The organism is Janthinobacterium sp. GW456P (genome assembly GCF_002127655.1).
Lineage (GTDB): Bacteria > Pseudomonadota > Gammaproteobacteria > Burkholderiales > Burkholderiaceae_D > Janthinobacterium.
The window spans coordinates 1-56,474 of record NZ_NEHB01000012.1 but is presented as its reverse complement, the minus strand read 5'-3'; the positions used below and the strand labels follow the sequence as shown (position 1 = coordinate 56,474).

At 62.6% G+C, this 56,474-nt stretch carries 49 protein-coding genes, 1 tRNA gene and 1 pseudogene (1 of these 51 running past the window's edge); 22 read left to right on the top strand and 29 right to left on the bottom strand.

The genetic code is table 11. The annotated features are described in order from the left end of the window. The 3 genes from CBW66_RS13045 to CBW66_RS13035 form a co-directional block, all read right to left on the bottom strand. Nucleotides 1–984 carry the 5' portion of an AI-2E family transporter gene (locus CBW66_RS13045; RefSeq protein WP_086138569.1) on the bottom strand. The gene continues 129 nt to the left of window position 1, outside the view, so 984 of the gene's 1,113 nt are visible here — the first part of the coding sequence; the start codon lies at nucleotides 982–984; its stop codon lies beyond the left edge, outside the window. A gap of 216 nt (nucleotides 985–1,200) precedes the next feature. Next, nucleotides 1,201–2,385: a DUF1501 domain-containing protein gene (locus tag CBW66_RS13040; RefSeq protein ID WP_086138568.1), complete on the bottom strand. Its 1,185-nt coding sequence runs from the start codon at nucleotides 2,383–2,385 to the stop codon at nucleotides 1,201–1,203. Nucleotides 2,386–2,400: 15 nt separating this feature from the next. Then, the gene (locus CBW66_RS13035) at nucleotides 2,401–3,948 is read right to left on the bottom strand and encodes a DUF1800 domain-containing protein (protein ID WP_086138567.1); all 1,548 of its coding nucleotides are present in this window, start codon (nucleotides 3,946–3,948) and stop codon (nucleotides 2,401–2,403) included. A 250-nt stretch (nucleotides 3,949–4,198) separates the two neighbouring features. Between CBW66_RS13035 and CBW66_RS13030 the strand changes: the two genes are divergently transcribed. Continuing rightward, entirely contained in the window at nucleotides 4,199–4,576 is a 378-nt protein-coding gene (locus tag CBW66_RS13030) for a cytochrome c (protein ID WP_086138566.1), read from the top strand. A gap of 44 nt (nucleotides 4,577–4,620) precedes the next feature. Here the strand turns inward: CBW66_RS13030 and CBW66_RS13025 are convergent, their stop codons facing one another. Further along, nucleotides 4,621–5,535, bottom strand: coding sequence for a LysR family transcriptional regulator (locus tag CBW66_RS13025; protein WP_086138565.1), 915 nt, complete (start codon nucleotides 5,533–5,535; stop codon nucleotides 4,621–4,623). A gap of 105 nt (nucleotides 5,536–5,640) precedes the next feature. On the opposite strand from CBW66_RS13025, the gene CBW66_RS13020 reads away from it, so the two are divergent. Next, a complete protein-coding gene (locus CBW66_RS13020; protein ID WP_086138564.1) occupies nucleotides 5,641–6,654 on the top strand; it encodes a zinc-binding alcohol dehydrogenase family protein in 1,014 nt (337 codons plus the stop codon). Between the two features lie 2 nt (nucleotides 6,655–6,656). Here the strand turns inward: CBW66_RS13020 and CBW66_RS13015 are convergent, their stop codons facing one another. Continuing rightward, nucleotides 6,657–7,925: a glycerate kinase gene (locus CBW66_RS13015; protein ID WP_086138563.1), complete on the bottom strand. Its 1,269-nt coding sequence runs from the start codon at nucleotides 7,923–7,925 to the stop codon at nucleotides 6,657–6,659. Nucleotides 7,926–8,015: 90 nt separating this feature from the next. Here CBW66_RS13015 and CBW66_RS13010 point away from each other — a divergent pair, with 90 nt between their 5' ends. Beyond that, nucleotides 8,016–8,369, top strand: coding sequence for a YnfA family protein (locus tag CBW66_RS13010; RefSeq protein ID WP_086138562.1), 354 nt, complete (start codon nucleotides 8,016–8,018; stop codon nucleotides 8,367–8,369). Nucleotides 8,370–8,372: 3 nt separating this feature from the next. On the opposite strand, the gene CBW66_RS13005 is transcribed toward CBW66_RS13010, so the two are convergent. Beyond that, entirely contained in the window at nucleotides 8,373–8,774 is a 402-nt protein-coding gene (locus CBW66_RS13005; protein WP_086138561.1) for a TerB family tellurite resistance protein, read from the bottom strand. An 80-nt stretch (nucleotides 8,775–8,854) separates the two neighbouring features. Then, entirely contained in the window at nucleotides 8,855–9,817 is a 963-nt protein-coding gene (locus CBW66_RS13000; protein ID WP_086138560.1) for a TerC family protein, read from the bottom strand. A 160-nt stretch (nucleotides 9,818–9,977) separates the two neighbouring features. Between CBW66_RS13000 and nhaR the strand changes: the two genes are divergently transcribed. Both nhaR and CBW66_RS12990 read left to right on the top strand, forming a co-directional pair. Then, on the top strand, nucleotides 9,978–10,877 hold the full coding sequence (nhaR, locus tag CBW66_RS12995; protein ID WP_086138633.1) for a transcriptional activator NhaR: 900 nt from the start codon (nucleotides 9,978–9,980) through the stop codon (nucleotides 10,875–10,877). A gap of 115 nt (nucleotides 10,878–10,992) precedes the next feature. Continuing rightward, nucleotides 10,993–12,327 carry a chloride channel protein gene (locus tag CBW66_RS12990; protein ID WP_086138559.1) on the top strand — a complete coding sequence of 445 codons (1,335 nt, stop codon included), beginning with the start codon at nucleotides 10,993–10,995 and terminating at the stop codon, nucleotides 12,325–12,327. On the opposite strand, the gene CBW66_RS12985 is transcribed toward CBW66_RS12990, so the two are convergent. The 5 genes from CBW66_RS12985 to CBW66_RS12965 all read right to left on the bottom strand — a co-directional run bounded on the left by CBW66_RS12985 (nucleotide 12,317) and on the right by CBW66_RS12965 (nucleotide 17,321). Next, nucleotides 12,317–12,766, bottom strand: a complete 450-nt coding sequence (locus tag CBW66_RS12985) for a MarR family winged helix-turn-helix transcriptional regulator (RefSeq protein ID WP_230492157.1) — start codon at nucleotides 12,764–12,766, stop codon at nucleotides 12,317–12,319. The genes CBW66_RS12990 and CBW66_RS12985 overlap by 11 nt on opposite strands. Nucleotides 12,767–12,890: 124 nt before the next feature. Then, on the bottom strand, nucleotides 12,891–13,691 hold the full coding sequence (locus CBW66_RS12980; RefSeq protein WP_086138557.1) for a toxin-antitoxin system YwqK family antitoxin: 801 nt from the start codon (nucleotides 13,689–13,691) through the stop codon (nucleotides 12,891–12,893). Nucleotides 13,692–13,718: 27 nt separating this feature from the next. Continuing rightward, nucleotides 13,719–14,849, bottom strand: a complete 1,131-nt coding sequence (locus CBW66_RS12975; RefSeq protein ID WP_086138556.1) for a toxin-antitoxin system YwqK family antitoxin — start codon at nucleotides 14,847–14,849, stop codon at nucleotides 13,719–13,721. Between the two features lie 144 nt (nucleotides 14,850–14,993). Further along, a complete protein-coding gene (gene msbA / locus CBW66_RS12970) occupies nucleotides 14,994–16,829 on the bottom strand; it encodes a lipid A export permease/ATP-binding protein MsbA (RefSeq protein ID WP_086138555.1) in 1,836 nt (611 codons plus the stop codon). Nucleotides 16,830–16,937: 108 nt separating this feature from the next. Beyond that, on the bottom strand, nucleotides 16,938–17,321 hold the full coding sequence (locus CBW66_RS12965) for a hypothetical protein (RefSeq protein ID WP_086138554.1): 384 nt from the start codon (nucleotides 17,319–17,321) through the stop codon (nucleotides 16,938–16,940). Between the two features lie 231 nt (nucleotides 17,322–17,552). On the opposite strand from CBW66_RS12965, the gene CBW66_RS12960 reads away from it, so the two are divergent. Further along, complete coding sequence (locus CBW66_RS12960) at nucleotides 17,553–18,977, top strand: PLP-dependent aminotransferase family protein (protein ID WP_086138553.1); 1,425 nt, start codon at nucleotides 17,553–17,555, stop codon at nucleotides 18,975–18,977. 5 nt (nucleotides 18,978–18,982) lie between these two features. Here CBW66_RS12960 and moaA read toward each other — a convergent pair whose 3' ends face one another. Continuing rightward, complete coding sequence (gene moaA / locus CBW66_RS12955; protein WP_216354560.1) at nucleotides 18,983–20,005, bottom strand: GTP 3',8-cyclase MoaA; 1,023 nt, start codon at nucleotides 20,003–20,005, stop codon at nucleotides 18,983–18,985. Nucleotides 20,006–20,169: 164 nt separating this feature from the next. Then, a complete protein-coding gene (locus CBW66_RS12950; RefSeq protein ID WP_329957614.1) occupies nucleotides 20,170–20,514 on the bottom strand; it encodes a helix-turn-helix domain-containing protein in 345 nt (114 codons plus the stop codon). Nucleotides 20,515–20,619: 105 nt separating this feature from the next. Here CBW66_RS12950 and CBW66_RS12945 point away from each other — a divergent pair, with 105 nt between their 5' ends. Genes CBW66_RS12945 through CBW66_RS12920 form a run of 6 tightly spaced genes read left to right on the top strand, consistent with a single transcriptional unit; the run spans nucleotide 20,620 to nucleotide 28,160 of the window. Further along, nucleotides 20,620–22,935 carry an FdhF/YdeP family oxidoreductase gene (locus tag CBW66_RS12945; RefSeq protein ID WP_086138551.1) on the top strand — a complete coding sequence of 772 codons (2,316 nt, stop codon included), beginning with the start codon at nucleotides 20,620–20,622 and terminating at the stop codon, nucleotides 22,933–22,935. 10 nt (nucleotides 22,936–22,945) lie between these two features. Next, nucleotides 22,946–24,325, top strand: coding sequence for a cytochrome ubiquinol oxidase subunit I (locus CBW66_RS12940; RefSeq protein ID WP_086138550.1), 1,380 nt, complete (start codon nucleotides 22,946–22,948; stop codon nucleotides 24,323–24,325). A gap of 39 nt (nucleotides 24,326–24,364) precedes the next feature. After that, nucleotides 24,365–25,345, top strand: a complete 981-nt coding sequence (locus CBW66_RS12935) for a cytochrome d ubiquinol oxidase subunit II (protein ID WP_170932880.1) — start codon at nucleotides 24,365–24,367, stop codon at nucleotides 25,343–25,345. Nucleotides 25,346–25,357: 12 nt separating this feature from the next. Beyond that, nucleotides 25,358–26,278 carry a bestrophin family protein gene (locus CBW66_RS12930; protein ID WP_086138548.1) on the top strand — a complete coding sequence of 307 codons (921 nt, stop codon included), beginning with the start codon at nucleotides 25,358–25,360 and terminating at the stop codon, nucleotides 26,276–26,278. A gap of 14 nt (nucleotides 26,279–26,292) precedes the next feature. Next, on the top strand, nucleotides 26,293–27,132 hold the full coding sequence (fdhD, locus tag CBW66_RS12925; protein ID WP_086138547.1) for a formate dehydrogenase accessory sulfurtransferase FdhD: 840 nt from the start codon (nucleotides 26,293–26,295) through the stop codon (nucleotides 27,130–27,132). Between the two features lie 47 nt (nucleotides 27,133–27,179). Next, complete coding sequence (locus CBW66_RS12920; RefSeq protein ID WP_086138546.1) at nucleotides 27,180–28,160, top strand: ribonuclease Z; 981 nt, start codon at nucleotides 27,180–27,182, stop codon at nucleotides 28,158–28,160. Here the strand turns inward: CBW66_RS12920 and CBW66_RS12915 are convergent. Further along, on the bottom strand, nucleotides 28,147–28,803 hold the full coding sequence (locus tag CBW66_RS12915; protein ID WP_170932879.1) for a tetratricopeptide repeat protein: 657 nt from the start codon (nucleotides 28,801–28,803) through the stop codon (nucleotides 28,147–28,149). The genes CBW66_RS12920 and CBW66_RS12915 overlap by 14 nt on opposite strands. Nucleotides 28,804–28,968: 165 nt before the next feature. On the opposite strand from CBW66_RS12915, the gene CBW66_RS12910 reads away from it, so the two are divergent. The 3 genes from CBW66_RS12910 to CBW66_RS12900 all read left to right on the top strand — a co-directional run bounded on the left by CBW66_RS12910 (nucleotide 28,969) and on the right by CBW66_RS12900 (nucleotide 33,540). Beyond that, on the top strand, nucleotides 28,969–29,628 hold the full coding sequence (locus CBW66_RS12910; protein ID WP_086138544.1) for a hypothetical protein: 660 nt from the start codon (nucleotides 28,969–28,971) through the stop codon (nucleotides 29,626–29,628). A gap of 33 nt (nucleotides 29,629–29,661) precedes the next feature. Then, on the top strand, nucleotides 29,662–30,129 hold the full coding sequence (locus tag CBW66_RS12905) for a GNAT family N-acetyltransferase (RefSeq protein WP_086138543.1): 468 nt from the start codon (nucleotides 29,662–29,664) through the stop codon (nucleotides 30,127–30,129). A gap of 606 nt (nucleotides 30,130–30,735) precedes the next feature. Then, nucleotides 30,736–33,540 (top strand): TonB-dependent siderophore receptor, encoded by a 2,805-nt coding sequence (locus CBW66_RS12900; RefSeq protein ID WP_139841666.1) that lies wholly within the window; start codon nucleotides 30,736–30,738, stop codon nucleotides 33,538–33,540. Between the two features lie 255 nt (nucleotides 33,541–33,795). Here the strand turns inward: CBW66_RS12900 and CBW66_RS12895 are convergent, their stop codons facing one another. The 3 genes from CBW66_RS12895 to CBW66_RS12885 form a co-directional block, all read right to left on the bottom strand. Beyond that, the gene (locus CBW66_RS12895; RefSeq protein WP_086138541.1) at nucleotides 33,796–33,993 is read right to left on the bottom strand and encodes a DUF3079 domain-containing protein; all 198 of its coding nucleotides are present in this window, start codon (nucleotides 33,991–33,993) and stop codon (nucleotides 33,796–33,798) included. Nucleotides 33,994–34,095: 102 nt separating this feature from the next. Next, the gene (locus tag CBW66_RS12890; protein ID WP_205701137.1) at nucleotides 34,096–34,560 is read right to left on the bottom strand and encodes a hypothetical protein; all 465 of its coding nucleotides are present in this window, start codon (nucleotides 34,558–34,560) and stop codon (nucleotides 34,096–34,098) included. Nucleotides 34,561–34,591: 31 nt separating this feature from the next. Then, on the bottom strand, nucleotides 34,592–34,999 hold the full coding sequence (locus CBW66_RS12885) for a GNAT family N-acetyltransferase (protein ID WP_086138540.1): 408 nt from the start codon (nucleotides 34,997–34,999) through the stop codon (nucleotides 34,592–34,594). A gap of 260 nt (nucleotides 35,000–35,259) precedes the next feature. Here CBW66_RS12885 and CBW66_RS28450 point away from each other — a divergent pair, with 260 nt between their 5' ends. Continuing rightward, nucleotides 35,260–36,006 carry a hypothetical protein gene (locus CBW66_RS28450; protein WP_139841665.1) on the top strand — a complete coding sequence of 249 codons (747 nt, stop codon included), beginning with the start codon at nucleotides 35,260–35,262 and terminating at the stop codon, nucleotides 36,004–36,006. A 48-nt stretch (nucleotides 36,007–36,054) separates the two neighbouring features. Next, nucleotides 36,055–36,468 carry a hypothetical protein gene (locus CBW66_RS12875; RefSeq protein WP_205701136.1) on the top strand — a complete coding sequence of 138 codons (414 nt, stop codon included), beginning with the start codon at nucleotides 36,055–36,057 and terminating at the stop codon, nucleotides 36,466–36,468. A 260-nt stretch (nucleotides 36,469–36,728) separates the two neighbouring features. On the opposite strand, the gene CBW66_RS12870 is transcribed toward CBW66_RS12875, so the two are convergent. Continuing rightward, a complete protein-coding gene (locus tag CBW66_RS12870) occupies nucleotides 36,729–37,001 on the bottom strand; it encodes a DUF4242 domain-containing protein (protein ID WP_070224858.1) in 273 nt (90 codons plus the stop codon). Nucleotides 37,002–37,832: 831 nt separating this feature from the next. On the opposite strand from CBW66_RS12870, the gene CBW66_RS12865 reads away from it, so the two are divergent. Next, nucleotides 37,833–38,345: a hypothetical protein gene (locus CBW66_RS12865; RefSeq protein ID WP_086138537.1), complete on the top strand. Its 513-nt coding sequence runs from the start codon at nucleotides 37,833–37,835 to the stop codon at nucleotides 38,343–38,345. Nucleotides 38,346–38,856: 511 nt separating this feature from the next. On the opposite strand, the gene CBW66_RS12860 is transcribed toward CBW66_RS12865, so the two are convergent. The 5 genes from CBW66_RS12860 to CBW66_RS12840 all read right to left on the bottom strand — a co-directional run bounded on the left by CBW66_RS12860 (nucleotide 38,857) and on the right by CBW66_RS12840 (nucleotide 44,516). Beyond that, a tRNA-Ser gene (locus CBW66_RS12860) sits at nucleotides 38,857–38,946 on the bottom strand. 115 nt (nucleotides 38,947–39,061) lie between these two features. Further along, the gene (locus CBW66_RS12855; RefSeq protein ID WP_086138536.1) at nucleotides 39,062–41,107 is read right to left on the bottom strand and encodes a bifunctional diguanylate cyclase/phosphodiesterase; all 2,046 of its coding nucleotides are present in this window, start codon (nucleotides 41,105–41,107) and stop codon (nucleotides 39,062–39,064) included. Nucleotide 41,108: 1 nt separating this feature from the next. Continuing rightward, nucleotides 41,109–42,281, bottom strand: coding sequence for an EAL and HDOD domain-containing protein (locus tag CBW66_RS12850; RefSeq protein WP_086138535.1), 1,173 nt, complete (start codon nucleotides 42,279–42,281; stop codon nucleotides 41,109–41,111). 218 nt (nucleotides 42,282–42,499) lie between these two features. Further along, on the bottom strand, nucleotides 42,500–43,129 hold the full coding sequence (locus tag CBW66_RS12845) for a response regulator transcription factor (RefSeq protein ID WP_070224853.1): 630 nt from the start codon (nucleotides 43,127–43,129) through the stop codon (nucleotides 42,500–42,502). 16 nt (nucleotides 43,130–43,145) lie between these two features. Further along, on the bottom strand, nucleotides 43,146–44,516 hold the full coding sequence (locus tag CBW66_RS12840; RefSeq protein ID WP_086138534.1) for a cache domain-containing protein: 1,371 nt from the start codon (nucleotides 44,514–44,516) through the stop codon (nucleotides 43,146–43,148). 246 nt (nucleotides 44,517–44,762) lie between these two features. Here CBW66_RS12840 and CBW66_RS12835 point away from each other — a divergent pair, with 246 nt between their 5' ends. The 4 genes from CBW66_RS12835 to CBW66_RS12820 all read left to right on the top strand — a co-directional run bounded on the left by CBW66_RS12835 (nucleotide 44,763) and on the right by CBW66_RS12820 (nucleotide 52,360). Then, a complete protein-coding gene (locus CBW66_RS12835; protein ID WP_086138533.1) occupies nucleotides 44,763–46,823 on the top strand; it encodes a carbon starvation CstA family protein in 2,061 nt (686 codons plus the stop codon). Continuing rightward, nucleotides 46,823–47,023, top strand: a complete 201-nt coding sequence (locus CBW66_RS12830; RefSeq protein ID WP_010396213.1) for a YbdD/YjiX family protein — start codon at nucleotides 46,823–46,825, stop codon at nucleotides 47,021–47,023. Before CBW66_RS12835 ends, CBW66_RS12830 begins: the two co-directional genes overlap by 1 nt. 308 nt (nucleotides 47,024–47,331) lie before the next feature. Continuing rightward, nucleotides 47,332–50,199 (top strand): response regulator, encoded by a 2,868-nt coding sequence (locus CBW66_RS12825; protein ID WP_086138532.1) that lies wholly within the window; start codon nucleotides 47,332–47,334, stop codon nucleotides 50,197–50,199. A gap of 1 nt (nucleotide 50,200) precedes the next feature. Next, entirely contained in the window at nucleotides 50,201–52,360 is a 2,160-nt protein-coding gene (locus tag CBW66_RS12820) for a bifunctional diguanylate cyclase/phosphodiesterase (protein ID WP_086138531.1), read from the top strand. Here CBW66_RS12820 and CBW66_RS12815 read toward each other — a convergent pair. The 5 genes and pseudogenes from CBW66_RS12815 to CBW66_RS12795 all read right to left on the bottom strand — a co-directional run. Further along, complete coding sequence (locus CBW66_RS12815) at nucleotides 52,329–53,462, bottom strand: esterase-like activity of phytase family protein (protein WP_086138530.1); 1,134 nt, start codon at nucleotides 53,460–53,462, stop codon at nucleotides 52,329–52,331. The genes CBW66_RS12820 and CBW66_RS12815 overlap by 32 nt on opposite strands. A 164-nt stretch (nucleotides 53,463–53,626) precedes the next feature. Continuing rightward, nucleotides 53,627–54,847, bottom strand: a complete 1,221-nt coding sequence (locus CBW66_RS12810) for a CaiB/BaiF CoA-transferase family protein (protein ID WP_086138529.1) — start codon at nucleotides 54,845–54,847, stop codon at nucleotides 53,627–53,629. A 10-nt stretch (nucleotides 54,848–54,857) separates the two neighbouring features. Then, nucleotides 54,858–55,448, bottom strand: coding sequence for a recombination mediator RecR (gene recR, locus CBW66_RS12805; protein ID WP_086138528.1), 591 nt, complete (start codon nucleotides 55,446–55,448; stop codon nucleotides 54,858–54,860). A gap of 47 nt (nucleotides 55,449–55,495) precedes the next feature. Then, nucleotides 55,496–55,822 carry a YbaB/EbfC family nucleoid-associated protein gene (locus CBW66_RS12800; protein ID WP_034759121.1) on the bottom strand — a complete coding sequence of 109 codons (327 nt, stop codon included), beginning with the start codon at nucleotides 55,820–55,822 and terminating at the stop codon, nucleotides 55,496–55,498. A gap of 40 nt (nucleotides 55,823–55,862) precedes the next feature. Then, nucleotides 55,863–56,474 (bottom strand): annotated as a pseudogene (locus tag CBW66_RS12795) (DNA polymerase III subunit gamma/tau); the annotation flags it as partial.

Below are 56,474 nucleotides of genomic sequence, written 5' to 3'. Positions count from 1 at the left end.
GAACAGGCCCACGAGACCCAGGGTTTCCACGCCGCCCAAAATACCGAACAGCACGGCCAGGAACGGTAAACGGGTGGCGTTGCCGATCATGCCGGGACGCACAAAGTGATCGGCCACAAACAGCACCACGGTGCCCCACACGGCCACGCCGATGGCGGCGCCCACATTTCCCTGGAACACCAGCAAGGCGGCCGCGCACAAGTAAGCGAGCGGCGCGCCGAACGGGATGATGGCCAAAATACCGGTGGCGAACGCCCACAGGGCCGGCGACGGCAAGCCGGCAATCGCATAGGCGAAACCAATCAGCACGCCTTCGGCCAGGCCCACCAGCACCAGGCCGTTGACGGTGGCGCGGATGGCGGTCGGGATCTTTTGCGCATAGCGGCCCCAGCGTTCAGGACGCAAAAAATGGCTGCCGACGGCTGTGATCTGGCGCGTCAGCGCTTCGCCATCCTTGTAAAAGAAAAACAGGCATAGAAAGGCCAGGCCGAAATCGACGAGGCGGTGGAAGACGTCCGCGCCGAAGACTTTCAGCATGTCGCGCGCGGAATGAAAACCACCCACGGCGCTGCCCGCAAAGAAGTGGCCGAGGCCGTGGGGCTGGCTCAGGGTGGCTTGCCACCAGTCGCCGATGGCGCTGCCGGCCAGCGGAATATGCGCCACCCAGTCTGGCACGGGCAAGCCGTCGGTATTCGCATGGACGACGAAATTGGCCAGCACGGGCACTTCGCGCGCCGCCTGCGCCACGCCGAACAGCACGGGAATGATGAAGATGCAGGCGAACGCCAGGGTCAGCACGGCCGCCGCGATGACGGTGCGCTGGCCCAGCGCCGCGCGCACGCGCAGGTACAGGGGCCAGGTGGCCACGCACAGGATGCCGGCCCACACGAGCGGCAAAAAGAAACGCTGCATGACGAAGGCCGTCACGGCGATCAGGGCCAGGGAAAATCCTGCGCTGACGATGTCGCGCTGGGTATCGGTCATACCACTCCATTCTTGCCCCGCACACCTTAAAGGTGTACGGGCTTATAGCGCCTAACAAAACCGTAGCGAGCGGAAGGAAGTTGTGGCTGAGAAGCGCAACTGTACGAAGGTACAGTGAGCATCGCAGGCCGCAAATTACGACGCGCAGTAGGTTTTGATAGGTGCCAGGCTACGCGCCAGTTGCGCAGGCGTAGCGTAACACGGAGCCATCCCGATTTATACGAGGCCCAGCTCCACCGGCTTGACGCCGGCAAACACATGATCGAGTTGCGCCGGGGTCAAACCGAAGGTGCGCCGCAGCAAGCCGCCCAGCACGGCGCGGTATTCATTGAGCACGGGCATGTCGCGGTTCTGGAACAGCGTCGCCTGCGACATCGCCACCTGCTCGCCCGCCACCTGCTTGCCCTTGATCCCGCCACCGAGCACCCAGAACACGCTGCCGTGGCCATGGTCCGTGCCGCGGTTGCCGTTTTCGCGGAAGGTGCGGCCAAATTCGCTGACGACGACGACGACGGTATTGCGCCAGGCGCTGCCCATTTCCTGGGAAAACGCGGCCAGGCCCCGCCCCAGCTCGTCGAAGCGCCCCGCCAGGTAGCCGCTGGCGCCGCCCTGCCCCACGTGCGTATCCCAGCCGCCCACGTCGACGAAACCGAGGTTATATTTGTCCTTCATCAGGCGCGCGATGCGCTGCGCTTCCAGTTCAAAGCCCTTGGTACTGATGGCGTTGCGGTTGGCCGCCTGCATTTCCCCTGTCAACTCCCGGCTCACGTCCTCGCGCACGGCAAAGCCCGCGCTGACCGGTTGCTGCAAGGGCGTGCCCTTGTACATGGCGGCGATGAGCTGGCTTTGACGCGCATCAATACCGGACTTGCCCACGGAGCGCAGCCCCATGTTCGGCACTTGCACGCCGCCCTGGAAGATCAGCGGCAGCTGGTCCGTGAAGGAAATGGCGTGATTGCCGCTATTGAGGCTTTGCGCCAGCCGGTTCAAAAAGCCCGAGCGGAAATCACGGCGCCCGCCCAGTTCCTGTCCCAGTTCGATGCTGTCCTGCGTCTCGAAATGGCTGCGCGTCAAATCCGTCGTGCCCGCAAACGGAATGAAGGCCGCCTCGCCGCCCGTGAACATCGGGTAGATGGTCTCGCGCAAGGCCGGATGCAGGGCCCAGTCGGCGTTCAGGGCCAGCGCGCCGTTGTCTTCACCGGGTTTTGCGATGGCGATATTCGGCCGCGACGCATAATAAAAATCGCTGCCGACCGGCACCAGCAGGTTGTTCGCGTCATAGCCGCCGCGCAGGAAGACGAACAGCAGCTTCGCATCCGTGGCGGGCGCGGCCAGCAAGCTGCCCGCGTGCGACAACAGGGGCGCGGCGGCCAGGGCTTTCAACAGGTCACGACGGTTCATGGCTATCCTTTCACTCTAGCGGTGCATCATTTCCGGCGAAGAGAGCAGAAATGTATTCCACTCCTGCGGCGAGGCGGCCTGATCCAAGGCCTGGCGCGTGGCCGGACTCAGGCCTGGCTGCAGCGACTGGTAATACAGGGCGCTGGCCAGCTGGGGAAACGCGACCTTTTCCTGCGGCTGCGGGCCATCCGTCTTGAACAGGCCGGCGCTGCCCGAACCGATGGTGCGGGCGATATCGAAGCGCGTCGTCATCTGGCCGGGGCTGGCCCAGGAAGCATCCGTCAAGGGATAGCCATCGGGCGTCTGGCGCCCGTACAGGGGTTGTCCCATGCGCGCGAGCCAGCTCAGCATGGGGCCAGCGTTCAGGATGGGCTTGTCGTCATAGCTGAGGCGCACGGCCGACACCACATAATGCATGGGATCCTTGAATTTCCTGCCCAGCGATTGCCTGAACTCGGGACTATTGAACATGGTCTGCAGCACGTCGGCGATCATGCCGTCGCTGTGCTGGAAGGTGGCAGCCATGCGCGCCACCAGCGGCGCGGGCGGATTGTCGCCGACGAAATACTGGGCCAGCTTGCCACTGATAAAGTGCGCGGTGGCGGGACTGCGGCTCAGGCGGTCCAGCGCCTCATCGAGTTCGGCCAGTCCCCTGCCCTTTACCGTTTTGCCCAGGAATTGCTTGTCGCCGTAATCGTGTCGGTTCGGGTTGAATTCGAACAGGCCGCGGCGCACGTATTGCGATTGCAATGCCGGTTTCACCTTCGGCGTATCCGGCCCCAGGTTCACGCCCACGCCCGTCAGGATGCGCGCCAGTTCCTGCACGTCAGCCTGGCTATAGCCGCCGTTGACGCCCAGGGTGTGCAGTTCCATCAGTTCGCGCGCATAGTTTTCATTGATACGCTTGACGGCATTGGCTTCATTGTCGAGGTAACGCAGCATGGCCGGATGGTGGACGGTCGCGCCCAGCAAATCGCGAAACTTCCCAAGCGCGTGCGGCGCGATGGCGTTCGCCTCGTAATCGCCGACCATGGCGCGCAAGTTGTGCTTGCCCTGGTGCACGCTGAAATGGTTGAGCCAAAACCAGCTCAGCTGCTGCTGCAGCTGGTTAGTCGAATACACGTCCAGCAACAGCGAACGCGTGGCCGCCTCGCGCGCCAGGCGGTTCAGTTCCTGCTGGTACTCCTTTTGCGCCTGCTGCTTCGCCATGTCGTCCATGACGCCGGCCGCATCCTTGCGCTTTTGCTCCACGGACATGACAAGCTGATCGAGCGGCACCTGGCTGATGGTCATGGCGTCGATCTGCGCCTGCACGGCGGGCGGCAGGATGGCTTTGCCAGGATGCAATTGCGCCTGCAGGTAAGCGTTCCAGCCTTCCTTTTGCAACTGGCGCACGCTGCCCCCGTTCACGCCCCAGCTGACGCGCTCGAGCATCGCGATGCCTTGCGCGGCATTGTCGGGCGCGGCGACGGCATGCTGCGCGGCAGGCGGCGCCGTCGCGGCACAGCCGGCCAGCAACAGCAGGGATATCAAGGTCGTCGGCAATAATCGGTTCGGACTCATGGCAATCTTTCAAGCGGTTTCAACCAGAATGCATGAGGGTACGCCCAGGTTGACCCGCGCATGATTGCCATTTGCAACGAGTTGTAATCAAGCGGGCTTGTTCGCCAGCCGATCGCGCGCGGGCGCGGGCACGTTAGCAATGAACAATCTCGGATAAAATGTTATCGAGAGAATGGCGCATTGCAATGGCAGCTGCGTATTTTCCCTCGACCCATGCATTATCCATACAATACGTCCACATTAAAAAGAAATGAAAATATTAATTATCGCCGCATTGGGAATGTTATCGCTCATACAAACGCCGTCAACCTTCGCGGAGAATCTGAATGGAAAAACCCTGTATATGCAGAGATGTGCCGTGTGCCACGGGGCAGAGATCAAGGGAACTGGGCCATTGGCGAATAAAAGCAATCCCCCTACACCGGATCTGACAAGCGCCGCTTTCAAAAAACGCCTCAAGGATTATCCGGGCGTGATTGTATCGTCGGTCATATTGCGCCCCAATGGCGATTTGATTCCAAAGACCTTGAAAGAGAATGGCGTCAAGATCGCGCCATACGCCTGGCGGGTAAAGGATTTTCGCGATTTGAATCAATACATGAGCGATGTGATTTTAAAGAACCGATAATCTTGAGAGCAATGGCGGACACCTCGCGCAGGAATAACCCGCACTCAATCATCCTGTTTCAATAATTCCACGCACTTATCTCGCAGGAAGTCGCGCAACCGCAGTACCAGCGGCGTCACCTGCGCCCGGTGCATGCAGACCAGGTGCAGGGGCGTCGCCTCGCCCGCCACGTCAGGCAGCAGCGCTTGCAGGCGGCCGGTGGCCAGGTCGCCAGCCACGTCGAGCCGCGACTTGCAGGCGATGCCCAGGCCCGCCACGGCCCAGCGGCGCACCAGCTCGGCATCGTCGGCGCTGCGGTTGCCGCTCACCTGCACCGTCACCTGCTCGCGTTGGGGCAGGCGGTAAAAAGTCCAGCGGTCGTGCAAACCGTCTTCCAGCGCGAAGCGCAGGCAATTGCGCTGCGACAAGTCCTCCAGCGCGAGCAGGGGCCCATGCTCGCGCAGGTAAGCGGGCGAGGCCACCAGCACTCTGTCATTGGCGGGCGCGATCGGCATGGCGATCATGCTCGAATCATCCTGCTGGCCATAGCGGATGGCCACGTCGACTTGCTGGCGCACCATGTCGGCCACCCGGTCGCTGACGCTGAGCTGGTACTGCAGCTTCGGGTGCCGCGCCTGGAATTCGTCCAGCCAGCCCAGCATCAGGTTGCGGCCCAGGTCGGAAGGCATGGCAATTTTCAAGGTTCCGCCGAAACTGTCCTTGCCGGCCAGCAGTGCGTCGTGGCCCGCGCGCAGCAGGCGCAAGGCTTCGCGCGCGTGCTCCAGGTATTGCGTGCCTTCCGGCGTCAAGCTCAGCGAACGGGTCGTGCGGGCCAGCAGGCGCAAGCCCAGTTCCCCTTCCAGACGCTTGACGGCGGCGCTGGCCAGCGCGGGCGAGATGCCGATCTCGCGCGCGGCCGCCGACAAACTGCCCCGGTCGGCCGTGCGCACAAATACCTGCAAGTCATCGAGTCGCAGCAATTTTCAGCATTCCTTTGAAAGTGTTTCGGTACACGCCCTCTTTTTCCTGGGCGCGAAAGTAACCATCATACGTCATCGCCCTCCTACTCTCGACCAAGGATAATCATGAAAGCCATCGCCTACCACCACAGCCTGCCCATCACGGATAGCGACGCCCTGCTCGACATCGCACTGCCCGTGCCCGTCGCCACGGGACGCGACCTGCTCGTCGCCGTGCATGCCATCTCCGTCAACCCCGTCGACACCAAGGTGCGCAGGAACCGCGCACCGAAAGACGGCCACCCGGAAGTGCTGGGCTGGGATGCGGCCGGCGTCGTCACCGCCGTCGGGCCCGACGTCACCCTGTTCCAGGTGGGGGATAAAGTCTGGTACGCGGGCGCCATCAACCGCCCCGGCAGCAACAGCGAATTTCAATTAGTCGACGAGCGCATCGTCGGCCACATGCCGGCCAGCCTCGATTTCGCCCCCGCCGCCGCCCTGCCCCTCACGGCGATTACGGCCTGGGAACTGCTGTTCGACCGCCTGCAGCTCAGCCGCGACAAGAATCTGACCGGCAAATCGCTGCTGGTGATCGGCGCGGCCGGCGGCGTCGGCTCCGTGCTGGTGCAGCTGGCCCGTCAATTGACGGGTGTCACCGTCATCGGCACGGCCTCGCGTCCGGAGACGGCCGCCTGGGTGCAGCAACTGGGCGCCCACCACGTGATCGACCACAGCCTGCCGCTGGCCGCCGAAATCACGCGCCTCGGTTTAGCGCCCGTCGATTACGTGATCAGCCTGAACCAGACCGACCAGCATTTCGAGCAGATCGTCGAACTGATCGCGCCACAGGGCAAGTTCGCCCTGATCGACGATCCCGAGCACATTGACGTGCGCAAGTTCAAGGGCAAGAGCGTGTCCCTGCACTGGGAACTGATGTTTACCCGTTCGCTGTTCCAGACGCCGGACATGGTTCAGCAACACGCCTTGCTCGAGGAACTGGCGCAGCTGGTGGACGCGGGCGTCATCAAGACCACCGTGGCCGAGCGCTTCGGCACGATCAACGCGGCGAATGTGAAACGCGCGCATGCCCTGCTGGAAAGCAATACGGCCAAAGGCAAGATCGTGCTGGAAGGTTTTTAAGATCAGCTAATCAAAATGGCCCGGAAATCATTGACGTTCGTCAGTGTCGGGCCCGTGATCACACTGTCTCCCAGCGCCTGGAAGAAGCCGTGGCCATCGTTGTTGTCGAGGCTGTCTCGGGGCTTGATGCCCTGCGCCCATGCACGCCGCAGGGTGTCGGGCGCGAGATAAGCACCGGCGATGTCTTCCTGGCCGTCGACGCCATCCGTGTCGCCGGCCAGCGCGTGGATGCCTTCATGTCCATCGAGTGCGATGCCCAGCGCCAGCAGAAATTCCACGTTGCGCCCGCCGCGGCCCTTGCCGCGCACGGTGACCGTCGTTTCGCCGCCCGACAGCAGCACGCACGGGCCAGGGAACGGCTGGCCCCGCATGGCCGTTTGCAGCGCGATGCCGGCCATGACCTTGCCCACGTCGCGCGCCTCGCCTTCCAGGCTGTCGCCCAATATATACGGCGTGACGCCGGCCGCGCGCGCCACGGCGGCGGCCGCTTCCAGGGCCATCTGCGGCGTGGCGACCAGGGTCGTGCGCGTGCGCGCCAGGCGCGGGTCATCGGGTTTCACGGATTCGCCGCGCCCGCTTTCCAGCGTTTTTCTTATGCTGTCCGGCAAGTCCATGCCATAGCGGCGCACGATGGCCAGCGCGTCCTCGCACGTCGTCGCGTCGCCCACCGTGGGGCCGGACGCGATATCGCCGAGCTTGTCGCCGGGCACGTCGGAAATCGCCAACGTCACCACTTGCGCCGGATGGCAGGCCGCCGCCAGCCGGCCGCCCTTGATGGCGGACAAATGGCGGCGCACGCAATTCATTTCGCCGATGGTGGCGCCCGACGCCAGCAGCGCGCGGTTCAAGGCTTGCTTGTCGGCCAAGGTGATGCCGTCCAAAGGCAAGGCCAGCAGCGAGGAGCCGCCACCCGAGATCAGGCACAGCACCGTGTCGTCCGCCTGCAGATTGCCCACCAGGTCCAGCATGCGCCGCGCCGCCGCCATGCCGGCAGAGTCCGGCACGGGATGCGACGCTTCCACGATCTCGATGCGTACACACGGCACGGCATAGCCGTAGCGCGTGACGACGAGGCCCGACAGCGGCCCCGGCCAGTGCCGCTCCACGGCTTGCGCCATGGCGGCCGAGGCCTTGCCGGCGCCGATGACGATCAGCCGGCCCCTGGGCGCGGGCGGCAGATGGGGCGGTATGCAATGCGATGGCTGCGCCGCCTCGATGGCGGCGTGGAACATAGCTTGCAGCAAGGCGCGCGGCGCGGGGGGCGTCGTCATGGTGGTCTCCTCGGGTATCCGAACCCGATCATAGCAGGGACGGCGCTGCCCGGAGACTACAATGGCGGCTTGATCACGAACAGGAATGCAATGAACGACGCCATCGAATGGACCAGTCTTGCCCGCACTTTCGGGCTGTTTACCGTCACGGCCGTGGCCGAACTGCTGGGCTGCTACCTGCCCATGCTATGGCTGAGCAACAAGGGCAGCGCCTGGCTGCTGTTGCCGGCCGCCCTCAGCCTGCTGGTGTTCGTGTGGCTGCTGACCCTGCATCCGGCCGCCAGCGGCCGCGTGTATGCCACGTACGGCGCCATCTATATCGCCACGGCGCTGGGATGGCTGTGGCTGGTGGACGGCATCACGCCCGCCTGGACCGACATCGCCGGCGTGGGCCTGGCCCTGGCCGGCGCCGCCGTCATTGCCATGGGACACAAGGCAACGTAATTACTACGCCGCGTGCTGGCGGAAATTCGTTTCCGCCGACCATGCCGCGCTGGCACGGGCCAGCAGCACGGCTTCGCCATCGGCCAGCCAGTCATCCGCGTCGGCGATCTTCCACATTGCTTGCAGCAGCTTGCGGCGCAAGTCCGGGTCCGTGATTTCATCGAGCAAGCTGTCGATCACGCCATGGGCCAGCTGCACGGCGCCATGCACGGTCGAGGTCAGCATGTCGTCGCACAGGTCTTGCAGCAGCTGTTGAAAAGCGGCCGGCGCCAGCTCGATATGCTCGAGGATCTTGCTGCGGTGCATGGCTTGCAGCTCGGCGCTGGCCAGGTTGCCGTCGACCACCATCATCAGGGCCAGAATACGTCCCGCTGCCTGGGGACTGTTCGTTTCATAGGTACGCATAGTTTTCTTCCATTGTTAGTTTGAAAAGCGCGCCACCGCCTCGCGGGGCGCGCCGTACTGCAGTTTTACTAATTCGCTGTTTATTTCTTCTCGCTGCGGGTAATGAACACGCTCGCCACGCAGCTCGAGACGATCAGCACCGCCACCACCAGCAGCGACGCTTCCACCGGCACGTGGTACCACGGCATGATCAGCATCTTGGCGCCGATGAACACGAGCACCATCGCCAGGCCATACTTGAGCATGTGGAAGCGGTCGGCCACGTCCACCAGCAGGAAGTACAAAGCGCGCAAGCCCATGATGGCGAACAGGTTCGACGTGAAGACGATGAACGGGTCCGTCGTGATGGCGAAAATCGCCGGGATCGAGTCGACCGCGAATACCAGGTCCGTCACCTCGATCAGGATCAGCACGAGGAACAGCGGCGTGACATAGCGCAAACCGCCCTTGGTAACGAAGAAACGCTCGCCGTGGTCGCCGTCGGCCACCCGCAAGTGACGGCGGGCAAATCGCAGCACCGGGTTGTTCGCCACGTCCGGTTCCGCGTCGGCCGCCACCAGCATGCGCATGCCGGTAATCAACAGGAAGGCGCCGAACAGGTACAACACCCAGCTGAATTCGCTCACCACCCAGGCGCCGGCCATGATCATCACGGCGCGCATGACGATCGCGCCCAGCACGCCGTAGATCAGCACGCGGCGCTGGTACTGGACCGGCACCTGGAAGGCGCTGAAGATCAGCAGGAAGACGAACACGTTATCGACCGACAGCGCTTTCTCGATCAGGTAGCCGGAGAAAAATTCCAGCGCCTTCTGGTTGGCGATCTCGGGACCGGCCGTGCCGTTCAAGTACCACCACAGGCCGCCATTGAACAGCAGGGCCAGGCTGACCCACACGAGCGACCACGTGGCCGCTTCCTTGACGCCCACCTTGTGCGCCTTGTTGCCGCCGAAGACGAACAAGTCCAGCGCCAGCATGAACAGGACGAATACGATGAAGCCGGCCCACATGGGGGCCGTTGCAATACTTTCCAGACCGTTCATCGGCGGCCTCCGCAATTATCTGTTTGTATCCTGATGTCCATGGCACTCTCCTTGCATGAGTTGAGCAACCATCATAGGCTGAATATAAACATCGAACAAATCGAATATAATTTATGAATACATCGAAAAACTCGATGTGTTCAATTTTTCGGGAAGCACCATGTCCACACTCAACTTCAAGCACTTGCGCTACTTCTGGATGGTGGCCAAGACGGGCAGCATCTCCCGCGCGGCCGAGCAGCTGCACCTGACGCCGCAATCGATTTCCGGGCAGCTCAGCGAGTTTGCCGACACCCTGGGCGTGGAATTGTTCCGCCGCAGCGGGCGCCAGCTGGAATTGACGGACACGGGCAGGCGCATCCTCAGCCATGCCGAAAGCATCTTCAGCACGGGCGACGAATTGCTGGAAATCGTGCGCGACCAGTCGCGCACCACGACGACGACCTTCCGCGTGGGCTGCGCCGATTCCGTCTCGAAACTGATCGCCTGCCGCCTGGTGGAGCCGGCGCTGGGCCTGGCCGAACCGCTGCGCATGATCTGCCGCGAAGGCCGGCTGGCCAGCCTGCTGGCGGACCTGGCAGTGCACCGGCTGGACCTGATCATCGCCGACCGCCCCATGCCATCCCACTTGAGTGTGCGCGGCTACAACCACCTGCTGGGCGAAAGCGGCATGACCCTGTTCGGCACGCCGGCGCTGGCCGCCACCCTGGAAGGCAGCTTTCCGCTATGCCTGGACGGCGCGCCGTTGCTGCTGCCGGGCGAGGACTTCGCCATCTATGGCCGCCTGCTGCAGTGGCTGGGAGACAACCACCTGCACCCGCGCATCGTGGGCGAGTTCGACGACAGCGCCATGATGCAGGCCTTCGGCCAGTCCGGCGCCGGCCTGTTCTTCGCCCCCACCGTGATCGCGCCCCAGGTGTGCGAACAGCATGGCGTGGTGGCGCTGGGCCGGGTCGACAGCCTCGTCGAGCAAGTGTATGCGATCACCACCGAGCGGCGCTTGCGCCACCCGGCCACCATCGCCATCAGCCAAAGCGCGCGGCGCGAGCTGTTCGTGTAGCAGTTCCACAACTGCAGTTCCATAATGACGACCCGGCAAATACATTTGAGCAAATACATCTATATAATGGCAAGCCTCCCCGACGCCCTGCGCGCCCCTTCCTGGACTTGCCGCAATGAAGCACTTGCACGACATCCCCTCTGCCTTCAAGCATGAATTTGCCAACCCGCGCCTGTGGTGGTCGCGCGCCGTCGTCGTCGGCATGGCCGCCATCGCGGGCCTCGTCGTCGTGGGCTTCACGTGGCTGGCGGAGGAAGCGCTGGACCTGTTTCTTTTCTTTAACGGCAAAGCCTGGTGGTTCGCCCTGCTGTGGACCCCTATTTGCGCCGCCCTGCTCGTGTGGCTGACGCGCCGCTACGCGATGGGCGCGGCCGGCTCCGGCATCCCGCAAGTGATGGCCACGCTGGACCCGGCCGTGGCGCCCGAGCAGCGCTCGCTGTTTGTTTCATTGAAACTCAGCGCCACGAAGATCGGCCTGACGGCGGGCGGCATGCTGGGCGGCTTGTCGCTGGGACGCGAAGGGCCGTCCGTGCAGATCGCCGCCGGCGTGATGCTGGCTGCGCGGCGCTGGCTGCCCCGCCACTCGCAGGTGAGCGCCCATTCGCTGCTGGTGGCGGGCGGCGCGGCCGGGATCGCGGCCGCCTTCAACACGCCGCTGGCGGGCGTCATGTTTGCCATCGAAGAATTGTCACGCTCGCCCGAGCAGCGCAACAGCGGCCTCATCGTCGCCGGCATCGTGCTGGCCGGCATGATGGCCGTGTCCATCCATGGCAACGCCACCCACTTCGGCATCATCCATCCCGGCCCCATCGGCCTGGCCTTGGCCTTGCCCGGCTTGCTCGTCACCCTGGTGGCCGGCGTGGCGGGCGGCCTGTTCGCGCGGCTGCTATTGGCTTCCGCCCGCGGCAATCCGCTGGGAAAACTGTCGGCGTGGCGAACAGGCCGTCCCGTGCTGTTCGCCGCCGTCTGCGGCCTGCTGGTGGCGGCCATCGGCATCGCCAGCCACGGCGCCACGTTCGGCAGCGGCACCGTGGCCACGCGCGCCATGCTGGAAGGTTCCAGCGACGTGGCGCCCGCCTTCGTCGCCTTCAAATATGTGGCAACGTGGCTGACCGTGTGGTCGGGCGTGCCGGCCGGCATCTTCGCGCCGTCCCTGGCCATCGGCGCCGGCATCGGCCACGATATCGCCGTGCTGCTGCACTACCCGCATGCGCCCGCGCTGATCGCGCTGGGCATGGTGGGTTTCCTGGCCGCCGCCACGCAGGCGCCGCTGACGGCGTTTATTATTGTCATGGAAATGGTCGATGGCCACGGCATGGTACTGAGCCTGATGGCCTGCGCCGTCGTGGCCAGCACCGTCTCGCGCGTGCTCAGCGAACCGCTGTACGGGGCGCTGGCTCAGCTGCAGCTGCAACGGCTGCCGCAGGCGGCCCGGGACACTACATCGTAAACGGAAACGGCTGCATGCCCGCCTGCCTGTCATCGGGGGCGACGACGGCCAGCAAGGCGTTCAAGCCCTGGTTCAGGTGCGCCAGGCTGTCGGGGTCCAGCTGGGCCAGCGCGCTGGGCAGCAAGCCGCGCGCCGGCTGCGGCGCGCCAGCGATCACGGCCTGCCCTTCCGCCGTCAGGGTAAGCGTAACGACGCGCTGGTCGGGCTGGTCGCGCGCCTTGCGCACATAGGTTTTCTTCACCAGCGCCTCGACCAGGTTGCTGGCCGTCGTCTGGTGGATAGACATCTTGCCGGCCAGCTCGCCCATGCGCAGGCCCGGCCGCTCCAGCAATTCCTGCATCACCCACAGTTGCGCGCCAGACACGCCGCATTGCTTCTCGATCTGCGCCGAGTGCCGCTGCGCCGCGCGCATGACGACGCGCATGTTTTGCAAGGCCATGCCTTGCGCCCGGGCTACCGCCGAAACTTCCGCTTCCACCACCATTGCCTCCATTATCCTGCCGGCTGCGCGCCTGCTGGCGGACCGGAATCCCTGCATGATACCTGCAAAGGCGGGTGGATTCCTAGCGCATGGGGACTGGGTCTCCAGCTTGCCAAGCCTGCTCCAGCACCAGCTTGCCGGCCGGGTCCCACTGGCGCTCGATGCCCTGTTTCTTGTCATGTTTATACGGCACGATCTGCTGCGGGCTGCCGTCTGCGTACCAGGTCTGCAGCAAGCCATGGCGCAGGCCGTCGCGCATGGGCGTGACACTGGCGCGCGCGCCGTTGTCATGCCATTGCGTCACGTCGCCCTGCTCGCGCCCTTGGGCATCCTGCTGCCAGGCAACGGTCGGCTGGCCATTGCTGCCCCACTTTTGCATGCTCAGCAGCTTGCCCTTGCGGTACAGCGCTCTCTGCGCCAGTTGACCATTGTCATGGCTATCGAACGACCAGCCGTCGGGTTCGCCATTGCGCCACATCATGCTGGCGAGCACCTTGCCATCCTCGGCCAGGGTGACGGCCTCGCCATCGAGCCTGTCATGGATGAAATGGCTGCGCTGGAACAGCTTGCCATCGGCATAAAATATTTCCTGCAAGCCGTGCATCCTGCCGCCCTTCAGATGCGCGCGACTGCTGACCTTGCCATTCGGGCCATACGACACGTATTCGCCATCGGCCATCCGCTGGCCATGGTAAGTGATGCGGTTCATCAGCTGGCCATTCTCATGGTACGTCTCGGCAATACGGTCGCGCCCGTTCGGCAGCACGGTTACTTTTTGCTGGAGCCGGCCGCTGTCATAGAACGATGTGCCGCCAGCCGGCGCCTGCGCCTGCGCCGCCAGCGGCAGCACCGTCATGAGCGCCGCCAGCAGCGCCAGGCGCATTTTCTGTCCATACCGCATGCGATCCCCCTACTGCGCCGCCACCGGCTGGCCGTGTTGCCAAGCCTGCTCCAGCACCAGCTTGCCGGCCTGGTCCCACTGGCGCTCGATGCCGTGCTTCTTGCCGTGTTCATACGGCACGAGCTGCCGCAAACTGCCGTCGCTGTACCAGGTGCGCAGCAAGCCGTGGCGCTGGCCTGCGACAAACGGCGTCACGCTGGCGCGCACGCCATTCGCATGCCAGTCGGTTGTGTCGCCGTGGTCGCGCCCCTGCGCGTCTTTTTCCCATGCAAACACGGGGCGGCCATTCGGCGCCCACGTTTGCAAGCTGAGCACGGCACCGTTCTGGTACAGCGTCTTGTTCGACACGACGCCATTGCCATGGCTTTCAAACGACCAGCCATCGGGCTGGCCATGCACCCAGACGGTCCTGGCCAGCACCTTGCCATCCTCGGCAACCGTGACGAACTCGCCTTCGCGCTTGCCATCGACAAACTGTCCCCGTTGGAACAACTTGCCATCGGCATAAAACGATTCCTGCAGGCCATGCATCTGGCCATTGCGCCGGTACGAACGGTGACTGACGGCCCCGTTCGCTCCATACGACACTTGCTCGCCGTCGGCCATCTCGTCGCCGTGATACACGATGCGGCTCATCAGCTGGCCATTCTCGTGATACGTTTCCGAGATGCTATCGCGCCCGTTTGGCAGCGCCGTCACCCGTTGCTGTAGCTGCCCATTCTCGAAGTACACGCTGCCACCGAGCAACTCCTCGCCTTGGGCATTGAAATAGGTTTCACGCAGCAGCTGGCCATTCTCGTGGTAATACTTGCGAAAACGCACGAACCTCACCTGGCTTAGATCCAGGTCGGTGGCATAGGTTTCAAAGGCCAGCACGCCCGGCGTATCGGGAAACTCCAGCCGCACATGCCAGGCGCCCAGCGCCTCGTCGCGCACGGGCGGCGTGCGCAGCGCGTACACGGCGCGGCGCTCATTGCTGGGCATGAAATTTTCATCCAAATACATGGTCTGGTCCTTGCTCTTGTCGATTGCCGGCGCCGTCTGCCGTAACGGCTCCGCTTCCTGGGCCGCCAGCGGCAAGGCCGCGCTCATGCCCAGTGCGGCGGCCAGCAGCCAGCGCTTCGTCTGTTGATTCGTCATGTTGCTCCATTGCTCATGTTGCCTTACGGCCAGCATCATAAAGGCAAGCGCCACGCGCCGTGGGCACGATTGCCGCGCCACCATAAAAAAAGGCCGGATCTGCTGGTCCGGCCCCGGCGTGGGAGCGTGCGGCGGCGCCTGGCCTCAGCCCGCGCCATCCTTGACGGGCGACAACTGGCTCGCGTGCAGGCGCGCATACGCGCCGCCCTGCCGCAGCAAGTCCCCATGGCGGCCCGATTCCACCAGCCGGCCGCCCTGCATGACGACGATGCGGTCGGCGCTTTCGATGGTCGACAGGCGGTGGGCGATGACGATGGTGGTGCGGTTGCGCATCAGCACTTCCAGCGCCGCCTGCACCGAGCGTTCCGACTCCGTGTCCAGCGCGCTGGTCGCTTCATCGAGCAGCAGAATCGGCGCATCCTTGTACAGCGCGCGCGCGATGGCCAGGCGCTGGCGTTGTCCGCCAGACAGGCGCGAACCGTTCTGCCCCGCCTGGGTCGCGTAGCCTTGCGGCAGCTGCATGATGAAGTCGTGCGCATAGGCGGCGCGCGCCGACGCTTCGATGCGGGCCTGGTCCGGCGCCGGGTCGCCATAGGCGATATTCGCCGCCATCGTGTCGTTGAACAAAATCACGTCCTGGCTGACGAGGGCGAACTGGCGCCGCAAGGCCAGCAAGGCGTAGTCGCGCACATCGACGCCGTCGAGCAGTATCTGGCCGCCGCTGACGTCATAGAAGCGCGGCAGCAAGCCCAGCAAGGTCGTCTTGCCGCCGCCGGAGCCGCCCACGAGCGCCACCGTCTCGCCGGCGCGGATGTCGAGCGTGATATCGCTCAGGGCCGTGGGCGCATCGGGATCGTCGCTGTTGTAGCGGAAGTTGACGTTCTGCAAGGACAAATTGCCCTGCACGGCAACCGGGGCGATGGTGCCCGGGTCCGGTTCCAGCGGCGTGTCGATCAAGCCGAAGACGGACTCGGCCGCAGCCAGGCCCCGCTGCAGCGGTTCATTGATTTTCGTTAAATTCTTGATCGGCGATTGCATGGCCATCAGCGCGCCCATGAAGGCAACGAAGGCGCCCGGCGTGATGGCGCCGCTTTGCGCGCGCAGCATGGCGAAATAAATCACGGACGACAGGGTGATACCGACGAGCATCATGATGAAGCCGGAATTCATGGCCGAGGTGGCCGCGTGCTTGACGGCCAGCTGGCGGTTGCGCTTGACGACGTTGCCGAAGCGCGCCTGTTCATAGTCTTGCCCGCCGAAGATTTTCACCACGCGCTGGCCGGCGATGCTTTCATCGAGCACGGACGTCAGTTCGCCCACGGCTTGCTGCGAACTCTTGCTCAGGTGGCGCATGCGGCGTCCCGCCAGGGTCACGACGATGGCCACGATGGGCATCGAGGCCATGCAGAACAGGGCCAGTTTCACGTCGATGCTGAACAGCAGGATCAAATAGCCGATGGTGGCGACGGAATCGCGCACCATCACGTTGAGCACGTTCAAGCCCGCCTGCGACACCTGGCTGGCGTCGAAAGCCACGCGCGACTGCGTCAGGCTGGTGGTGGTGGTATCGAAAAAGCGGCTGGGCAGGCGCATGATGGTGGCGAACATCTTTTCGCGCAAATCGGCCTGCACCCGGCTCGATAGCCAGACGGAACCGTAATCGCCGGCAAAGCTCGACACCATGCGCAGCACGGCCAGGGCCAGGATGGTGGCGGGAATCACCCACAGATCCACCTGTCCCGCCTGTGCCGGCAAGAAACGGTCGACCCAGCCCTGCAGCATGCCCATCACGCCGGATACGGGCGCGACCTGCGTGCTGGCCGTCGTGCGCATGGCGTCGACGACGTTTTGCAACTGGCGGATTAACAACACATCGGTGGCGGACGCCACGCCCACGGCCAGCAAGGTGGCGGCAACGATGGCGCCATAGCGGCGAAACTGGCCGGCCAGGCGAAAGAACAGGAGGCGACTTTGCTGCATGCAGGTGAGAAAAGTGAGGGTAAAACGTGATTCTAACCGCTGCCAGACTCACCTATGAGAAAGTCGTCACCTTGCCGGTGCAGGACCGGCAAGGAAAGGCACGGGCTATCAGCTCTTCGCCACTTTCCATGCGGCCGTGCCGGCCTTGCAGACCTTCAGCTTGAGGGTTTGTTCCTGGCCCTTGGCGTTCAAGCCCACCTGCACCTTGCGGCAGGTTTGCGCGTCCGTCTTTTCCGTGTCGCTGGCCGTGATGTCGGCGGCGATGCGCACGGAATTGCGCAAGCCTTCATTGCTCCATTGCACGGTTTCGCCATCCTTCTTCTCATTGAGCACGTCGGTGACGGCTTTCACGAAGACGGGCTTGTCGTTCTTGTTCAGGTAAGCCATCGGCGTATCGGCCAGGAAACCCAGGCCGACGGCGGAAGCGGAAGCGCACCAGACGGCGCTGCCGAGGATCAGGGCGGAAAACAGTGGTTTGCTAAGGATACGCATGGGTGACTCCTGTAAGGTGACAAAGTAAATATGCAGCGATTGTACGGGCAAGCGGTGGTTAAACGGAATCAGCAGGCGAAATTCCTCCCTTTGCCTACGCCGATCTTAAACGAGGAAGTGGCGCAAGCTAGTTTCATTTCAACAACATGCAAGCCTTGCAGCCATGCGACTCCATGAATTGAAAGATAATGCAATGACCTAGAGCAAGAATCAAAGAATGGATACCATGGCATGAAATTGTATGAAAAGCTCGTTGCTGACATCGAGCAACTGGTAAGCCAAGGGGTGCTCTTGCCCGGCGAACGGATTCCCTCCGTGCGCCAGACCAGCCAGCAGCACAAGCTGAGCATCACCACGGTGCTGCGCGCCTACGTCAAGCTGGAAAGCATGGGCGTGATCGAAAGCCGGCCCCAGTCCGGCTACTTCGTGCGGCCCCGCGCCGACGGCGATGCCCAGCCGGCCGACCTGTGCATGCAAGCCTCCCAGCCGAGTACCGTGCCGGCCGAAGTGCACGTCAGCCGCCTGGTGCTGTCGACCCTGCGCTCGATCGGCTTGCACGATGCCATCCCGCTGGGCTCGCCCTACCCCGATCCCGCGCTGTTTCCATGGGAACGCATCAACCAGTACGCGAGCGCCGTGGCGCGCCGCAACCGCGACTGGAGCGTGACGGACGACCTGCCGCCGGGCAACCCGCAACTGATACGCGAAATCGCCCGCCGCTACCTGGAAAACGGCCTGGCCGTCGATCCCGACGAAATCATCGTCACCGTGGGCGCCACGGAAGCCATCAACCTGTGCCTGCAAGCGGTGGCCAGGCCGGGCGACACCATCGCCGTCGAGTCGCCCACCTTCTATGCCATGCTGCTGGCCGTCGAACGGCTGGGCATGAAGGTGGTGGAGGTGTCCACCGATCCGTATGACGGCATCAGCATCGAAGCGCTGGCCGACATCATGGCCCGGCAACCGATCGCCGCCGTCATGGTGATGCCGAACTTCCAGAATCCGCTGGGCTTCCAGATCTCGGACCAGCGCAAGCGGGCCCTGGTCCAGCTGCTGGAGCAGCACGACGTGCCCGCCATCGAAAACGGCGTCTACAACGAGCTGTATTACGGCGACGCCCACCCGTCCTCGCTCAAATCGTTCGACCGCAAGGGCCTGGTGCTGCACTGTTCCTCGTTTTCCAAGAGCCTCAGCGCGGCGCAGCGCGTGGGCTGGGCCCTGGCCGGACGCTACCGGGGCAAGGTGGAAGAACTTAAATTCCTCAACACGCTCACCACGTCGTCGTTCCCGCAGCTGGCCATCGCCGAATACCTGCAAAACGACGGCTACGAACAGCATCTGCGCCGCACCCGCAAGGCCTATGCCCAACAGGCGCGCATCATGGCCGCCACCGTGCTGCGCTTCTTTCCTGCTGGCACCAAAGTCTCGCAACCGCAGGGCGGCTACGTGCTGTGGGTGGAACTACCCGGCAACGTGGACTCGATGCAGCTGTACCGGCGCGCGCTCGAATGCAGGATCACGGTGGGTCCGGGGCGCATGTTTTCCGTCAGCCAGGCTTACCAGCATTGCATCCGCCTCAATTACAGCTATCCGTGGAGCGTGGAGGTGGAACAGGCGATCATCCTGCTGGGCAAACTCATCACCGAATTTTTGTAAATCATTCACCCGCCCACCAGCGACATGCGCACGCTGGGATACTGCTTGCGCCCGCCGACCTGGGCCAGCGCGCCGCGCACTTCCGAGTAGCGGTCGCCACGGCGTTGCCAGTGCCGGCGCAGCACGGTTTCCAGGCCTTGCTCGGAATTAAGCAGGGGCCGCAGATCGAGGCCGTCCTGGGCGAACAGACAAGTAAACAGCTTGCCGTCTGACGACACGCGCACGCGGCTGCAGTCGCCGCAGAACGGCTGCGACACGCTGGAAATGAAACCCACTTCGCCGCCGCCATCGAGATAACGGTAGCGGCTGGCCGTCTCGTGCAGGATAGGCTTGCCTTCGCCCAGCGATACGAGGGGAAATTCTGCCGCGATCAGCGCGCGCGCTTCATCCGACGGGACGACGTGCGTGCGCGACCAGGCGCCGATGCCGCCCACGTCCATGAATTCGATCAGGCGCAGGATCACGCCCGTGTGGCGGAAATGGCGCGCCAGCGGCACGATCTGGCTGTCGTTGACGCCTTTCTGCACGACCATGTTGACCTTCACGGGATGCAAGCCCACGGCTTGCGCCACCTCTATGCCGTGCAGCACTTTCTCGACAGGAAAGTCGACGCCGTTCATGCGCTGGAAAATACCGTTTTCCAGACTGTCGAGACTGACGGTGACCCGCTCCAGGCCCGCCCCCTTCAGCGAGCGCGCCTTGGCCGCCAGCAAGCTGCCATTCGTCGTCAGCGCGATGCGCACGGCGCGCCCTTCCGGCGTGGCGAGCCGCGCCAGGCGCTCGATCAGCTGTTCCAGGTTCTTGCGCAGCAGCGGCTCGCCGCCTGTGATGCGGATTTTATCGACGCCCAGGCGCACGAAGGCGCGCGCCATCGTTTCGATCTGCTCGAAAGACAGGCGCTCGCTCGATGGCAGAAACGGGTAGTCGCCGGGGTACAGCTCGGACGGCATGCAATACGTGCAGCGGAAGTTGCACTGGTCGATGACGGAAATACGCAAGTCCGTCAGGGGACGGCCCAGCAGGTCCATGCAGGGCGCGATATGGTCTGGCTGCCGCAGTGCCGGCTGCGGATACAGGATGGTATTCATTGTGCTTCCCCCTTGATGTGCATTCGTCAGTGTCCAGCATAGGGCGAAAGGGGACAGGCCAAGAGGTACAGTCCGGCGCCAGCCGATAGAGTACAGATTCGGCGTTACCCTGCTGGCGGCGGCGCGAACACGCTGGCGCACAGCTCGGCACCCGCAGCGCTAAGCAGCGCACTGCCGCCGCCGCTCTCCGCCGTCGTCACGCTCACCAGTTTCGCGCTGGACAGCGCATTGAGCTGGCGCAGCAAGGTGCTCATCTGTACCCCTGCCCGCTTGGCCAGCTTGGCCAGCGACCACGGCTTATCGGGCGCTTCCTGGCGCGCTTGCCACAGCAGCGCCAGCAGCGCTATCAGTGCCGCGTCGACGCCGTCTTCCTTGTCTTCCGTATGCATGTTTTTCTCCTTGCCCACATCATAAATCAGGGCCGGCGCCGGCGCGACCGGCATCGTCATCGTGCCATCTGTACTCTGTTTTTTTGTCCGGAACTGTGCGCCTACAGGGCGGTCCGCCGCCCCTACCATGTGATTGTCCCATCGCATATCACCAGGAGAGTCATCATGAGCAAGCCAAAGTCCGACGCGCGCATCGCGCCCTACACCCATGCCGCGGCCGGCTGGGGTGCCCTCAAGTACGTGGCCATCAATCTGTTCAAGGAAAAAGTCAGCGCGGGCAATTACCGCTCGCTGTTCGAGCAAAACCAGCCCGACGGCTTCGACTGTCCCGGCTGCGCCTGGCCCGACCGCGAACACGCGTCGACGTTCGAATTCTGCGAAAACGGCGTCAAGGCCGTGGCGGCCGAATCGACGAGCAAGCGCGTGCGCCCCGAGTTTTTCCAGGAGCGCACGGTCACGGCATTGATGGAACAGTCAGACTATGATCTGGAGCAACATGGCCGCCTGACGGACCCCATGGTGTACGACGCGGCCAGCGACAAATACCAGGCGATAGCCTGGGACGATGCGTTCGCCCTCGTGGCGCGGCACCTGCATGCGCTCGACGACCCGGACCAGGCCGCCTTCTACACGTCCGGCCGCGCCAGCAACGAGGCGGCCTTTTTGTACCAGCTGTTCGTGCGCGCCTACGGCACCAACAACTTCCCCGACTGTTCCAACCTGTGCCACGAAGCGACGAGCCGCGGCTTGCCGGAAACGGTCGGCATCGGCAAGGGCACGGTGCTGCTCGACGACTTCGAGCATGCGGATACCCTGCTGCTGTTCGGCCAGAACCCGGCCACCAACCACCCGCGCATGCTGGGCGAATTGCGCGAAGCGTCGCGCCGTGGCGCCACCATCGTCTCCATCAACCCCCTGCATGAACGGGGCCTGGAGCGCTTCACCAGCCCCCAGCATCCGCTGGAAATGCTGACGGGCGGCAGCACGAACATTTGCTCGCTGTTCATCTGCCCCACCCTGGGCGGCGATTTCGCGCTGATCAAGGCCATGGCCAAGCGCGTCGTCGAACTCGATGACGAGGCCGTCGCCCACGGCCAGGAGCGCGTGCTCGACTGCGCTTTCATCGCCGAACACACGAGCGGCTTCGACGCCTTCGCGGCCGACCTGCGCGCGGAAAGCTGGGACTTGCTGCTGGCCGAATCGGGCGTGGCGCGCGACAAGATCGAGGAACTCACGCAGATTTACGTCAAAGGCAAGGCCGTCATCGCCACCTGGGGCATGGGTGTGACGCAGCACAAGAATTCGCTGGCCACCGTGCAAATCCTGTCGAACTTGATGATGATGCGAGGCAATATCGGCAAGCGCGGCGCGGGCCTGTGCCCCGTGCGTGGCCACTCGAACGTGCAGGGCGACCGCACCATGGGCATCGAGGAACAGCCGACCAAGGAATTCCTCGACCGCCTGGGCCTGGTGTTCAACTTCGAGCCGCCGCGCCATCACGGCTACGACGCCGTCGGCACCATCGCCGCCATGCTGGAGAAAAAAGTGAAAGTGTTTGTCGCCCTGGGTGGCAATTTCTCGATGGCCACGCCGGACACGCCGCGCACCTGGGAGGCGCTCCGCTCGTGCGACCTGACGGTCCACATCGCCACCAAGCTCAACCGCAGCCATCTGGTGCACGGCAAGGATGCGCTGATCCTGCCGACTTTGGGCCGCACGGAAATCGACGTGCAGCAAGGCGTGGCGCAAGGTGTCACGGTCGAGGACTCCATGAGCATGGTGCACATCTCGTTCGGCATGAACCAGCCCGCCTCGCCCAATCTGCGCTCGGAAATCGCCATCGTGGCCGGCATGGCGCAAACGACCCTAGGCAGCGACAAGATCGACTGGCTGCGCTATGCCGGCAGCTATGCGCTGCTGCGCGACGCCATCGAGCAAGTCTTCGACGACTTCTTCGACTACAACTTGCGCGTGGCCAAGCCGGGTGGCTTCCACCTGGAAATCGCTTCGCGCGAACGCGTGTGGGAGACGGACAGCGGCAAGGCGCAATTCCTCGTCAACGCCGTCGAGCGCGACACGCCCATCCATCGTGCGCGCCAGCAATATGGCGAGCGCCTGATGGTGCTGATGACCACGCGTTCGCACGACCAGTACAACACGACGATCTACGCCATGGACGACCGCTACCGCGGCGTGTTCGGCCAGCGCCGCGTCGTCTTCATCAACAAGGACGACCTGGCCATGCTGGGTTTTGCGGCCGGCGACTGGGTCGACCTGATCGGCGTGTGGCATGACGGCATAGCACGCCGCGCCGACCGCTTCCTGCTGGTCGAGTACGACATTCCGCGCGGCTGCATCGGCGCCTACTACCCGGAAACCAATCCGCTGGTGCCGCTCGACAGCGTGGGCCACGGTTCGCGCACGCCGACCTTCAAATCCATCCCCGTGCTGCTGGCGCCGTCGGCCGCCATCGCGCAGTAAGGAGCACGCCATGTTCGGTTTCGATACCCTGGACCTGTCGCGCGCGCAATTTGCGATGACGGCCATCTTCCACATCCTGTGGCCCATATTGACGATCAGCCTGTCGCTGTTCCTGTTCGTTGTCGAGGCGCTGTGGCTGCGCACGAGCGACCCCGTCTACTACCGCCACGCGCGCTTCTGGAGCAAGCTGCTGGTGCTGAATTTTGCCGTCGGCGTCGTCAGCGGGATTCCCCTGGAATTCCAGTTCGGCACCAACTGGGCGCCGTTCTCGCACCATTCGGGCCAGTTCATCGGCAACATCCTCGGTTTCGAGGGTGCCATGGCCTTCATGCTGGAAGCGGGCTTCATCGGCGTCATGATGTTCGGCTGGGGCCGCGTACCGAAGAGTGTGCACCTGTTTGCCACCGGCATGGTGGCGCTCGGTTCCAGCATTTCCTCGTTCTGGATCATGGTCGCCAATTCCTGGATGCAGACGCCGGCCGGCGTGCGCGTGGTCGACGGCAAGATCATCGTCACCGATTACGTGGCCGCCATCTTCAATCCCGACATGGCCTGGGCCGTGGGCCATATGTGGGTGGCCGCCGTGGAAACGGGCTTGATCGTCATCGCCGGCATTTCCGCCTGGTATATGTTCAAGCGCCGCGAACCGGCCTTCTTCGCCCGCTCCTTCAAGCTGGCCTTGACGCTGCTGCTGGTGATCGCACCGCTGCAGGTGTGGCTCGGCGATTCGAGCGGCGTCGACGTCTTCAAGACCCAGCCCGCCAAGGGCGCGGCCATCGAAGGCCACTGGCACACGAACCGCGATGGCGAGGGTGCGGCCTGGTCCCTGCTGGCCTGGCCCAACCAGGCGGAGCAAAAGAACGACTGGTCGCTGGAAGTGCCGGGCATGCTCAGCGTGATCGCCACGCATAGCGCCACGGGCAAGATCACGGGCCTGGCCGACATCGCCCGCGCAGACCAGCCGCCCATGCTGCCGCTGCTGTACTACGCCTTCCGTGCCATGGCCGGCATCGGCATGTGGTTCGTGCTGCTGGCGTTCTGGACCTTCGTGGCCTGGCGCAAGATGGGAGGACGGGTGCAGGAATTCGTGCGCCAACGCAAGCTGCTGCTGGCCTGGGTGCTGACGATACCGCTGCCGTATATCGCCGTCGAGTGCGGCTGGATCGTGCGCGAAGTGGGACGCCAGCCGTGGGTCGTGTATGGCTTGCTGCGCACGCGCGACGCCGTCTCCGACGTGGCGGCCCATGCCGTGGCCGGCAGCATGCTGATGTTCCTCGTGTTTTACATCGTGCTGTTCCTCACCTTCTTCGTGTTCGCCAGGAAATGGCTGCAACAGGGCCCGGACCTGGCGCTGCCCCTGCCCGATGCCGCCCATGCCGTGGGGTATTGAAATGCGCCCCCATCAATCAAGGAGTATGAGGAGTATGAAATGGATATGAATTCGCATGCCATGCTGGGCAACGCCTGGTTCGGCCTGATCGGCCTGATGCTGGTGTTTTACGTGGTCACGGACGGCTTCGACCTGGGCGTGGGCATCCTCAGCCTGTTCACGCGCCGCGAGCAGGAACGCAATCTGATCTTTCAATCGATCGCCCACGTGTGGGACGCCAATGAAACCTGGCTGGTGGTGGTGGGCGGCGCCCTGTTCGGCGCTTTTCCCAGCGCCTACGCCACCTTGCTGGAAGGGCTGTACCTTCCCATCATGCTGCTGATCGCCAGCCTGATCATGCGCGGCGCCTCGATCGAGTTCCGCCATGCGGCCGGCAACAAGCGCCTGTGGGACCTGATCTTCGGCGTGGGCAGCCTCTTGGCCGCCGTGGCGCAGGGCGTGGTACTGGGCGAGGTCATCACGGGCTTGCAGCCGGGCTGGCTGAGCGGAACTTTCACGGCCTGCACGGCGCTGGGCGTGGTGGCCGGCTATTGCCTGCTGGGCAGCACTTACCTGATCAAGAAGACGGGCGGCCAGCTGGAAGCGGCGGCGCGCCGCTATGCGACGGCCAGCGTGCTGGCGACGGTCGCCGCCGCCATCGTGCTGTCGGCCGGCACCATGGTCTTCAGCGCCATCGGCCACGCCCGCTGGGCGCAGCCGGGCGTGTTCGGCGTGCTGCTGGCCCTGGCCGCCGTCGCCGCCAGCGCGTTTATTTACATCCTGTGGGCCGTGCACGTAAACGGCGTGCGCGGCCCGTTCCGCGGCGCCATCGTGCTGTTCCTGGCCTCGTTCGCGGGTCTGGCCATCAGCTTCTTCCCCGACCTCGTGCCGGGCAAGCTGAGCATCGCGGCGGCCGCGTCCGATGAGCCGACGTTGATCTTCATGCTGATCGGCATGGGCTCCATGCTGCCGATCATGATCGGCTACAACCTGTTCCAGTACTACGTCTTCAAGGGCAAAGTCGTGCCCTGCAAGCATTAAGCGACATTCAATATGATCATTCGGCCTACCACCAACTGGTTCCGCATGCTGTTCGTCTGGGACGGCTCGGTACTGCAAGCCATCATTCCGCAATTGCTGCTGATGCTGGTCGTCAGTTCGCTGGCCCTGCTGACGGACGGCCGCATCTTCGGCGTCAAGATTCCGCTCGATACAGCGCCGTTTCCCATGGTCGGCATCAGCCTGGCGATCTTTCTCGGCTTTCGCAACAACGCCAGCTATGCCCGCTTCGTCGAGGCGCGGCATATCTGGGGGCAATTGCTGATCGCCGCGCGGGCCGTGGCTTCGCAGGCGCTCACGTATCTGCCGCAGGAAACGAGCGGCCTGGACCGCGAGTTGCTGCTGCGCCGCCTGATCGCCTTCGTCTACGCGCTCAAGCACCAGCTGCGCCAGACGGACCCGCAAGAAGACCTGGCGCGCTACCTGCCGGCCGGCGACATGCAGCGCTTGCAGGGCGTCAACTTCAAGCCCGTCGCCGTGCTGCACGCGGTGCGCGCCATGCTGTACGAGGCCGTGCAGCGCCAGCCGGGCCAGATGCAGTTGCTGTGGATGCTAGACACGCAGCTCAACGACCTGGCCGCCACCGTGGCCGGCTGCGAGCGCATCAAGAACACGCCGATCCCGTATCCGTACGGCGTGCTGGTGCACCGCACCGTCTATATGTACTGTTTTTTACTGCCGCTGGGCCTGGTGGACGCCATCGGCGTGGCCACGCCACTCATTTCCGTCTTCGTCGCCTACACCCTGTTCGCGCTGGAAGCCATCGCGCAGCAGATCGCCGAACCGTTCGGCCCGGCCCCCAACTGCCTGGCCCTGAACGCCATGACGCGCGAAACGGAACGCTCGCTGCTGGAATTGAACGGCGAGCCGCTGCCGCCCTCGATCCGGCCCTGCCCGCGCTATCAGATCGATTAACCGGAGGAAAAATCATGGAATGCGATATCGACATCACCACCATCGAACGCAACGGTTACCTGGAAGTTCCCATGGTGCGCCATCAGGGGGGCGCGGCCACGGCAGGCCGCGACATGGTGGCCGAGGAGTACCCGGTGGCCCTCGTCTACAACGGCATCGCCCACGCCGTAATGATGGCCACGCCGCGCGACCTCGAGGAATTCGCCGTCGGTTTCACCTTGACCGAAGGCATCGTCGGCAGCGTGCGCGACATCTACGACCTCGATGTATGCTGCGGCGAGGACAGCGCGGAAGTGCGGCTGACCATCGCCCAGCCCGATTTGATCAGGCTCAAGGCCCGCCGCCGCGCGCTGACCGGGCGCACCGGTTGCGGCGTGTGCGGCATCGAAAGCCTGGCCCTGCTGGACCTGGTGCCGGACAAGATCACGCGTTCGCTGCCGCCGCTGGTGGCCAGCAGCGCCATCCTCGGACGCGCCGCGCGCGAACTGCTGCCGTATCAGGAGTTGATGCACAAGACGGGCGGCGTGCATGCGGCCGCCTGGTGCACGGCCGAGGGCGCCATTGTAAAAGTGTTCGAGGATGTGGGCCGGCACAACGGCCTCGATAAACTGATCGGCTACCTGGCGCTGCACCGCATCGCCATGCATGACGGCTTCGTCTTCCTCTCGAGCCGCGCCAGCTATGAGCTGGTGCGCAAGTCGGCGCGCATGCATATCGGGCTCGTCGCCACCATCTCGGCGCCCACGGCGCTGGCGATCCGCATCGCGCGCCAGGCCGGCATGCAGCTGGCCAGCTTTTGCCGCCGCGACGGATTTGTCAACTACACGGCCGGCGACGCGCCGCCGGCAGATTGAAGCCGGCGGCGCTGGCAAGCGGGCCAGGCTTGCCGCATAATGCGCCCATGTTCAAACTGACTTTTCTCGGCACGTCTTCCGGCGTGCCCACGCGCCACCGCAACGTCACGTCGCTGGCCCTGCAAACCACGCACAACCGCGACTGGTGGATGATCGATTGCGGCGAAGCCACGCAGCACCGGCTGCAGCGCCTGCCCTTGTCCGTACACGACCTGGTGGGCATCTGCATCACCCACGTGCATGGCGACCACAGCTACGGGCTGCCGGGCCTGCTGGCCAGCGCCTCGATGACGGGGCGCAAAAAGCCCTTGCTGCTGATCGCCCCGTCCGCCATCAAGGCGTGGATCGACGCCACCCTGCTGCACACGGAGCTGTTCCTCACCTATCCGCTGATCCACATCGACGTGGACAGCGCGCCAGTGGTCTACGAGGAAGCGGGCTTGACCGTTTCGCGCCACGCGCTGTCGCACCGCGCACCGAGCGTCGCTTATCGTTTTGCGCTGGAAACGAGCAGATGGAAGCTGGACAAAGCGGCCTTGCAGGCTGCCGGCGCGCCGCCCGGCCCGGCCTGGGGCCTCTTGCAGGCGGGCCAGGATGCGGTCCTGGACGATGGCACTGTTTTGACCGCCGCCGCTTTCCGCCAGACGGAAACGCAACGCGCCACGGTGGTGATCGGCGGCGACAACGACACGCCGTCGTTGCTGGCGGGCGCCTGTGCCGGCGCGCAACTGCTCGTGCATGAAGCCACCTACACGGAAGCCATGCTGCAGAAAGTGGGCCCTGGCCCCACGCACAGCTCGGTGCAGCGCGTGGCGCAGTTCGCCGAAGCGGTGCGCTTGCCGAACCTGATCCTCACCCACTTCAGCGCCCGCTACCACAATGCGGACGGCATGGCCGAACTGGAAGCGGAGGCGCGGCTGCACTACGCGGGTGAACTATTCCTGGCGCGCGATTTCGACAGCTATGAACTCGATGCGGCTGGCGTGCTGACCAAGGTGCCGGCGAAATCGTCGTTCAGTGGGGATTGACGCCGTATTGCTCCGCATACTCGGCCGCCAGCGCGCGCGCCGCCTGCTGCTGTGACGGCGTGAGGATCTCCAGCAACTGGTCGCGGTTCTTGATCGATTGCGCGCTGCCCGCCTCGGCCGGCATGGCGATCCATGCGTACGCCTGCACGTAGTCGAGCTCCACGCCCTGCCCTTGCGCGTACAGCAAGCCGTATTCGTTCTGCGCCGACAGGGAACCGGCTTCGGCCGCCTGCTTGTACCAGAATGCCGCCTCGGCGTAGTCTTGCGGTACATCAATACCCTTGCGGTAGGCCTGCGCCAGGTTGAATTGCGACTGACCATCGCCCGCCTCGGCCGCCTGGCGCCCATAGACCAGCGATTGCGCCACGTCTTGCGCGACGCCGTCGCCGCTCGCATACATCAGGGCCAGATTGGCCAGCGATGGCGGGAAACCCGCCTGCGCGGCCGCCGTGAACAATTCCACCGCCTTCGGCAAATTTTGCTCGACGCCATGCCCCTGGTAATACAGGCTGGCCAATAAATGCTGGCCGGCGGGATCGCCGGTGCGCGCGGCGGCGTCGAATTGCCTGAATGCCTCGGCGTAATTGCCGTCGTTATAGGCGAGGATGCCCGCTTCATTCAACGATTCGGGAGAGGATGTCATGAGATTTCCTTGTTCGGGGATTTTCCCGGATTGTACACAGCACTGTTCCGCGGCGAATGCACGATAGGAAATGGTGTGGCGCATTGCCGGAGGCATGCAGTATGATCATTCTCCGCCTGCTGCAAGCGGGGCATTGTGCCCCGATGCCCGCCGAAGAATATCGCCATGAAACTGATTGCCCTGCTTTTATCCCTGATTTCCGCTTCGGCGTATGGCGGCACGCTGCATCTGGACAAGGCCGCGACAGGCAAAGTGCGGCAAGCGGCCGATATCCGTTATGCGAATCGCGATGAAACACAGACCTATCAGTTAAAAATCGGCAAGCAGTGGGTCAAGGGCCGTTGCAGCAGCAGCGGCACGGGCAAGTTGCACGCGCTGCTGGCCGACATGAATTTCGACGGCCATGCCGACCTGTGGGTCACCGGCTATACGGATAGCCAGGGGCGCGTGCGCTGTTCCGATGTGTGGCTGTGGGATGCGCAGGCAAAACAATACAGTTTCAACCAGCCCCTCTCCGCGATTCCAAATCTCGATATCGACATCGCCGAGCAAAGCATCGAAGGCGGCATCGCCAATTGCGGCTGCGCGGCGCAATGCTTTTATGAAGACAGCTATAAATGGCAGGCTAACAAGTTAATCACCATCGCCCGGCGCGCACAGGATTGCGAGCGCTACCGGGAATACCGCCTCGATAATAAAAACGCCTTGGTCATCGTCAAGGATGAAAAAATCGATAGCGCCGATCCCGCCCAGCAAGCCACCGAAAATACCAAAGTCGTTGACTGGCAGCGCCACGCGCACATCATGCGCAAATCCTGGGAGTAAATCCTTCACTACCATCGAACAATTCACGCACACATGACGACACATCCAGCATCGATTACTTTCCATGCCGCCAGGGCGGAAGATACGCCGGCCTTTATCGCATTGCGCGGCAAGACGCGGCAAAACGCCACCGCCAAAGAACGCCTGGCGGAACTGGGCATCACGGCCGATTCCTGGGCGGACATGATGCGCTCGGGCAGCCTGCCTGGCCAGGTCTGCCATCACGATGGCCAATTGGTCGGCTATTGCTTCGGCGAGCGCGACACGGGCGAAATCATCGTCCTGGCCCTGCTGCCGGCATTCGAAGGCTTGGGGATCGGCAAGACCTTGCTGGAACTGGTGATGACGGAACTGCGCGCGCAGGGCCATCAGCGGCTGTTCCTCGGCTGCTCCAGCGATCCCGCCTCGCGCTCCTACGGCTTTTACCGCTACCTGGGCTGGACGGCGACGGGCGAGACGGACAAGTATGGCGACGACGTGCTGGAATTCGTGCTCAAATGACAACAAGGGACGCCGTCGCAGCGCCTTCGTCGTCCCCTGTCATGCGCAGCTCCATCGTATTTCCCTCCGCCACTCGTGCTATCGAGCATGACGATTTTGCGTATTGGCGACGGCCACGCCACTGTTATCAAAAAAAATTCTGTTGACAATTTCCTCCATGCATGAATTGCCAACAAGGCAATCGCCTTAAGCATGGGATTCCCATCTGGAGCGGCATGCTCTCTCATGCCCACCGCCTCGTTGCCTCACTCTGCGCGCATTTCCTTCCGATCATCATCTTCCGAAAACACGAAAATTTCAGAAGCATCAACTTGTAAAGAAAATCTTTACTGTTGTAAATAAGAGCAACAGTGATAGATAAAATTGACATTTCCTATATGGAAATGTTTTTATGTGTCTTCTAGGTAAAATGAATATCACATTTTACAAAAAAATGACTGCAATTGAACGGTCAAACTAGATCGAGTTGGCAGGCGCGTGCCTATCGCAAGGTGCTTGTTTCAACAGTTTTTCACATAAAACGGGTCCTGAGAATGACTCGTGAGGAGAAGTGAATTGACTAAGAAGTTTGTTTTGAAGCGCAGCGTCGTCGCTGTCGCATTGACATTGTCCTCATCCCATATGGCGTTTGCCCAGGAAGCACCGGCAGAACCGGCATTGCAAAAAGTCCTGGTGACCGGTTCGAATATCAAGCGCACTGAAAAAGAAGGCTCCTCGCCTATCCAGACCTTGAATGCCAAACAGATTGCCGCTACCGGCGCCAATACTGTGGCCGAACTGTTACACTCGATTCCTGCCTTCGGCTCGGGCTCGTCGGTGGACGTTACCGATGGCGGCTTCGCCCGCGGTGCGGCAACCGCCTCCATGCGTGGCCTGGGTTCGTCTTCCACGCTGATTTTGCTCAACGGCCGCCGTATCACCGCATCCGCCTATGCCGACCCGAACCAGGGAAAATCGGCCGTGTATGACTTGAACAGCATTCCCGTCTCGGCCATCGAACGCGTTGAAGTATTCAAGGATGGCGCATCGGCCGTGTACGGTTCCGACGCCATCGCCGGCGTCGTCAACTTCATTACGAAAACCAAGTACACTGGCGCCGAAATGAGCGCCAGCATCAGCGCCAACGACGACGGAGAATTTGCCCGCAAGAGCGCCAGCGGTATCTTCGGCTTTGGCAAGGACCGCTTCAATGCCTTCGTCAGCTTTGACGTAGCCAAGCGCGACAGCACCATCATCAAGAACGAAAATGACGTCGAGAAAGGCATGTATGCCGACATCAACGGCCGCCTGAACCCTTTCTCCAGCAGCCTGACCACGTCGCCTTTCTTCTACGCTGAAACGAAGCCAGGCACGAAGAACTTCGCCACCACCTACGCCCAGCGCGCGCAAATCATCAACCGCCTGGACTGCCCGGCGTCGCAGCAAATCACCGGCAACATGGCGGCGCATAACATGCTGGCAACCGACCCGCTGGTAGGCCGCACCTTCTGCAACTTCAACATCGACGATTACGCCGAAGTGCAAAGTGCAGGCAAGGATGCCAATGTGCTGTCGCGCGCCACGTTCGAGATCAATGAGGACATCACCGCCTTTGCCGAAGCAGGCTACAGCCGTTCGGAGCGCACCTATCTGCGCGTACCGACGGCCTTCCGCAGTACGGCTTCGACTACCGTGTATCAACTCAACGGCGCACCGCAGCAGTTCCAGATGATCTTGCCGGTAGGTCATCCTGACAATCCGTTTCCGACGCAGCGCGCCGCTGTCGGCTACCGCGTCAGCGCCCCGGGCGGCGCCTCCAATCTGAACGAAACCTATCGCTTGCTCGCTGGCGTGCGCGGTACGGCTGGTGCGTGGGATTGGGAAACGGCCGTACTGTGGAACCGAGCCGAACGCACCGAAAACTGGAACGGTATGCTGTATCGTCCAACCCTCGAAAAAGTCATGACGCAAAACTGGACTCTGGCGCAGGTCAATGCAGACCCTAGCGTCACGCGTGACCTGGAAAACCGCGGCTTTGCCCAGGTAACGCAAGTCGACGCCAAGGCGAGTACCGCATTTGGCCAGTTGGCCGGCGGCCAGGTCGGCGTGGCGTTCGGCGCCGAATTCCGTCAAGAAAAAATCGGCCTGACGCCAGACATGGCGACGCAGCGCGGCGATATCATCGGCCTGGCCAACTCGTCGGCTGATGGCCGCCGCAATGTCAGCTCGACATTCATCGAAGTACGCACGCCGTTTGCAAAATACTTTGAAATGGACTTTGCCGGCCGCTACGATAAATACCCTAACCTGAAGGGCAACTTCGTGCCAAAAGTCGGCGCCAAGTGGACCATCAGCGACCGCGTAGCCGTCCGCAGCACCTATGCCGAAGGTTTCCGCGCACCAGCGCTGACCCAGGTCTCGCCTGGTGGCGTGCAATCGTTCAGCAACGTGGTTGACCCGCTGCGTTGCCCGGACGGCGTTCACCCTGCCTCCGGCGCCGATACGAGCGATTGCAAGAAAGGTATTTCCAGCCTATCCGCGGCCACGCCAGATCTGCGTCCTGAGACATCGAAGAGCTACTCGCTGGGCCTGATTCTGGCGCCGACCAAGGAAATCGACGTGCTGGTCGATTACTACCGCATCAAGAAAGTGGATGAAACCGCTTTGTTCAGCGCGCAGTACATGGTGGATCGTCAAGAACGCTATCCTGGCAGCGTGATACGCGATAACAATCCGGCCAATCTGGTGACCGATGCCAATGGCAACGTGGTGCCTAATTCGGGTCCGATTTCCCAGGTCAACCGTTCGTATGTGAACCAGGGCAGCACCGAAGTGCAGGGCATCGATTTCGAAGTGGCGTACCGCAAATCGCTGGGCGATCTGGGCCGTCTGACCGCCAACCTGAACTGGAGCTATCTGATGAGCTTCAAGCGCGCCGAACGTCCTGGCGAAGTGGCAACCGATACCTCCGGTGCGAACGGCGGCCTGTCCGACTATGCCACCTCGGTCGGCGACAATCCCAAGAACCGCGGCAACCTGTCGGTCAACTGGACCCGTGGCGACCACTCGCTGACGACGTCGGTAGATTTCGTCGGTCCCGTATCATTGCTGCGCCGTAGCGACAACAATGTGGTCTACGAGAAACCATACTGCCAGTACGGCGTAGGTCAGCCGAAGTCGGCATATGGGCTCGGTGGTTTGCCGAAGTACAGCAACTACATCAGCAGCTGCGACGTGAAGAGCTGGACGACGACCAATATGGCGTACTCCTACACGGGCTTCAAGGATCTGACCCTGTCGTTCAATATCAAGAACCTGTTTGATATCAAGGCGCCATACGATCCACGTTACCCAGTGGAAGGCTTCAATCCGCAGTTGCACAATGGTCAAGGCCGCTACTTCCGCATCAGCGCCAACTACCACTTCATGTAATCCTCTGCTTCTGGCGTGATGGTGCGCCAATAGCCAAGGGCTGAGTCCTGTCTTGCACAGGGCTCAGCCCTTTTTAGTTTCGGATGGGGAATGCCGAAGGTCAGCCCATGCACCAAGCCCGGTTTTGGCACATGCAGTACGCATGGCGCATAGGCGCTGCGCCGATTGTCATGTTTCAGCGGGCAAGCGAAGAATTGAGGGTTTCCGCCAGGTTTACGCGGCCAACAAGCAGTGTGCCGCCTGGCCACCGTCGGCTCAAGGCGTCTTCGTATCCTTTTCCTTCTCGTCCGCCGCCAGCCCCCAGTCATTCCAGCCTTCCCCAAACAGCTCGATCGGATGCTGCGTGCGCTCGGAACCATTGCCGCAGCGCATGGCATCCGGCGGACAATACTTGTCGCAGCCCCAGCAAATGCGCTCGGGGTTCTTGGGATTCAAGGGAAACGGTTTGGCCATGGCGGTGGAGGACGAAGTCGGTTGAGGTCTCGTCAACGACTCTAGTCCTGGCGTGGGGCGCGGTCAAACGAATTCCAATGAGGAATTTGCCGGAGGTCAATTCTATGCAGGTGGCTGGCGTGGCGGCGAGACACAGTAGCCTTCCAGCACGATACGCGCCACGTTGACGCTGCCATCCGCAGCCGGCTGCGCCTTGAGTTCGTCCAGCGCATACACCATCGTTACCGTGGCGCCGGGCACGAACAGCTTGACGTCCTGCTTGCGGTGCGTGTAGATGCTCTCGTTGCATGTCGAACCGTCCTGCAGGCGCAAGGTGAAACTGTTGACCTGATCGCCACGCCGGCTGTCCTGCCCGGCGAAATACGTGCGCTCGATGCTGCCCGTCACCGTTTGCGTCGGGATGCGGCCGGCCTTGATGCTTGCCCACCATTCGTCGGACGCGAACAGGCCGTGGCGGCCTTTCAGGCCCATGCGCGGCCTGGAACTATCGAGCGTGAGGGACTGCGCCTTGGCGATGCGGCTCGGGTCTTGTGCCAGGGCTGCGGCAAGCGTGTAGATGGGCTGCATAAGGGGGGACGGACTTCCTTGAAGCGTTCACTCAATGTTTGCGCCGAATGACGTAGGCATTGCCGGCGGGTTCAAAACCGAGCGTCGGATAATAGGACATGGCATCGGGGGCGGAAAGCAGGATCAAGGACACTTCGTCGCCGATGATGGCCTGCGTGCGCTGGACAAGCGCTTTGCCGATACCCAGGCCCTGGTATTGCTTGTCTACCGCCAGATCCGAAAGATAGCAGCAATACGCATGGTCGGTCAGCGAGCGGGCCAGCCCCACAAGCCGGCCATTCACCCATGCCGACAGCACCAGACAAGGCGCGGCAAACATGCGCGCGATGCGCGGGAGGTTGCCGGTGGGCCGTTTGATGCCGGACTGATCGAAGACGCGAACAACGTCCAGCTGATCGAGGGGAAAGTTATGACGATATTCGACGGTGGTGTGTTTCATTGATTGACGTGTGTAAGGGGAACGCGCATGTGAAAGTTCGGCTATGCGGATAGTATAGCCAGCGACGCTCGAGGCATGTGGACGATACGGCATCAGTGACGGGGCGCCAATAGCGCACACCAGAGGGCGCCATGATGCCAACGGCCACGTCGCCGCATGCCCGTTCAGTGATTAAACCGCCTCCAATCTGTTAAAATAGTTGAAGTTTTAATGCCCCATGAATAACCTGTTTTTTCCGACACAAGGAATGTTTTTAGCAAATGAAAGCCATTATATTCTGCACCAGCTTTATAAAAGATGCACCATCATGGGAAAGCCGGTATCAACGGTGGCTCGATTACTATGAAAACATTCCAATCGATGCAGTAAAGAAGATAATGATTGACGATGGGTCGCCATTTCTTCCGCCCGCCGACATTATCAATACCATTTCCCATAGCGCTGCTCTGGCTGGAAATAGCGACAAAAACCTTATCATTCGCTTCGACAATAATCTGGGAAGACAAAGCGGGGCTGACTACCCGGGCTGGTGGCGCAGCTTTCTGCACTCGGTCAAGGTGGCCAATGAATTAGGCGTGGATAAAATCATCCATATCGAATCGGATGCCTACATCATGACGCCGCGCCTGGTAAAATTCATCAACGAGATCGAATCTGGCTGGAATGTCCTGTGGTCCCCGCGCTATCGCATGCCAGAAACGGCCATTCAAGTTATCTGCAGAGATCAATTCCCCATTCTTGAGCAATTCAAGGATAGCCACCGCGACTATTCTTTCTCGGATATTGCGGAAAAGGTGCTGCCTTTTACCACGGTGCACAAGCAGTTCAAAGGCGACCGCTACAGCGATTTCACGAAAAACAGATGGATATTTCGTTCGAAAAAATTCAACAAAATTCCCATTTTTAAACATGTTTTTTTCTGGGAAACCATACCGCCCGATGCGGACTTTGTCACGCAAGGCATTCAGCGTCAACAATTCGTGTTCAGACGCGATGAAGTGGCGTGAATTCGTCATGGCGGGGGATTTCAAACAGTCTCGGCAAGGATTGTAAAGATGCGGCTACCGTTACGACTGAATAAACGCATGTGTGCCGCCCTTGCTTGCTCTCTTTTTCTTGTCGCTGGTATCGCCTCGGCAATCGCCGCCACGCTTGACGAGGATAGAACCCGTGGTGACATACATGGTTTGTTTGAGATCAGAGAGGCCGCAGTCAATTTCATGGCCGCAGAAAATGCCAGAAACGGAACCCGGTGGCAGGTATTGGAACCGAACCGGAAGATTCTGGTGGCGAAATGCGCGCTACCTTTGCATGTGGCATGGGTGCCGAAGAGCCATGGCTTGTCTGGGCCGAATGTTGCTGTGAGTTGCGCCAAGACCGTAAAGCCGACAATACAACATAAATGGGAAGTGTTTGTGCCGGTCGACAAGAGGCCACAACGCGCGGCAGGTATTCCGGCAAAGTCCTGAGATTCCCAAACGCGACGGGCAGTTCCGTCAATTGGACACGAACGGATGCGCTGGGCGTCGTAGAAGCCGGCTCGGCGTAAGCGACGCAAGCCGACTCGTCAGAGGCTCGGTACAGTCGGTACAGTGATGACGCAGACTGATGGCTACTCTCGCCCCATGCCGCGCGGTCAACGTCTTCCAAAACGGTCATGTAACGCACAACTCGTCCCTGCCCAAGTCAAGCTCCGCCAGGGACGAGCTCAAGTACATTGGTGTCGCTACTACTCTGCCGTAGTCGGGTCAATGACTGAGATGACTTCCGACACGCGGTTGGCAGGAAAGCCACCTTGCTGGGCATGTTCGCGAACCTGCGCTTCATTTTCAGCGATGTAAACACAGTAGATTTTATCGCCAGTAACATAGCTTTGCAGCCATTGAATTTGTGGTCCCATCTTGTTTAAGACACTGCAGGACTTCCGCGAAATGGCTTGAAGTTCTTGCTCAGACAACTTCCCGGCCCCGGGAATATCACGCTCAATAACGTATTTCGGCATAGCGGTCTCCTTATGAGGTTTCCGGGCGAGCACAACGCTCGCCGGTTCTGTGCGTCACACATGCAATGACATGTATTCGTTATACACCACGCTGGCGGGTTGGTGTTGCCATAATTGCCATGAATACCGACACGCGCGTCGTCAGGTCCGGCTTTCGGGCATGGAACTTAGGTTGATCGACTTGGCGGCTGGCCCAGTCGAAAGCAAATTGGAACCACGAACGTACTCTCGACGTGCGGGGCTGCCGCGTAGCGCAGAGGCTAGGGGATTCGAAGGGCGCGCAGGCGCCCTGCTCGCTTCCGTCAGGCAATAAAAAACCGCCCGAAGGCGGTTTCTTTATTTCCAGGCGGAGCGGTGTAATGCGAACAACTAAGCTCTATGCGGCTTTCACGAACTTTTCAAGGATCCTACCTAGCAGACTACTTGCCTAAGCCAGGATCGTACACAAGAGGCTAGCGCCACGTGCTGGGCAACGAGGCGTGCGACAGTCGGGGGATAGATGGGATCAGGTAACGTCATGAAAACATAGTAGCGTGTCGCAAACGTTCAAGACTTACTTGACTGGCCAAACGATACTACCTGCATCACATGCCAATCGAGGGAGCCTCATGAACACCGCCGCCATGCCTGCCCCACGCGAGATCGCCGACTTGCCTCCCCCCTCCCGCGCCATTTTTGCCACGAGCGGCCTTTTTATGAAGTAAGTTATCCCTAGCATGGTGGTCATTCAATATGTCAACTCGTAAATTTCACCGTCTGTCAGCATGTGTCTTGGCGACGTATATATTGCTGCATCTTGGCAATCACCTAGTGGCCGTTGCCGGCGCCAACATGCACATCGCCTTCATGGAAGCGATCCGGCCATTCTATCGAAATGCCGTAGTCGAGCAGGTGCTGTTGGCGTGCGTACTGTTTCAATGTGGCAGCGGAACATGGATGGTGGTACAGAAATGGAAAGAGCGGTCTGGGCTGGTAGCATGGCTGCAGGCCGGCTCAGGAATCTACCTGGCCCTGTTCCTGCTTTTTCATGTCGGTGCGGTCCTGTTCGGCCGCGCCGCGCTCAAGCTCGATACCAATTTTTACTATGCCGCAGCCGGTTTTGTACTGATGCCATATAAATTATTCTTTGCGCCATATTATTTCTTCTCAGTGTGCGCCCTATTCACGCACCTGGGCTGTGCCATATATTGGCAAGTGGAAGCACGCTCCCTAACAGTGCGCAGACTCGCAATGGGAGCACCCGCGGCGGTCGGTCTGATAGCCGCCCTGCTGATTAACCTGGCTTTAGCGGGCATGCTCCACCCGCTCGACATTCCCGCGAAATATCTGACTATTTACCAGTAACCAGGGCAAGCGGGCAAGGGTCATATCCGCCATTTGCACACGGCCTGATACATTGGACGTCTTGGCAACTGGCTTAGTCGAAAAGCTAACTAGGTGCCAGTATTGCAATAAAACTCAGGAGGCGGGTCAGTGGCGCCGACTTATAATGGTTACTGGTGTTGCTTGGCAGCAGAATCAGCTTCACTTTTGCCGCATAAATTGCACACAAATGGGATCGTGGCGTTCACGAGAAATGGGACACGAACACTCTTGCGCGAGGGTCAGGTCCGCCATTCGGACACGAACTGATGCGTTGGGTGCTGTGGAAGCTGGCTCAACCAAAAGACTAATTAGAGCCACGAACGCGCGCCTGCGGCGCGCGGAGCTGCCGCGCAGCGGCAGCAGGTGGAGGATTCGGGGCGGGCTGGGCCGGTAGGCCCAGCCCTTCGAATCTCACACGCAGGGCGCGCAGGCGCCCTGCTCGCTTCCGCCAGGCAATAAAAAACCGCCCGAAGGCGGTTTCTTTATTTCTTGGCGGAAGCGGTGAGATTCGAACTCACGAACAGTTTAACCCGTCGCTAGTTTTCAAGACTAGTGCCTTCAACCACTCGGCCACGCTTCCAGATGGCAGCATTATACATAAAGGTCAGTGGCTTACCAATGGCTAGCACTGCCGTGCTCTTATTTTCCCGCCGGCAAGGAGCGGGCTCCACATGCGGTGAGATGGAGCGGTAGCCCTACACGCCCCAGTTTTCCCGCAGCGCCTTCTCGAACTCCCTCGCTGGCAGCGGGCGCGAGAACAGGTAGCCTTGTACTTCGTCGCAGCCGGAACTCTTCAGGAAGGCCAGCTGTTCGGCCGTTTCCACGCCTTCCGCGATCACCTTGTGGTGCAGTTGCTGGGCGATGCTGATGATGGTGCTGGCGATGGCGCAGTCGCTGGCGTCGGTGGGGATGCCGGTGGTGAAAGACCGGTCGATTTTCAGGGTGTCGATGGGGAAGCGTTTCAGATAGGACAGGCTGGAGTAACCGGTGCCGAAATCATCGAGCGACAGGGCAACGCCCAGGGCCGTGATGCGGTCCATGATGCCGATGACCCTCTCGATATTGTGCATCAGGGTGCTTTCCGTGATTTCCAGTTCCAGCCAGTCCGCTTCCAGGCCGTAGCGGGCCAGGGTCGCCGCCACCCTGGCGGGCAAGGCTGCCGTGAATTCGCGCGCGGAAACATTGACGGCCAGGCGGATGGGCGGCAGGCCGGCCAGCTTCCACGCTTGCGCCTGGGCACAGGCCGCTTCCAGCACCCATTCGCCCACTTGCACCACCAGGCCCGTCGATTCGGCCAGGGGGATGAATTCGGCGGGCGGGATCATGCCGTGCTGCGGGTGGTGCCAGCGCACCAGCGCTTCGGCGCCGATGATGCGCCCGCTGCCCAGCGCGTATTTCGGCTGGTAATGCAGCAGCAGTTGCTGTTCCGACAGGGCCTGGCGCAAGCCCGTTTCCAGGCGCATGCGCGCCTGCATGCCCTGGTTCATGTCCTGGCTGTAGAAAGCCACGCTTTCCGCTTCGCCGCCGCTGTCCTGCTTGGCGCGGTACATGGCGATGTCGGCCAGGCGCAGCAGGGTTTCCGCATCCTGCGCGTCTTGCGGATAGACGCTGATGCCGATGCTGGCGCCCACGCGCAGGTCGTGGTCCTCGATCAGGAACGGCTCCACCAGCGAGGCGAGGAGTTTTTGCGCCACCATGCTCGCTTCGAAATGCTGGCCGATGTCGAACAGGCCGACGGCGAACTCGTCGCCGCCCAGGCGCGCCACCAGATCCTGGTCGCGCAAAACCTTGCGGAAACGCAGCGAGACTTGCCGCAGCAGTTCGTCGCCGATGCGCCGGCCCAGGGTGTCGTTGATCAGTTTGAAACGGTTCAGGTCGATGAACAGCACGCAGCCGAGCATCTTGCTGCGCTGCGCCACGCTGAGGGCCTGGTCGACCAGCTTGGCCAGCAAGGTACGGTTGGGCAGGCTGGTCAGCGGGTCGTAGTACGCCAGGTGGTGCAGCCGCTCTTCGGCCAGCTTGCGTTCCGTAATGTCCGTCAGGTAGGCGATGAGTCCGATGGGCTTGCCGTCCAGGTCTTGCAGCGGCGACAAGGACAGGCTGGCCCAGAAGACTTCGCCCGACTTCTTTCGCCGGCGCACCTCCATCAGGCGCCCTCCCTGCTCCAGGAAGGCGTCGTGGAAACCCGTGTCTTCGTCGTCGTACAGGAACAGGATATTGCGCCCCACGGCTTCCACCGAGGTGTAGCCGAACAGGCGCTCGGCGCCCTTGTTCCAGCTCGTGATGTAGCCCGTCAAATCCATCGTCAGCACGGATTCGTGCAACTGGTCGAGGATTTGCGTCTGCTGCGCCAGCAAGGCTTCGACTTGCGCGTAGGCATGGGTCGAGCGTTGCGCCAGCGAATGCACCTGCAAGACGCCGGCCGTCAACGATGCCAGGCTGGCCAGGTGGCGGCGGTCGGCGTCGTTATACAGCGGGCGGCCGGCCACGCTGTAATGGCCGAAGCATTGGCCATCGAAGCTGACTTCATGCGACAAGGCGGGCGTATCGCGGGGAAACGGCACGGCTGGCTCGGCGGCGTCCGCACTGGCCGCGGGCAGGAACTGGCCATACGGGCTGGCCATCACGGTGCTGGCGATACGGCCCAGCTCAGCTACCAGCGCGGAGCCGCGCAAACGCACGACGGCGTCGCACAGGGCGGCGCTGTCAGCGAGGAAATCCGACACTGGAAACAGGGTCATGCTAGAGGTTCCGGCTCACCTGGATGGCCCATTGGTAGGCCTGCAGCAGGCTGCGCCAATAGGTTTCTCCATCAATGCCGGCGCGGCGCAAGCCGTCGGGCGGCGGCGTGGCGCTTTCGACCAGCGCCAGCAAGGCGCCCAGCTCGCCTTTACGTTCGAGCAAGGCCGTGCTCACTTCGGGCGCCAGGTTCAGGGTAGCGATGATGTCCGCCATCGGCATGCCCAGCAGGACGTCGAGCAGCGAGAACACGCCCGCCATGAAGGCCAGGTCTTGCGCGTCGCGGTCGCCGCCGCGCAGCTGACACAGCGCTTCCATCTGTGCCGCGCGCACGGCCGCCAGCGGCAGCAGTGCGTGGATCTTGCCATCATCTTGCTGGCGCGCATACAGCAGCAGTTGCAGCCAGCGCTGCAACTGGCGCCGGCCCAGCAGGGTGATGGCCTGGCTGAAGCTGCTAATCGGCGCCGTGAAACCGAATGCGGCTGAATTGACCAGTTTCAATAAATGATAGCTGAGCGATGGGTCTTGCTTGAGCGGCACTTCCAGCTCGTGCGCGTCGGCATCACGGGCCAGCAGGCCCAGCAGCGCCATCAGCCGGCGCCGCGAGGTGGCGTCTTCCGGCTCGCTTTGCTCGCGCGCATGCTGCAAGGCGTAATCGCCGGCAAACCAGCTCACGCCGAGTTCTTGCAACTCGGCAATCTCCCCCGCGCCGGCGATGTTGTAGGCCAGGTGCGGACCCGGCAAGGGCAGCAGCTGATACAGGGCTGGGCGGGCACCGGCCGCATCAAAACTCAGCGCGCGCGCGTCGACTTGCGCCGCCGCCACGGGACTGGCCTCGGCGCCATCGAGCAGGATGCGGTAGCCGGCGTCGCGCCATTGCCGGCATTTTTTCTGCAGCGCTTTGTCGCCGGCAAGATGGGCAGGCAAACGGAAGATCGTGCGTTGCGGCGCCAGTTGCGCCAGCACGGCCTCGTCCACGCCATGCGGATCGGCCAGGGGAATGATGCAGTCGAGCGGCGCCAGGAAGGCATACGCATCGGCGGCGGCCAGCGCCGCCAGCAGCGACGCCGTGGAGGCCTGCGGCACATGCAGGGTGACAGCGACCCACTCGTTATGAGCATTGGCTACTGCTTGTAATCCCACCAACGGAAACAGGTTTGATTCAGACGCTGACATCGGTATCTCAGTGTGGGTAGGGCGCCATAGTAAATAAACTGACCAGCATTGGCAACCCTGGCCCGACAGGGATGCCATTTCGACAGCGAGATTCATTCTATCCGAATCTCACCCATGAAACAGTTTAATTTTGGCAATAAATATTCAAAAAGAACATTCTCCCGCGAGACCCGCCTGTCATGCGGGTGCGACAAAAGCCCCACGCCGCGCGCGCCTTCTCAGGCGCTGCCGCCCTGTGCATGCTCGACCGCATATTTGATCAATTCGGCCTGCCCTTCGATGCCGAGCTTGCGCTTGATGTTCAGCCGGTGCGTCTCCACCGTGCGCACGCTCAGGTCCAGCACGCGGGCGATCTGCTTGTTCGACTGGCCCGCCGCGATGTGCTGCAGCACTTGCTGCTCGCGCGTGGTGAGGAAGGAATCGTGGACTTGCGGACGAGATAACTGCCGCGCCAGCGCTGCGCTGTAATAGATGCCGCCGGACATCACCGTCTCGATGGCAAACACGATATCTTTCCCAGGAGCATCTTTGAGCACATAGCCGCGCGCGCCGGCGGCGATGGCTTGCGACACGTATTCGAGCTTGTCGTGCATGGACAGGATCAGCACGGCAATCTGCGGGAACGCCTGCTTGAACAGCGCCGTCGCTTCGATGCCATTCGTGCCGCGCATATTGATATCCATCAAGACGAGGTCCACCTGGTGCGCGCGCGCCTGAGCCAGCGCTTCGTCGGCGCCGCCCGCCTCGGCCACCACGTCGAAATGCGCCACCGCTTCCAGGCGCGCGCGCAAGCCGTCGCGCACGAGGGGGTGGTCGTCCACCAGCAGGATGTTGATCTTCTCGGTCATGGTTGAGTATCTATTATTAGTGTGTGGATGAAAGGGCGAGCCGCGCCAGCACCACGGTGCCGGCCGGGGACGAGGTGATGTGCAGGCTGCCGCCGATGGCTTCCATGCGTTCCGTCATGTTGCGCAGGCCGATGCCGCGCTGCGGATGCAGGGCGATGCCGTCGAGATCGAAGCCGCCGCCGTTATCCTGGATACGCAATTCCACCGCCTTGTCGGCCTCGCGCAGGCTCACTTCCACGCCGCGGGCATGGGCATGCCGCTCGCAATTGGTCAGCGCTTCCTGAGCGATGCGGAACAAGACGGTATTGACCATGTCGGGCAAGCCCTCGCCCGCCGCCGCCGGACTGGCCGTGAAACTCGCTTGCGCGCTGCTGCTGTCGTTAAATTCATGCACGAGATGGTCGAGCGCGGCGGCCAGGCCCAGGTCGTCGAGGATGGCCGGGCGCAGGTTGTGCGAAATGCGCCGCACCTCGCCCAGCACCTTGTTCAGCTGCTCGGCGGCCCGCTCGAACGTGGCCGGCGCCTTTTCTTTCTGTTCCGCATTGCCGGCCAGACGCGCGATGCCCGCCTCGATCTGCAGCTTGATCGACACCAGCCACTGGCTGATGCCGTCATGCAAGTCGCGCGACAGCCGCGCCCGCTCTTCCTCCTGCGATTCGACCACGCGCTGCGCCAGCACTTTCAGCTTGGCGTCGGCCACGCGCAGTTCGCGCAAGTTCAGCACGAGGCCACAGGCGGCCACCAACAGGGAGCCGAGGATGGCGATGGCGGCGATCAATTCCATGGTCGAGCGGATATTGCGCGACTGCTGGGCGTCGACCTTGGCCAGCGCCTGGTCCACGTCGTCCATATAAATGCCGGTCCCCATCATCCAGCCCCATTCCGGCATCAGGATCACATAGCCGAGCTTGGGTGCGGACTTGTTGGTCGACGGCTTGATCCAGTTGTAGCGCTCGAAGCCGCCGCCGCTCTTCGCGCGCTGCATCAGGCGCTGGATGGTCAGATTGCCTTCGGCGTCGCGCAATTGCCACAGATTCTGCCCCACCAGTTCGGGCTGGCGCGGATGCATCAGCGACTTGCCCTGCAAATCGTAGATGAAGAAATAGCCGTCGTCGCCATAGCTGAGGGCGGACAGGATGCGCTTGGCCTCCTCTTGCGTGGCGTCATCCTTGCGCCCGGACTGGTACAGGGAAGCGATGGAATGGCTGGCCAGGGTCACGTAATGCTTGAGCTCGGCTTCCTTGCTGGCCAGATACGCTTGCTGAATGGTGGCGCGCTGCTGTTCCGCCAGGGTAATCGCCTGGTGCCGCACGGCAAACGCGATGGCGCACAGGGCGAGGATGAGCGGCGTGAGGGCCAGGAAGATGACTTTCTGTCTGAGTTTCATGACCTTGCGCGCTCCGGCGGCGTCGATGCTGGTGGGAATGGGTGATTTTACGTCGCGGCGCGGCGATCGGCCTGCGTAGTAATACTGAGCGTTACTGCGTAGTGCTGCGCTTGCGGCAATTATACGATTCCTGAATACTCGCCATAAGCTGCTGATACACCCGATTCACACCCAAACTGGCGACGACCAGGCTCGGCAGCACACATCATCGCACGGCACAGCGCCCGTCACATCTCTGGAGGAAGCATGAACCGCATTTTCAAACAGCTCGGCTGGGCAGCGCTTGCGCTGGCAGGCGCCGGGTCCCTGGGCGTCGTCGCCCTGCAACGTGGCGAACCGATCAGCGCAATCTGGATCGTCATCGCCGCCGTCTGCGTCTATCTGATCGCCTACCGTTTCTACAGCCTGTTCATCGCCGACAAGGTGCTGGGCCTCGACGCGCGCCGCATGACGCCCGCCTTCAAGCACAACGATGGCCTCGACCACGTGCCCACCAACAAATATGTGCTGTTCGGCCACCATTTCGCCGCGATTGCCGGCGCCGGTCCCCTGGTCGGCCCCGTGCTGGCCGCGCAGATGGGCTACCTGCCCGGCATGCTGTGGATACTCGCCGGCGTCGTGTTCGCCGGCGCCGTGCAGGACTTTATCGTGCTGTTCATTTCCATGCGCCGCGATGGTCGTTCCTTGGGCGACCTGATCAAGGCTGAACTGGGCGAGATTCCCGGCATGATCGCCTTGCTCGGCTGCTTCATGATCATGGTCATCATCCTGGCCGTGCTGGCCCTGATCGTCGTCAAGGCGCTGACGGGTTCGCCTTGGGGCAGCTTCACCGTGATGGCGACGATCCCCATCGCCCTGTTCATGGGCGTGTATTCGCGCTACATCCGCGTGGGCCGCATCGGCGAAATCTCCATCATCGGCTTTGTCTTGCTGATGCTGGCCATCATCGGCGGCCAGTATGTGCAGGAACACGCGGTGCTGGGCCCGATGTTCACATTTACCGGCACGGAACTGACGTGGATGCTGATCGGCTACGGCTTCATCGCCTCCGTCCTGCCCGTGTGGCTGCTGCTGGCGCCGCGCGACTACCTGTCGACCTTCCTCAAAATCGGCACGATTCTGGGCCTGGCCATCGGCATCATCGTCGTCGCGCCTTACCTGAAAATGCCGGCCATGACCAAGTTCATCGACGGCTCCGGCCCCGTCTGGTCGGGCAATCTGTTCCCCTTCCTGTTCATCACGATCGCCTGCGGCGCCGTTTCCGGCTTCCACGCGCTGATTTCCTCGGGCACCACGCCGAAGATGATAGAAAACGAAAGCCACGCCCGCTTCATCGGCTATGGCGCCATGCTGATGGAATCGTTCGTGGCCATCATGGCCCTGGTGGCCGCCTCGACCATCGAGCCGGGCATCTATTTCGCCATGAACAGCCCGGCCGCCCTGATCGGCACCACGGCCGAATCGGCCGCCCAGGCGATCTCGCAATGGGGCTTCTATGTGACGCCGGAGATGCTGACGCAGACGGCCAAGGACGTGGGCGAGCACAGCATCATTTCGCGCGCGGGCGGCGCGCCGACCCTGGCCGTCGGCATGGCGCAGATCCTGTCCGGCGCCATCGGCGGCAAAGCCATGATGGCCTTCTGGTATCACTTCGCCATCCTGTTCGAGGCGCTCTTCATCCTGACGGCCGTCGATGCGGGCACGCGTGCCGGCCGCTTCATGCTGCAGGACTTGCTGGGCAGCTTCGTGCCAGCCTTAAAACAGACGGAAAACGTCATCGCCAACCTGCTGGCCACGGGCCTGTGCGTGGCGGCCTGGGGCTACTTCCTGTACCAAGGCGTGGTCGATCCGCTGGGCGGCATCAATACCCTGTGGCCGCTGTTCGGCATCGCCAACCAGATGCTGGCCGCCATCGCGCTGATCCTCGGCACCTGCGTGCTGTTCAAGATGAAGCGCGGCCAGTATGCATGGGTGACCATCACGCCGACCATCTGGCTGCTGCTGTGCACCCTGACGGCGGGCTGGCAAAAGATCTTTGACGCCAATCCGCGCGTCGGTTTCCTCGCGCATGCGAAGAAATACTCGGCAGCGCTCGATGAAGGCACCCTGCTGGCGCCGGCCAAGTCGGTGGCGCAGATGCAGCAGATCATCTTCAACGATTACCTGGACGCCGGCCTGGCCGCCTTCTTCGTCATCGTCGTGATCAGCGTGCTGTGCTTCGGCATCCGCACCATTATGAAGGCGCGCGCCGACAGCAAGCCGAGCACCAAGGAAACGCCGTTCCAGGCCATGCCCACGGTGCAATGATGATCGATGAAATCATCAAGGCGGGTCGCTACCTGGGGCAAAGCATGCGGCTCATGTGCGGCTTGCCCGAGTACGACACCTACGTGGCGCACCGGGAAGTGACCCATCCCGGCGAGCCGATGATGACGTATGAAGAGTTTTTCCGCGAACGCCAGGAAGCCCGCTATGGCGGCGCCGGCAAGCGTGGAGGTTGTTGTTAGGTGAGGTGACACCGGGCCCAGGCTGCTGCGCGTCGGCATAGGCAGCCTGCGATGCTCACCGTACCAGAGTACGGTTGCGCTTCTTAGCTACCTCTGCCTTCCGCTCGCGACGCCTGGGCCTGGTGTTGTTACTCAGTAGTAATTTTAGGGCGGTCTTGTGAGACCGCCCCATTCATTTCCTCTCGTATAAGTTCCCCTCCCCTTTCCTCCCTTAGACCCATATCAATATCAGGATGTGTCTTCGCGTCTATATTTTTCCAATAGGAATTAAATAACAGTCGACGGGCGACCGGGGAAGCAGCGAATTCATGTTCAATTTCCAACGCTCCAGCATCAGCCAGAAGCTGACCATGATTTCGGTATTGTCGTCGGGCTGCGCGCTGCTGCTGGTGTTCGTGGCGTTTGCGCTGACTTCCGTGCTCAACCACAAGAACGATGAAGGCAAGCAACTGCTGTCGCTGGCGGGCGTGATCGGCGCGGCCAGCGCGGCACCCATGCTGCTGGGCAAGCCGGCGCAGGCGGAACAGGTGCTGGCGGCGCTGGCCGCGCGCGACGAGGTGGCCCAGGCGGCCCTGTTCGACCGGGGCGGGCGCCTGTTCGCCCTGTATCGCGCGCCGCAGCATGCGGACGGCCTGGCGGCGCCGGAAGACATGGACCCGGCCCTGCTGTTCGACATGGTGGAGCATCCCGTCACGCAAGGCTCGGGCACCACCCTGGCGCCAGGAATGCGCCTGTACCGCCCCGTCTACCGGCAGGCGGCACTGTCGCAGGAAGTCATCGGCGCCGTCATGATCGAGGCCGACCTGCACCACATGTGGCGCGACATCGGCCGCCACGTGGGCGCCATCGGCGGCGCCACCGTGCTGTCCTTCCTGATCGCCGTGTTCCTCGCGCGGCGCTTCAAGAGCGTGATCGCCGAACCGATCACCAAGCTGATCGATACGGCGCAAAAAGTGTCGAGCAGCCAGACCTACAGCCACCGCATCGCGCACCAGCGCAGCGACGAGCTGGGCGTACTGATCGACAGTTTCAACGACATGCTGGCGCAGATCGACAGCCGCGACAGCACCCTGGCCAATTACCGCGACCAACTCGAGCGCCAGGTGGGCGTGCGCACGGCGCAGCTGGAAAAGGCCAAGGATGCGGCCGAGGCGGCCAGCCAGGCGAAGAGCGCGTTTCTCGCCACCATGAGCCATGAAATCCGCACGCCCATGAATGGCGTGCTGGGCATGACGGAATTGCTGCTGGCCAGCCCTTTGAGCCCGCAGCAGCGCCACTACACGAGCATGGTGCAGCGCTCGGGGCAGAATCTGCTGGTGATCATCAACGACATCCTCGACTTTTCCAAGATCGAGGCGGGCAAGCTGAGCGTGGAATACATCCGCTTCAATTTCCGCGAATTGCTCGACGATATAGAACACGTGTTCGCGCCGCAGGCGGAAGCGAAAAACATCAGCCTGGAATTCGACATCGCCTACGACATTCCCATCGCCATCTGCGGCGACCCGAACCGTTTGCGCCAGATCATCGTCAATCTGCTGGGCAACGCCATCAAGTTTACGGAAACGGGCAAAGTCACCGTGAAAGTGACCGTGTGCAGCGAAGACGCGCCCAGCGTGGGCTTGCGCTTCGAGGTGCACGACACGGGCATCGGCGTATCAAACGAGGCGCAGACGCGCATCTTCGAATCGTTCTCGCAGGCGGACGGCTCGACCACGCGCAAGCACGGCGGCACGGGCCTTGGGTTGACGATCTCGAAACAGCTGGTGGAACTGATGGGCGGCACGATCGGCGTTGATAATGCTTTAACGCAAGGCTCAATCTTCTGGTTCGAAGTAAATTTCGATAAGCGGAGAGTCGACAGCGACGACCCGTCCCTCAACCTGAAAACCACGCGAGGGTTACGCGCCTTGATCGTCGACCACACACCCGCCACGCGCGCCGTGCTGGAGCGGCAATTGGCCAGCTGGCATATCGTCAGCGACAGCGCCGGCACGGCCAGCGACTGCCTGGCCAAGCTGCGCGCGGCGGCCCAGGCGGGCACGCCGTATGGCGTGGCCCTGCTCGACATGGAATTGCCGCGCACCAGCGGCCTGGCCCTGGCCGCCACCATCAAGAGCGACCCGCTGCTGGCCGACCTCAAATTACTGCTGCTGAGCACGGAACAGGCGGCGGCCGATCCCGTGCAGCGGCGCGAGGCGGGCGTGGCCTTCCAGCTGATCAAGCCGGCCCGCGAATGCGATCTGTTCGACTGCATCGTCACGCCGCCGCGCGTCAGCGACAGCACACGCACCGTTCCCCCGCACGCGGCGCGCCATGCCGTACGCCCCCCCGGCCGGCGCCAGCGCCGCCGCGTGCTGCTGGCCGAAGACAATCCCGTCAACGTGGAAGTGGCGCTGGCCATGCTCGACAGCCTGGGCCTGGACGTAGTGTGTGCGCGCAACGGCGAAGCAGCCCTGCAGGCGGCGCAGACCGAGGATTTCGATCTGATCCTGATGGATTGCCAGATGCCCGTGATGGACGGCTTTGCCGCCACGGCGGAAATCCGCCGCCACGAACAGCAGTGCGGCCACGCGCGCGTGCTGCCAATCGTCGCCATCACGGCCAATGCGCTGCAGGGCGACCGCGAAGCGTGCCTGGCGGCCGGCATGGACGATTACCTGAGCAAACCGTTCACGCAGCAAGACCTGGGCCATACCATCGCGCGCTGGATCACCCTGCCACGCGCGGCCACCACGCACCACAGCGAAGCGCCGGAGCCGCAGGTGCAGTCCGAGCCGCCGCCCGAGGCAACGCCGGCATCCGCCGCCACGACAGCGGGCCAGCCGCTGAACCGGCAGGCGCTGGAAAACATCCGCGCCCTGTCGCGCACCGACGGCGATGCGCTGCTCGAACGGGTCATCGAGGCCTTTGTCGGCGAGACGCCGCGCCAGTTGAGCGCCATGCGCGCAGCGATTGCCGGCGCGGACGCGGAAGCGCTGCGCAAGGTGGCGCACAGCCTGAAGTCGGGCAGCGCCAACGTGGGCGCCGACGGCCTGGCGCAGCTGTGCAAGGAGATGGAAAAACTGGGCCGCGCCGGCAGCACCGAGGGCGCGGCTCCCCTGCTGCTGCAGATGCAGCAAGCCTTCCTGGCTGTACGCGCATCGCTGAACGCCATCCTCGTGAAGGAACACTGACATGACAGCGCCCCTCTCCCCTCCACGCGGCCTGGTGCTGGTGGCCGACGACGATCCCGTGATGCGCTTGCTGATGCGGCAAATGCTCACGCAGGTGGGCCTGGACGTGATCGAGGCCGAAGATGGCGTGCAGGCGCTGGCCAGCTACAAGCACAGCGGGCCGGACCTCGTCATGCTCGACGTCGACATGCCGGCCATGGACGGCTTTGCCGTGTGCCGCGAAATCCGCCACCAGGAAGTGGGCGGCACGGTGCCCGTCATCATGGTCACGGGCGGCGACGAACTGGAAGCCGTCACGCGCGCCTACGAGGTAGGCGCCACCGATTTCATTTCCAAACCCATCAACTGGCCCATCCTCGGGCACCGCGTGCTGTACGTGCTGCGCGCCAGCGACGCCATCGCGCGCCTGCGCATCGCCGACGCGCACAACCGCGCCGTTCTTGCCGCCATCCCCGACACTTTCTTCCGCCTCAACCGCGAAGGCTTTTATCTCGACTACGAACAGGGCCACGACGCCAGCGCCGGCTTTTCCCTCAGCAACTGCGTGGGCAGCCATATCCGCGACGTGCTGCCGTCCGAGATCGCCGCGCGCCTGCTCGACAAGGCGCACGCCGTGCTGGCCACGCAGCATATCGGCTCGGTCGACTACACGCTCACGCACGAAGACAGCACGCGCCACTTCGAGGCGCGCCTGGTGGCGACGGGAGCCGACGAGGTGCTGGGCCTGGTGCGCGACATCAGCGAGCGCAAGCGCACGGAAGAGCAGATCCGCCGCCTCGCCTATTGCGACAGCCTGACGGGCATCCCCAACCGCCAGGCCTTCCTGGAAACCCTGGAACGGGAACTGCTGCGCTCGAAAGAGCACGACAAGAAATTCGCCGTGCTGTTCATGGACCTCGATGCCTTCAAGCGCATCAACGACACCCTGGGCCACGACGTGGGCGACCATTTGCTCAAGGTGGTGTCCGAGCGCCTGCGCGAAACCATCCGCCCCAGCGACCTGGTGCTGCGCGCCGAACACGAGTTTGAAGCCAGCTCCGGCGGCAGCAACCTGGCGCGCCTGGGCGGCGACGAATTCACGATTCTGATACCCGATCTGGAGCGGGTGGAAGACGCGCTGAACGTGGCACACCGCGTCAAGGAAGCCATGCGCCGGCCTTTCATGATCGAGGGGCACGAAATTTTCGTCACGGCCAGCATCGGCATCTCGCTGTATCCGGAAGATGGCGAGGACTGCAACTCGCTGCTCAAATACGCGGACACGGCCATGTATCACGCGAAGAACTGCGGCAAGAACAACGCCAAGCTGTACAGCTCTTCGCTGACGATGGAAATCATGAGCCACGTCAAAATGGAAGTGGGCTTGCGCAAAGCCTTGCAAAACAACGAGCTGTATTTGCTGTACCAGCCGCAGATCGACGTGCCCAGCACGCAGATCGTCGGCGTGGAAGCGCTGGTGCGCTGGCGCCATCCCGAGCGCGGCATCATTTCGCCGACAGAATTCATCCCGCTGGCCGAAGAGACGGGGCTGATCGTGCCCATCGGCGAATGGGTGCTGCGCACGGCCTGCAACCAGGCCAAGGCGTGGCAAAACGATGGCGGGCGCGCCATCCGCATGGCCGTCAACCTGTCGGCAAAACAATTCAAGGATGAAAACCTGATGCAGATCGTGCTGTCGGCCCTGGCCGACACGGGCCTCGACGCGCGCTTGCTGGAACTGGAACTGACGGAAGGGACTTTGATGGACGACGCGCGCGCCACCATGGTGACCCTGGAGCAATTGCGCGGCATCGGCGTCTACCTGTCGATCGACGACTTCGGCACGGGATATTCGTCGATGAACTATCTGAAACGCTTCGACGTGCGGGCTTTGAAAATCGACAAGAGTTTTATCGCCGGCTTGCCGCAGGATACGGAAAACGCGGCCATCACGCGCGCCATCATCGCCATGGCGCATGGCTTGAAAATGGTGGTGGTGGCCGAGGGCGTGGAAACGGACGAGCAACTGCTGATGCTGGAAGAATACGGCTGCGACATGGCCCAGGGATACTTTTTAGGCCACCCGTCGCCGCACGACACGATCACGGCCATGCTGGCCAGGCAGGCGGGCCAGCTGGCCAGCCTGGAAACTAGAGCACTTCGAAGGCAAGGATTTGCGTGACTTGCTGCGGATTGAAATTGTCGTCGGAAATCACCACCAGGCTGCGGCGGCCATTTTCCAGGCGCGGCCCCCAGCTGATGCCTTCGATATTGTCGACCCGGGGCAGGCCGATCTTTTCCAGGTCCAGCAGCAATCGCTTGCGCGCCGGCACATAGGTCACGCCCGCCAGGGCCGGGATGGCCTGGATATCGGTGGCGCCCTGCGTCTCCATTGCGTAGATGCGTACGTGGTTGGTGTAGATACCGTTCGCGTTGGCCACGCCGGCCCGCTCCACCACGAGCACCTGATGGTCGTTGACGGCGAGGATTTCTGACACGCCATTGTCCGCCTCGCGCCCCGGCGCGGGCCGCGAGGCCACGGGCTCAATCGGATACGCATACTGGCCCAGCACGGTGCCGGCGCGGTCCAGGCGCGTGATGCGCACGACGGAGCCGTTGTCGGGCGTGGCCAGCGGGCCATCCTGGTACAGGGCCGCTTCCATGCCCAGCCACAAGCTCTTGCCATCGCTGGCAAACGACAGCGCTTCAAACGTCATGTTGTTGCGCGAGCCGACCTCGTTCTTCGAGACATTAAACATCGCGGGCGTGGGCAAGGTGGCCAGATACTTGCCATCGCGGTCCGCGTGGCGCACGAACGGGTGCAAGCCCACCTTGCGGTTGCCTTCGCTGCCGTACCACAGGCTGCCGTCCTGCGGATCGACACGGATGGTTTCGATGTCGGGCACCTGGTCGCCCCGGTCCAGTTTTGCATGGGCCAGGTTCGGGTAGCGGCTGCCGTCCGGCTGCGTGAAGAAATGCACGCTGTTTAAGGTCACGGCGGAGAATGCCATGCTGTCGTAATTGAGGCTGGCGCGGTAAAAGCGGGCCGGGTTGATTTCCGAGCGGTCATCGCTTTCCATCACCCAAGTATTGCTCGCCGCATCGTAGTCGATGCCGGACAAACCGCCCACCGTGGTGCCCTCGAACGCGTATTTAAGCGCGATGCGCTGTTCGCCGATCAGGCGCAGGCCGGTAATCGGCGCGTCGTGGGGGAAACTGGCGCAGGCGGAAAGCAGGATGGCGGTGGACGCCAGGGCAAACGCGGTACGAAAAAATCGAGGCATGATTGATATTGGTGAGTTGCGTAGGTCGGCTTAGCGCGAAGCGCGTAAGCCGACAATATGGTTGGCTTGGCTGGTGATGATGATGATGATGGTATCGATGGCTTTGGTGGTGGCGTCGGATTACGCGGCGTGCCGCCGCTAATCCGACCTACTCCGACCTGTACCTACACCACCCCATCCGATTTCAAGCGCGCGATGGCCGCCGCGTCATAGCCGAGCGACGCCAGCACCTCGTCGTTGTGCTGGCCCAGGGTCGGTCCCAACCACTGGGTCTTGCCCGGCGTGGCCGACAGTTTCGGGCTGATGGCGGGCAGTTTGACGGGCGTGCCGTCGGCGAAATGGTGTTGTTCGAACATGTCGCGGGCGAGAAATTGCGGATCGCTCAGCATGTCGCGCACGGAGTAGATTTTACCGGCAGGTACGTCGGCCGCCTTCAGCACGGCCAGCGCGCTGTCGATGGTATGCGTGGCGCACCAGGCGCCGATCGCATCGTCGATCTCCTGCGTGCGCGCCACCCTGCCGTCGTTGCGCGCCAGCTGCGGGTCGCCCGCCATGTCGATGCGGCCCATGGCCAGCATCAGGCGCTTGAAGATGGCGTCGCCATTGCCGGCGATGACGATGTTTTCGCCATCGCCCGTCGTGTAGGTATTCGAGGGCACGATGCCGGGCAGCGAGCCGCCCGTGCGCTCGCGCACCACGCCCGCCTGGTCGTATTCGGGCACCAGGGACTCCATCAGGTTGAACACCGATTCGTACAGGGCCACGTCGACCATCTGCCCTTCGCCGGCAGCCGCGCCGCCCGTCACGTCGCGGTGGCGCAGCGCCATCATGGCGCCGATCACGCCGTGCAGGGCCGCCACCGAGTCGCCAATCGACACGCCGACGCGCACGGGCGGGCGGTCGGCAAAGCCGGACACGTAGCGCAAGCCGCCCATCGACTCGCCGATAGCGCCGAAACCGGGCAAATCCTTCATCGGCCCCGTCTGGCCGAAGCCGGACAGGCGCACCATGATGAGGGAAGGCTTCAGCAGCTTTAGCTGTTCATAGCCGAGGTCCCACTTTTCCAGCACGCCGGGGCGGTAGTTCTCGATGATGATGTCCGCTTCCAGGGCCAGCTGGCGGGCGATGGCCCGGCCTTCCGGCGCCTTCAGGTTCAGCGTTAAACTTTTCTTGTTGCGCGCCTGCACCGACCACCACAGCGAGGTGCCGTCTTTCAGCACGCGCCAGGTACGGATGGGATCGCCGCCATCGGGCGACTCGATCTTGATCACGTCGGCACCGAATTCGGCCAGCATGCGGGCGCAGAACGGCCCCGCGATCAGGGTGCCCAATTCCAGCACTTTGATGCCTTGCAGTGGACCAGTGGTCGCGGAGGTTGTTGTCATATCAGTCAGTTCAGGTTGCCCTGCGGTCGAGCATCGCGCGGGCAATCGTGCCCGCGTCGACGTATTCCAGTTCGCCGCCCACGGGCACGCCGCGGGCCAGGCGGCTCACGCGCAAGCCCCGCGCCTTCAGCATTTCGCTGATGTAATGGGCCGTCGCTTCGCCTTCATTCGTGAAATTGGTGGCCAGCACCACTTCGCCGACCACGCCATCGTTGGCGCGGCTCAATAATTTTTCGAGGTGGATATCTTTCGGGCCGATGCCGTCCAGCGGCGACAAGCGTCCCATGAGCACGAAATACAGGCCCTTGTAGGTGAGCGTCTGCTCGATCATCAGCTGGTCGGCGGGCGTTTCCACCACGCACAGCAAGCGCTTGTCGCGCTCTTCGTCGAGACAGGTCTCGCACACTTCGTGTTCGGTAAAGGTATTGCACAGGCCGCAGTGATGCACGGCATCGACGGCCTGGAACAGGGCGCGCGACAGCATGGCCGCGCCTTCCCTGTCGTGCTGCAACAAATGAAATGCCATCCGCTGCGCCGACTTGGGGCCGACGCCGGGCAGGCGCCGCAGCGCCTCGGTCAAAAATTCAAGCGACTTGGACATGGATCAACCCTGCCCCGTGCCACAGATCGAGCGCATGCGGTGTTGCATCAGAATGGCATTTTGAAGCCGGCTGGCAAGTTCATGCCGCCAGTCAAGCCTGCCATTTTTTCCGCGGACGTCGCTTCCGCCTTGCGCACGGCGTCGTTGAAAGCGGCGGCCACCAGGTCTTCCAGCATGTCCTTGTCGTCGGCCAGCAACGATGGGTCGATGGACACGCGCTTGACGTCGTTCTTGCACGTCATGACGATTTTCACCAGGCCGGCGCCGGACTGGCCTTCCACTTCCACCAGCGCCAGTTGTTCCTGGGCCTTTTTCATATTGTCTTGCATTGCTTGCGCCTGCTTCATCAGGCCAGCCAGTTGATTTTTCATCATAAGAATGCTCCGTTAATTCAGTTTGTGAGTGTGTTAATCATCAATGCAGGGTCGGCGCGGCGGAGCCGGCCGGTGCAGGGGTAATCGTTCCCGGCACGACAAAAGCGTCAAATGCACGCTTCATGTCGAGCACGAAGGGATCGCTGGCGATGGTCGCTTCCGCAGCAAGCTGGCACGCCTCGCGGTGGGCCTGCGCTTCCGCGCTGGCCGTGTACCAGACGGCGCCCAGTTCCGTGTCGACATTGACCTTGCGGCCGAAGCGTTCGCTCAGCGCGGCCGCCAGTTTTTCCACGTTGGCCGGGCTGCGCCACGTGTCGATCGGCACGCGCAGGCGGAAAGTCGTGCTGTGACCGTCGTGCTGGCATTCGATCAGCTCGGCCTGCACGGCCAGTTGCTGCGCCACGCCGCGCAAGGGCAGCACGGCGGCCACGGCCGGCCAGTTGCCGTCCCAGTCCAGGCCAGGCACGGGCGTGATCACATACGGCCCGCTGGGCGCGGCTTGCTTGGCGGCGCGCTGCGGCATGACGACGGCCGGCTGCTCGCTGCTCTGCGCGGCGGGCGCGGCTACGGCAGCCGACGCGCTGTCGTCGGAAAATTCGGTGACCCACGGCGGCAAGTCGTCGTCGGCGGGCGCCTGCTGCGGCGGCGGCGC

What these genes read in the sequence shown, in the direction of transcription:
- CBW66_RS13040 (WP_086138568.1), bottom strand. Translation starts at nt 2,385, where the DNA reads ATGAACCGTCGTGACCTGTTGAAAGCCCTGGCCGCCGCGCCCCTGTTG.
- CBW66_RS13035 (WP_086138567.1), bottom strand. Translation starts at nt 3,948, where the DNA reads ATGAGTCCGAACCGATTATTGCCGACGACCTTGATATCCCTGCTGTTG.
- CBW66_RS13030 (WP_086138566.1), top strand. Translation starts at nt 4,199, where the DNA reads ATGAAAATATTAATTATCGCCGCATTGGGAATGTTATCGCTCATACAA.
- CBW66_RS13020 (WP_086138564.1), top strand. Translation starts at nt 5,641, where the DNA reads ATGAAAGCCATCGCCTACCACCACAGCCTGCCCATCACGGATAGCGAC.
- CBW66_RS13015 (WP_086138563.1), bottom strand. Translation starts at nt 7,925, where the DNA reads ATGACGACGCCCCCCGCGCCGCGCGCCTTGCTGCAAGCTATGTTCCAC.
- CBW66_RS13010 (WP_086138562.1), top strand. Translation starts at nt 8,016, where the DNA reads ATGAACGACGCCATCGAATGGACCAGTCTTGCCCGCACTTTCGGGCTG.
- CBW66_RS13005 (WP_086138561.1), bottom strand. Translation starts at nt 8,774, where the DNA reads ATGCGTACCTATGAAACGAACAGTCCCCAGGCAGCGGGACGTATTCTG.
- CBW66_RS13000 (WP_086138560.1), bottom strand. Translation starts at nt 9,817, where the DNA reads ATGAACGGTCTGGAAAGTATTGCAACGGCCCCCATGTGGGCCGGCTTC.
- nhaR (WP_086138633.1), top strand. Translation starts at nt 9,978, where the DNA reads ATGTCCACACTCAACTTCAAGCACTTGCGCTACTTCTGGATGGTGGCC.
- CBW66_RS12990 (WP_086138559.1), top strand. Translation starts at nt 10,993, where the DNA reads ATGAAGCACTTGCACGACATCCCCTCTGCCTTCAAGCATGAATTTGCC.
- CBW66_RS12985 (WP_230492157.1), bottom strand. Translation starts at nt 12,766, where the DNA reads ATGGCCTTGCAAAACATGCGCGTCGTCATGCGCGCGGCGCAGCGGCAC.
- CBW66_RS12980 (WP_086138557.1), bottom strand. Translation starts at nt 13,691, where the DNA reads ATGCGCCTGGCGCTGCTGGCGGCGCTCATGACGGTGCTGCCGCTGGCG.
- CBW66_RS12975 (WP_086138556.1), bottom strand. Translation starts at nt 14,849, where the DNA reads ATGACGAATCAACAGACGAAGCGCTGGCTGCTGGCCGCCGCACTGGGC.
- msbA (WP_086138555.1), bottom strand. Translation starts at nt 16,829, where the DNA reads ATGCAGCAAAGTCGCCTCCTGTTCTTTCGCCTGGCCGGCCAGTTTCGC.
- CBW66_RS12965 (WP_086138554.1), bottom strand. Translation starts at nt 17,321, where the DNA reads ATGCGTATCCTTAGCAAACCACTGTTTTCCGCCCTGATCCTCGGCAGC.
- CBW66_RS12960 (WP_086138553.1), top strand. Translation starts at nt 17,553, where the DNA reads ATGAAATTGTATGAAAAGCTCGTTGCTGACATCGAGCAACTGGTAAGC.
- moaA (WP_216354560.1), bottom strand. Translation starts at nt 20,005, where the DNA reads ATGGACCTGCTGGGCCGTCCCCTGACGGACTTGCGTATTTCCGTCATC.
- CBW66_RS12950 (WP_329957614.1), bottom strand. Translation starts at nt 20,514, where the DNA reads ATGACGATGCCGGTCGCGCCGGCGCCGGCCCTGATTTATGATGTGGGC.
- CBW66_RS12945 (WP_086138551.1), top strand. Translation starts at nt 20,620, where the DNA reads ATGAGCAAGCCAAAGTCCGACGCGCGCATCGCGCCCTACACCCATGCC.
- CBW66_RS12940 (WP_086138550.1), top strand. Translation starts at nt 22,946, where the DNA reads ATGTTCGGTTTCGATACCCTGGACCTGTCGCGCGCGCAATTTGCGATG.
- CBW66_RS12935 (WP_170932880.1), top strand. Translation starts at nt 24,365, where the DNA reads ATGGATATGAATTCGCATGCCATGCTGGGCAACGCCTGGTTCGGCCTG.
- CBW66_RS12930 (WP_086138548.1), top strand. Translation starts at nt 25,358, where the DNA reads ATGATCATTCGGCCTACCACCAACTGGTTCCGCATGCTGTTCGTCTGG.
- fdhD (WP_086138547.1), top strand. Translation starts at nt 26,293, where the DNA reads ATGGAATGCGATATCGACATCACCACCATCGAACGCAACGGTTACCTG.
- CBW66_RS12920 (WP_086138546.1), top strand. Translation starts at nt 27,180, where the DNA reads ATGTTCAAACTGACTTTTCTCGGCACGTCTTCCGGCGTGCCCACGCGC.
- CBW66_RS12915 (WP_170932879.1), bottom strand. Translation starts at nt 28,803, where the DNA reads ATGACATCCTCTCCCGAATCGTTGAATGAAGCGGGCATCCTCGCCTAT.
- CBW66_RS12910 (WP_086138544.1), top strand. Translation starts at nt 28,969, where the DNA reads ATGAAACTGATTGCCCTGCTTTTATCCCTGATTTCCGCTTCGGCGTAT.
- CBW66_RS12905 (WP_086138543.1), top strand. Translation starts at nt 29,662, where the DNA reads ATGACGACACATCCAGCATCGATTACTTTCCATGCCGCCAGGGCGGAA.
- CBW66_RS12895 (WP_086138541.1), bottom strand. Translation starts at nt 33,993, where the DNA reads ATGGCCAAACCGTTTCCCTTGAATCCCAAGAACCCCGAGCGCATTTGC.
- CBW66_RS12890 (WP_205701137.1), bottom strand. Translation starts at nt 34,560, where the DNA reads ATGCAGCCCATCTACACGCTTGCCGCAGCCCTGGCACAAGACCCGAGC.
- CBW66_RS12885 (WP_086138540.1), bottom strand. Translation starts at nt 34,999, where the DNA reads ATGAAACACACCACCGTCGAATATCGTCATAACTTTCCCCTCGATCAG.
- CBW66_RS28450 (WP_139841665.1), top strand. Translation starts at nt 35,260, where the DNA reads ATGAAAGCCATTATATTCTGCACCAGCTTTATAAAAGATGCACCATCA.
- CBW66_RS12875 (WP_205701136.1), top strand. Translation starts at nt 36,055, where the DNA reads ATGCGGCTACCGTTACGACTGAATAAACGCATGTGTGCCGCCCTTGCT.
- CBW66_RS12870 (WP_070224858.1), bottom strand. Translation starts at nt 37,001, where the DNA reads ATGCCGAAATACGTTATTGAGCGTGATATTCCCGGGGCCGGGAAGTTG.
- CBW66_RS12865 (WP_086138537.1), top strand. Translation starts at nt 37,833, where the DNA reads ATGCACATCGCCTTCATGGAAGCGATCCGGCCATTCTATCGAAATGCC.
- CBW66_RS12855 (WP_086138536.1), bottom strand. Translation starts at nt 41,107, where the DNA reads ATGACCCTGTTTCCAGTGTCGGATTTCCTCGCTGACAGCGCCGCCCTG.
- CBW66_RS12850 (WP_086138535.1), bottom strand. Translation starts at nt 42,281, where the DNA reads ATGTCAGCGTCTGAATCAAACCTGTTTCCGTTGGTGGGATTACAAGCA.
- CBW66_RS12845 (WP_070224853.1), bottom strand. Translation starts at nt 43,129, where the DNA reads ATGACCGAGAAGATCAACATCCTGCTGGTGGACGACCACCCCCTCGTG.
- CBW66_RS12840 (WP_086138534.1), bottom strand. Translation starts at nt 44,516, where the DNA reads ATGAAACTCAGACAGAAAGTCATCTTCCTGGCCCTCACGCCGCTCATC.
- CBW66_RS12835 (WP_086138533.1), top strand. Translation starts at nt 44,763, where the DNA reads ATGAACCGCATTTTCAAACAGCTCGGCTGGGCAGCGCTTGCGCTGGCA.
- CBW66_RS12830 (WP_010396213.1), top strand. Translation starts at nt 46,823, where the DNA reads ATGATCGATGAAATCATCAAGGCGGGTCGCTACCTGGGGCAAAGCATG.
- CBW66_RS12825 (WP_086138532.1), top strand. Translation starts at nt 47,332, where the DNA reads ATGTTCAATTTCCAACGCTCCAGCATCAGCCAGAAGCTGACCATGATT.
- CBW66_RS12820 (WP_086138531.1), top strand. Translation starts at nt 50,201, where the DNA reads ATGACAGCGCCCCTCTCCCCTCCACGCGGCCTGGTGCTGGTGGCCGAC.
- CBW66_RS12815 (WP_086138530.1), bottom strand. Translation starts at nt 53,462, where the DNA reads ATGCCTCGATTTTTTCGTACCGCGTTTGCCCTGGCGTCCACCGCCATC.
- CBW66_RS12810 (WP_086138529.1), bottom strand. Translation starts at nt 54,847, where the DNA reads ATGACAACAACCTCCGCGACCACTGGTCCACTGCAAGGCATCAAAGTG.
- recR (WP_086138528.1), bottom strand. Translation starts at nt 55,448, where the DNA reads ATGTCCAAGTCGCTTGAATTTTTGACCGAGGCGCTGCGGCGCCTGCCC.
- CBW66_RS12800 (WP_034759121.1), bottom strand. Translation starts at nt 55,822, where the DNA reads ATGATGAAAAATCAACTGGCTGGCCTGATGAAGCAGGCGCAAGCAATG.